The sequence below is a fragment of the Neorhizobium galegae genome (assembly GCF_021391675.1).
Classification (GTDB): domain Bacteria; phylum Pseudomonadota; class Alphaproteobacteria; order Rhizobiales; family Rhizobiaceae; genus Neorhizobium; species Neorhizobium galegae_B.
The window spans coordinates 124,315-181,092 of record NZ_CP090095.1 but is presented as its reverse complement, the minus strand read 5'-3'; the positions used below and the strand labels follow the sequence as shown (position 1 = coordinate 181,092).

General features: G+C 62.9%; 52 protein-coding genes (1 of these 52 only partly in view). 16 read left to right on the top strand and 36 right to left on the bottom strand.

The features are described from left to right. Positions 1-97: 97 nt before the first annotated feature. The 4 genes from LZK81_RS00830 to LZK81_RS00815 all read right to left on the bottom strand — a co-directional run bounded on the left by LZK81_RS00830 (position 98) and on the right by LZK81_RS00815 (position 5,329). On the bottom strand, positions 98-1,006 hold the full coding sequence (locus LZK81_RS00830) for a LysR family transcriptional regulator (protein WP_233954902.1): 909 nt from the start codon (positions 1,004-1,006) through the stop codon (positions 98-100). A gap of 94 nt (positions 1,007-1,100) precedes the next feature. After that, the gene (locus LZK81_RS00825) at positions 1,101-2,708 is read right to left on the bottom strand and encodes an acyl-CoA dehydrogenase family protein (protein WP_233954901.1); all 1,608 of its coding nucleotides are present in this window, start codon (positions 2,706-2,708) and stop codon (positions 1,101-1,103) included. Between the two features lie 6 nt (positions 2,709-2,714). After that, positions 2,715-3,476, bottom strand: a complete 762-nt coding sequence (locus tag LZK81_RS00820) for an SDR family NAD(P)-dependent oxidoreductase (protein ID WP_233954900.1) — start codon at positions 3,474-3,476, stop codon at positions 2,715-2,717. Beyond that, positions 3,473-5,329, bottom strand: coding sequence for a feruloyl-CoA synthase (locus LZK81_RS00815; protein WP_233954899.1), 1,857 nt, complete (start codon positions 5,327-5,329; stop codon positions 3,473-3,475). The genes LZK81_RS00820 and LZK81_RS00815 overlap by 4 nt, the downstream gene beginning before the upstream one ends. Positions 5,330-5,462: 133 nt before the next feature. Between LZK81_RS00815 and LZK81_RS00810 the strand changes: the two genes are divergently transcribed. Genes LZK81_RS00810 through LZK81_RS00800 form a run of 3 tightly spaced genes read left to right on the top strand, consistent with a single transcriptional unit; the run spans position 5,463 to position 7,626 of the window. After that, entirely contained in the window at positions 5,463-6,257 is a 795-nt protein-coding gene (locus LZK81_RS00810) for a crotonase/enoyl-CoA hydratase family protein (RefSeq protein WP_233954898.1), read from the top strand. Positions 6,258-6,269: 12 nt separating this feature from the next. Continuing rightward, positions 6,270-6,725: a MarR family winged helix-turn-helix transcriptional regulator gene (locus LZK81_RS00805; protein WP_046602798.1), complete on the top strand. Its 456-nt coding sequence runs from the start codon at positions 6,270-6,272 to the stop codon at positions 6,723-6,725. A 25-nt stretch (positions 6,726-6,750) separates the two neighbouring features. Further along, complete coding sequence (locus tag LZK81_RS00800; RefSeq protein ID WP_046602797.1) at positions 6,751-7,626, top strand: amidohydrolase family protein; 876 nt, start codon at positions 6,751-6,753, stop codon at positions 7,624-7,626. Here LZK81_RS00800 and LZK81_RS00795 read toward each other — a convergent pair. From LZK81_RS00795 to LZK81_RS00745, 11 genes are all read right to left on the bottom strand, one after another. Next, on the bottom strand, positions 7,623-8,636 hold the full coding sequence (locus LZK81_RS00795; protein WP_233954897.1) for a LacI family DNA-binding transcriptional regulator: 1,014 nt from the start codon (positions 8,634-8,636) through the stop codon (positions 7,623-7,625). The two genes, LZK81_RS00800 and LZK81_RS00795, sit on opposite strands and share 4 nt — an antisense overlap. Positions 8,637-8,643: 7 nt before the next feature. Then, positions 8,644-9,483, bottom strand: a complete 840-nt coding sequence (locus LZK81_RS00790) for an ABC transporter permease (RefSeq protein WP_233954896.1) — start codon at positions 9,481-9,483, stop codon at positions 8,644-8,646. Further along, positions 9,480-10,301: an ABC transporter permease gene (locus LZK81_RS00785; protein WP_233954895.1), complete on the bottom strand. Its 822-nt coding sequence runs from the start codon at positions 10,299-10,301 to the stop codon at positions 9,480-9,482. The genes LZK81_RS00790 and LZK81_RS00785 overlap by 4 nt, the downstream gene beginning before the upstream one ends. Before the next feature lie 190 nt (positions 10,302-10,491). Further along, the gene (locus LZK81_RS00780; RefSeq protein ID WP_233954894.1) at positions 10,492-11,625 is read right to left on the bottom strand and encodes an extracellular solute-binding protein; all 1,134 of its coding nucleotides are present in this window, start codon (positions 11,623-11,625) and stop codon (positions 10,492-10,494) included. A gap of 42 nt (positions 11,626-11,667) precedes the next feature. Beyond that, positions 11,668-12,801 (bottom strand): ABC transporter ATP-binding protein, encoded by a 1,134-nt coding sequence (locus LZK81_RS00775; RefSeq protein WP_233954892.1) that lies wholly within the window; start codon positions 12,799-12,801, stop codon positions 11,668-11,670. A 113-nt stretch (positions 12,802-12,914) separates the two neighbouring features. After that, positions 12,915-13,598, bottom strand: a complete 684-nt coding sequence (locus tag LZK81_RS00770; protein ID WP_046602793.1) for an HAD family hydrolase — start codon at positions 13,596-13,598, stop codon at positions 12,915-12,917. 23 nt (positions 13,599-13,621) lie between these two features. Next, a complete protein-coding gene (locus tag LZK81_RS00765; protein WP_233954891.1) occupies positions 13,622-15,148 on the bottom strand; it encodes an alkaline phosphatase D family protein in 1,527 nt (508 codons plus the stop codon). After that, the gene (locus LZK81_RS00760) at positions 15,135-15,887 is read right to left on the bottom strand and encodes a glycerophosphodiester phosphodiesterase family protein (protein WP_046602791.1); all 753 of its coding nucleotides are present in this window, start codon (positions 15,885-15,887) and stop codon (positions 15,135-15,137) included. Before LZK81_RS00760 ends, LZK81_RS00765 begins: the two co-directional genes overlap by 14 nt. A gap of 16 nt (positions 15,888-15,903) precedes the next feature. Next, complete coding sequence (locus LZK81_RS00755; protein ID WP_233954890.1) at positions 15,904-16,824, bottom strand: ABC transporter permease subunit; 921 nt, start codon at positions 16,822-16,824, stop codon at positions 15,904-15,906. 2 nt (positions 16,825-16,826) lie between these two features. Next, positions 16,827-17,819, bottom strand: a complete 993-nt coding sequence (locus tag LZK81_RS00750) for an ABC transporter permease subunit (RefSeq protein ID WP_233954889.1) — start codon at positions 17,817-17,819, stop codon at positions 16,827-16,829. Continuing rightward, the gene (locus LZK81_RS00745) at positions 17,806-19,131 is read right to left on the bottom strand and encodes an extracellular solute-binding protein (RefSeq protein ID WP_418936461.1); all 1,326 of its coding nucleotides are present in this window, start codon (positions 19,129-19,131) and stop codon (positions 17,806-17,808) included. Before LZK81_RS00745 ends, LZK81_RS00750 begins: the two co-directional genes overlap by 14 nt. A 149-nt stretch (positions 19,132-19,280) precedes the next feature. On the opposite strand from LZK81_RS00745, the gene LZK81_RS00740 reads away from it, so the two are divergent. After that, the gene (locus LZK81_RS00740) at positions 19,281-20,219 is read left to right on the top strand and encodes a sugar-binding transcriptional regulator (RefSeq protein ID WP_233954888.1); all 939 of its coding nucleotides are present in this window, start codon (positions 19,281-19,283) and stop codon (positions 20,217-20,219) included. Between the two features lie 3 nt (positions 20,220-20,222). Here LZK81_RS00740 and scpA read toward each other — a convergent pair whose 3' ends face one another. The 7 genes from scpA to LZK81_RS00705 form a co-directional block, all read right to left on the bottom strand. Next, positions 20,223-22,361 carry a methylmalonyl-CoA mutase gene (scpA, locus tag LZK81_RS00735; RefSeq protein WP_233954887.1) on the bottom strand — a complete coding sequence of 713 codons (2,139 nt, stop codon included), beginning with the start codon at positions 22,359-22,361 and terminating at the stop codon, positions 20,223-20,225. A 123-nt stretch (positions 22,362-22,484) separates the two neighbouring features. Then, positions 22,485-22,856: a hypothetical protein gene (locus tag LZK81_RS00730; RefSeq protein ID WP_233954886.1), complete on the bottom strand. Its 372-nt coding sequence runs from the start codon at positions 22,854-22,856 to the stop codon at positions 22,485-22,487. A gap of 12 nt (positions 22,857-22,868) precedes the next feature. Next, a complete protein-coding gene (locus tag LZK81_RS00725) occupies positions 22,869-24,878 on the bottom strand; it encodes an acetyl-CoA carboxylase biotin carboxylase subunit (RefSeq protein WP_233954885.1) in 2,010 nt (669 codons plus the stop codon). Further along, complete coding sequence (locus LZK81_RS00720) at positions 24,878-25,255, bottom strand: hypothetical protein (protein WP_046608178.1); 378 nt, start codon at positions 25,253-25,255, stop codon at positions 24,878-24,880. Before LZK81_RS00720 ends, LZK81_RS00725 begins: the two co-directional genes overlap by 1 nt. Before the next feature lie 23 nt (positions 25,256-25,278). Continuing rightward, positions 25,279-26,178 carry a glutathione-dependent disulfide-bond oxidoreductase gene (gene yghU / locus LZK81_RS00715; protein WP_233954883.1) on the bottom strand — a complete coding sequence of 300 codons (900 nt, stop codon included), beginning with the start codon at positions 26,176-26,178 and terminating at the stop codon, positions 25,279-25,281. A gap of 87 nt (positions 26,179-26,265) precedes the next feature. Next, entirely contained in the window at positions 26,266-27,798 is a 1,533-nt protein-coding gene (locus LZK81_RS00710; RefSeq protein ID WP_233954882.1) for an acyl-CoA carboxylase subunit beta, read from the bottom strand. Between the two features lie 135 nt (positions 27,799-27,933). Continuing rightward, positions 27,934-28,830 (bottom strand): LysR family transcriptional regulator, encoded by an 897-nt coding sequence (locus tag LZK81_RS00705; RefSeq protein ID WP_233954880.1) that lies wholly within the window; start codon positions 28,828-28,830, stop codon positions 27,934-27,936. Between the two features lie 210 nt (positions 28,831-29,040). Here LZK81_RS00705 and LZK81_RS00700 point away from each other — a divergent pair, with 210 nt between their 5' ends. The 7 genes from LZK81_RS00700 to LZK81_RS00670 all read left to right on the top strand — a co-directional run bounded on the left by LZK81_RS00700 (position 29,041) and on the right by LZK81_RS00670 (position 37,709). Continuing rightward, on the top strand, positions 29,041-30,015 hold the full coding sequence (locus LZK81_RS00700) for an ABC transporter permease (RefSeq protein ID WP_046607806.1): 975 nt from the start codon (positions 29,041-29,043) through the stop codon (positions 30,013-30,015). Further along, entirely contained in the window at positions 30,012-30,911 is a 900-nt protein-coding gene (locus LZK81_RS00695) for an ABC transporter permease (RefSeq protein ID WP_037086447.1), read from the top strand. The genes LZK81_RS00700 and LZK81_RS00695 overlap by 4 nt, the downstream gene beginning before the upstream one ends. 5 nt (positions 30,912-30,916) lie before the next feature. Further along, the gene (locus LZK81_RS00690) at positions 30,917-31,888 is read left to right on the top strand and encodes an ABC transporter ATP-binding protein (protein ID WP_233954879.1); all 972 of its coding nucleotides are present in this window, start codon (positions 30,917-30,919) and stop codon (positions 31,886-31,888) included. Next, on the top strand, positions 31,885-32,940 hold the full coding sequence (locus tag LZK81_RS00685) for an ABC transporter ATP-binding protein (protein WP_046629138.1): 1,056 nt from the start codon (positions 31,885-31,887) through the stop codon (positions 32,938-32,940). The genes LZK81_RS00690 and LZK81_RS00685 overlap by 4 nt, the downstream gene beginning before the upstream one ends. Before the next feature lie 20 nt (positions 32,941-32,960). Next, on the top strand, positions 32,961-34,535 hold the full coding sequence (locus tag LZK81_RS00680) for an ABC transporter substrate-binding protein (protein ID WP_233954878.1): 1,575 nt from the start codon (positions 32,961-32,963) through the stop codon (positions 34,533-34,535). A gap of 109 nt (positions 34,536-34,644) precedes the next feature. Further along, positions 34,645-36,549: a CocE/NonD family hydrolase gene (locus LZK81_RS00675; protein ID WP_233954877.1), complete on the top strand. Its 1,905-nt coding sequence runs from the start codon at positions 34,645-34,647 to the stop codon at positions 36,547-36,549. A gap of 8 nt (positions 36,550-36,557) precedes the next feature. Then, positions 36,558-37,709, top strand: coding sequence for a CapA family protein (locus LZK81_RS00670; RefSeq protein WP_046607801.1), 1,152 nt, complete (start codon positions 36,558-36,560; stop codon positions 37,707-37,709). Here LZK81_RS00670 and LZK81_RS00665 read toward each other — a convergent pair whose 3' ends face one another. Continuing rightward, the gene (locus LZK81_RS00665) at positions 37,710-38,435 is read right to left on the bottom strand and encodes a response regulator (RefSeq protein WP_233954876.1); all 726 of its coding nucleotides are present in this window, start codon (positions 38,433-38,435) and stop codon (positions 37,710-37,712) included. 119 nt (positions 38,436-38,554) lie between these two features. Here LZK81_RS00665 and LZK81_RS00660 point away from each other — a divergent pair, with 119 nt between their 5' ends. Continuing rightward, positions 38,555-39,310: a helix-turn-helix domain-containing protein gene (locus LZK81_RS00660; RefSeq protein WP_046629132.1), complete on the top strand. Its 756-nt coding sequence runs from the start codon at positions 38,555-38,557 to the stop codon at positions 39,308-39,310. 11 nt (positions 39,311-39,321) lie between these two features. Further along, positions 39,322-41,244, top strand: a complete 1,923-nt coding sequence (locus LZK81_RS00655; protein WP_233954875.1) for a hybrid sensor histidine kinase/response regulator — start codon at positions 39,322-39,324, stop codon at positions 41,242-41,244. A gap of 56 nt (positions 41,245-41,300) precedes the next feature. On the opposite strand, the gene LZK81_RS00650 is transcribed toward LZK81_RS00655, so the two are convergent. From LZK81_RS00650 to ccoG, 5 genes are all read right to left on the bottom strand, one after another. Continuing rightward, positions 41,301-41,702 (bottom strand): VOC family protein, encoded by a 402-nt coding sequence (locus LZK81_RS00650; RefSeq protein ID WP_046607797.1) that lies wholly within the window; start codon positions 41,700-41,702, stop codon positions 41,301-41,303. Between the two features lie 166 nt (positions 41,703-41,868). Next, positions 41,869-42,015 carry a cbb3-type cytochrome oxidase assembly protein CcoS gene (gene ccoS / locus LZK81_RS00645; protein ID WP_007757373.1) on the bottom strand — a complete coding sequence of 49 codons (147 nt, stop codon included), beginning with the start codon at positions 42,013-42,015 and terminating at the stop codon, positions 41,869-41,871. Next, entirely contained in the window at positions 42,012-44,303 is a 2,292-nt protein-coding gene (locus LZK81_RS00640) for a cation-translocating P-type ATPase (RefSeq protein WP_233954874.1), read from the bottom strand. Before LZK81_RS00640 ends, ccoS begins: the two co-directional genes overlap by 4 nt. Next, positions 44,300-44,794, bottom strand: coding sequence for a FixH family protein (locus LZK81_RS00635; RefSeq protein WP_233956412.1), 495 nt, complete (start codon positions 44,792-44,794; stop codon positions 44,300-44,302). The genes LZK81_RS00640 and LZK81_RS00635 overlap by 4 nt, the downstream gene beginning before the upstream one ends. Before the next feature lie 11 nt (positions 44,795-44,805). Continuing rightward, the gene (ccoG, locus tag LZK81_RS00630) at positions 44,806-46,395 is read right to left on the bottom strand and encodes a cytochrome c oxidase accessory protein CcoG (protein WP_046607794.1); all 1,590 of its coding nucleotides are present in this window, start codon (positions 46,393-46,395) and stop codon (positions 44,806-44,808) included. A 339-nt stretch (positions 46,396-46,734) separates the two neighbouring features. Here ccoG and LZK81_RS00625 point away from each other — a divergent pair, with 339 nt between their 5' ends. Then, positions 46,735-46,878 (top strand): hypothetical protein, encoded by a 144-nt coding sequence (locus tag LZK81_RS00625; protein ID WP_233954873.1) that lies wholly within the window; start codon positions 46,735-46,737, stop codon positions 46,876-46,878. A gap of 81 nt (positions 46,879-46,959) precedes the next feature. Here LZK81_RS00625 and ccoP read toward each other — a convergent pair whose 3' ends face one another. From ccoP to LZK81_RS00585, 8 genes are all read right to left on the bottom strand, one after another. Further along, a complete protein-coding gene (gene ccoP, locus LZK81_RS00620; protein ID WP_233954871.1) occupies positions 46,960-47,823 on the bottom strand; it encodes a cytochrome-c oxidase, cbb3-type subunit III in 864 nt (287 codons plus the stop codon). A gap of 2 nt (positions 47,824-47,825) precedes the next feature. After that, complete coding sequence (locus tag LZK81_RS00615) at positions 47,826-47,978, bottom strand: CcoQ/FixQ family Cbb3-type cytochrome c oxidase assembly chaperone (protein WP_007762698.1); 153 nt, start codon at positions 47,976-47,978, stop codon at positions 47,826-47,828. 12 nt (positions 47,979-47,990) lie between these two features. Next, positions 47,991-48,722: a cytochrome-c oxidase, cbb3-type subunit II gene (gene ccoO, locus LZK81_RS00610; protein WP_046607791.1), complete on the bottom strand. Its 732-nt coding sequence runs from the start codon at positions 48,720-48,722 to the stop codon at positions 47,991-47,993. Between the two features lie 12 nt (positions 48,723-48,734). After that, a complete protein-coding gene (gene ccoN / locus LZK81_RS00605) occupies positions 48,735-50,360 on the bottom strand; it encodes a cytochrome-c oxidase, cbb3-type subunit I (RefSeq protein ID WP_046611846.1) in 1,626 nt (541 codons plus the stop codon). A 137-nt stretch (positions 50,361-50,497) separates the two neighbouring features. After that, on the bottom strand, positions 50,498-51,556 hold the full coding sequence (locus LZK81_RS00600) for an ABC transporter ATP-binding protein (protein WP_233954870.1): 1,059 nt from the start codon (positions 51,554-51,556) through the stop codon (positions 50,498-50,500). 6 nt (positions 51,557-51,562) lie between these two features. Beyond that, positions 51,563-52,354 (bottom strand): ABC transporter permease, encoded by a 792-nt coding sequence (locus LZK81_RS00595; RefSeq protein ID WP_233956411.1) that lies wholly within the window; start codon positions 52,352-52,354, stop codon positions 51,563-51,565. Then, a complete protein-coding gene (locus LZK81_RS00590; protein WP_233954868.1) occupies positions 52,351-53,175 on the bottom strand; it encodes an ABC transporter permease in 825 nt (274 codons plus the stop codon). Before LZK81_RS00590 ends, LZK81_RS00595 begins: the two co-directional genes overlap by 4 nt. 92 nt (positions 53,176-53,267) lie before the next feature. Next, complete coding sequence (locus LZK81_RS00585) at positions 53,268-54,308, bottom strand: ABC transporter substrate-binding protein (protein WP_233954866.1); 1,041 nt, start codon at positions 54,306-54,308, stop codon at positions 53,268-53,270. Between the two features lie 271 nt (positions 54,309-54,579). Here LZK81_RS00585 and LZK81_RS00580 point away from each other — a divergent pair, with 271 nt between their 5' ends. After that, on the top strand, positions 54,580-56,454 hold the full coding sequence (locus tag LZK81_RS00580; protein WP_233954865.1) for an adenine deaminase: 1,875 nt from the start codon (positions 54,580-54,582) through the stop codon (positions 56,452-56,454). Between the two features lie 121 nt (positions 56,455-56,575). Next, positions 56,576-56,778, top strand: partial view of an NADH:flavin oxidoreductase/NADH oxidase gene (locus LZK81_RS00575; RefSeq protein ID WP_233954864.1) — the start only. 901 nt of this gene lie beyond the right edge of the window; the window shows 203 of its 1,104 coding nt (coding positions 1-203); it begins with the start codon at positions 56,576-56,578; the stop codon falls past the right edge of the window.

Sequence of the window (56,778 nt, the reverse complement as noted above, 5' to 3'; positions counted from 1 at the left end):
TTTCTTGTTTCGAGAAAGGTTCAGCCGGATTTCAGCGGTTTGGCGTCAGCGAAACGGCGGGAGTGGAGGCGGAACAGCTGCGGGTCCGGATTTCTTCTCAGAACATCGGAATGACCTGATCCGGCACGCCTTCCGAAAACCGCTTCTGCACGTAGGATATGAACTCGGACACCACGACCTTGTTCATCTTGATCCTGGGCACGGACGCCTTGACCCAGAGCGGCTCGACCGGAAATTCCGGCATCACCTCTTCGAGCGCGCCGCTATCGAGATCCGACCGAGCGAGGAACCTCGGCAGGATCGCCAGTCCCAGTCCCTGACGGGCAGCCGCGAGCAGGACCCGGCTGTCGTTGGCCGTGAAATTCGAGGTGATCTCCACGTTGATCGTGCTCGTCTCCATCTGGAAGGTCCAGGTGGTGCCGATCGTGTGGAAGGTGATGCATTCGTGGCCGACGAGTTCGGTGGGCGTCCTCGGCCGCTTGCGGCCCGCCAGATAACCCCGCGATGCGCACAGCACCCGCGGATATGGACACAGCGGGTGGTCGATCACATAGGCGTAGGATTGCGGCAGCGCGCCGATCGCCACGTCGAACCCCTCCTCCAGCGGATTGACCGAGCGGTCGATCAGCACGATCTCCATCTTCACCCGCGGATTGGCCGCCTGGAACGCGGCGCAGATATCCCCGAAGAACATCGAGGTCAGCGTCGTCGGCGCCTTGATGCGCAGCGAACCGGTCAGGCCCAGTTCATGCGTATTGGGCGTCGCCAGCGTCTCCTCGATCTCGCCGACCAGAAGCTGCAGGCGCGGCCTCAGCCGCTCGCCATCGAGGGTCAGCGCCAGCCGCCTGGTGGTGCGCACGAAAAGCTGAGTGTTCAGATGCTCTTCGAGCCGCTTGACCCGCTTGGTGATGACCGAGGTCGCGACGCCCAGGTCACGGCCGGCGGCGGAAAAGCTGCCGGCGCGGGCGGTTGCCAGGAAGGCGCCGATGTCGAGAAGTATGTTCACTGTCTTTCTCGTTTCGAGAAAAAATCCTAACCGGCATCACGCACATATTTTCCGCGGTTTCGCAACTCCACCACATGGCGCGCAGGCGGTCGGCTCAAGCGCAGCGTGCGCTATGGAATGCGAACTGCGCGGAAAGGCTTTCCACCGCCCTGACCTCGGAGATGCGCAGCGCCATCCAGGCCGAGACCGCCGCCCAGGCGGCCCGCATATAACTGTCGGCACGATAGAGGGCCGCGTCGGGATCGGATTGCAGCGCCGTCATCCGGCCGCTCAGCAATTCGAAGCCGTCGAGAACCGCCAGAACAGTGTCCGAAGCCTGCGGATGTTCGGCGATATAGGCATCGATCTCGTCGCGCGCCCTCTCCAGGAAGAGTGCCAGCCCCCGGCCCTCGTCGCGCCAGAGGCGGCGGGTCAGGAAATCGAGCGCCTGCATGCCCGTCGTGCCTTCGTAGATGGTCATGATGCGGGAGTCGCGCAGATATTGTTCGAGCGGCCAGTCGCGGGTGTAGCCGACGCCGCCGAGCACCTGGATCGCCGCATTCGCGGTCTCAAACCCCGCCGCCGCGCCGAAATTCTTGATCAGCGGCAGCATCCAGCCGGTGAAATCCTCCAGCCCGGATTCGGGCTCCAGCCGGGCGATATCCATGGTCGTTGCAAGTTCGAGAACCGCGGCGCGCAGGATTTCCGTGGAGCTGCGGATGTCATGAAGCTGGCGCTGCACATCCGGATGGCTCGATATCGGCACCGGCGGCTGGTCCGGCCGTCCGCCCTGACGGCGCTCCTTGGCATAGTCCTCGGCGATATCGGCAGCGGCAGACGCGATGCCCAGCCCCTGGCAGCCGGCGAGCAGCCGCATCAGCTCGATCATGGTGAAAAGCTGCGGCAGGCCGCGGCCTTCGCGGCCGAGCATGATGCCCCTGGCGCCTTCGAACCGCATGGCGCAGGTGGGCGAGCCGTGCAGGCCCATCTTTTCCTCGATCCGGTCGACCGAAACGCCGTTCGGTCGGCCGTCGATCAAGTTCGGCACCAGAAACAGGCTGATGCCGCGCGTGCCCGGCTGGTCGTTGGTGCGGGCGAGCAGGCAATGACCTATGCGGTCCGCCATGTCGTGATCGCCGAAGGAGATCCAGATCTTCTGGCCGGTGATCAGCCATTCGCCGTCGCGCAATTCGGCCTTGGTGCGCAGGCGTCCGACATCCGAGCCCGCTTCCGGCTCGGAAATACAGATCGTCGCCGCCCATTCGCCGGCGGTGAGTTTCGGCACCCATTCGTTCGCGGTCGTCTCGTCGGCGGCTTCGGCCAGAAGATGCGCGGCGGCGCGTGTCGAGCCGGCCGCCATCATCAGTGCCACGCAGCCCCGCTCGAACAGCGGCGCGCAGGCGGCATGCAATGTCAGCGGCACGGCCTGACCGCCGAATTTTTCCGCCACGTCCATGCCGAGCCAACCGGCCTCGGCATATTGCCGGAAGGCATCGGCAAAGCCGTCCGGCGTCCTCACCCGGCCATCGACCACCCTCGCGCCGATCCGGTCGCCGACGGCATTCAGCGGAGCCAGCACGCCCTCGGCAAAACTCGCCGCCTCCTCGACGATCGCCGCGACCGTCTCGTCGTCGCAATCCTCACGGAGTTCCTTGAGCCGGTGCCAGCCCGGCGTCAGGGCGAGAAGTTCCAGCGTTCGGCTTGCCTGATCCGAGAACGACATGATCGGCTACCGCGGCTGCATGCGCAGCGCCCCGTCAAGCCGGATCACCTCGCCGTTGATATACTGGTTCTCGATCACGAACCGCACCGCATCGGCGAATTCGCCGGGATCGCCGAGGCGGGACGGATAGGGAATCGCGCTGGCAAGACTGTCCTGGGCTTCCTGTGGCAGTTCGTAGAGCAGCGGCGTCAGGAAGATGCCGGGAGCAACCGTGTTGACGCGGATGCCGAAGCGGGAGAATTCGCGCGCCGCCGGCAAGGCCAGCGAAACGATGCCGCCCTTAGAGGCCGCATAAGCCGCCTGGCCGATCTGCCCTTCGAAGGCGGCGACCGAGGCGGTGTTGACGATCACGCCGCGCGCCTTGTCCTCGCGCTCGGGCAGGCCCGACATGCGCTCGGCCGCAAGCCGCAACATGTTGAACGTGCCGATCAGGTTGACACGGATCACCCGCTCGAAATCGGCAAGCGGCATCGGTCCGTTCTTTCCGACGATGCGCCCCGCTGTGCCGATGCCGGCGCAGTTGACAAGGATGCGCAAGCCGTCGCCGGCTTTCGCCGCAACGTCGAGCGCCTTGGCCGCATCATCCTCGCTGGTCACGTCTCCGGAGAGCGCCACGCCGCCGATCGCGGTCGCGACCTTTTCGGCTGCGGCCTGGTTGCGGTCGAAGACATGCACCACAGCCCCGAGTGTTGCGAGCAGCCGTGCCGTCGCCTCGCCGAGCCCCGATCCGCCGCCGGTGACGACGGCGCTTGTTCCTTCGATCCTCATGCCGCCAGCTCCTTGCCGACCCGGATGACGCCCGGCGCATCCGCATACAGTTCCTCGACGAGGTCGCCGCGATGGGCGAGCACGGCGCGCTGGTTGATTGAGCCCTTGTCGGTCACTTCGCCCTTTTCGAAGCGCAGCGGCTGGGTCATCAGCATCATGCGCATCACCCGCGTCGCCGAACCGCTCGACTGTTTCTGGTGTTCCCTCAGCCGCTCGGCGATCGCCGCCCTTACCTTCGGATGGGTAACCACCGCCTCGTCGGGAAGGACGGCGTCGCCGCCGATCAGCTCGCGCAGTGCCGGCATGAAGGGCACCGCCAGCGCCCCGAGCTCGGCCCGGTTCTCGCCGGTGATGACCGCATCGCGGATCAACCCGCCGAACTGGTTGACGATCTGTGCCCGCAACACGCCGACCGCCACCCAGGTGCCGGTCTGCAGCTTGAAGTTCTCCGCCGTGCGTCCGTCGAAATAGAAGCCCTGGCGCGGATCGCCGGGGACGGCGAATTTCACCGCGTCACCGATCCGATAGAAGCCTTCCTCATCGAAGGCCTCTCTGGTCAGCTTCTCGTTGCGCCAGTAACCGGGGGTGACGTTCGGGCCCTTGAGGCGAAGCTCGTATTTGTCGTCGATCGGTACCAGCTTCATCGTGACGCCCTGGCCTGGCACGCCGATATTGCCGGGCTTTTCCTGCGGGTCGGTGCAGAAGATCGCGAACGGCGCGGTCTCGGTGGAGCCTATGCCGGTGCCGAGCGGCACCCGTTCGCCGATCGTCATCTCGGAAAGCTCGATCAGCGCATCCCAGGTATGTTGCGCCATGCCGGCACCGGCATACATCAGCAGCTTCAGGTCCTTGAAGAAGGTCTTGCGAAGACCCTCGTCCTCGCGCATCGCCTGGATCAGCATTTCGTAGCCGGCCGGCACGTTGAAATACCAGGTCGGCGAGATTTCCTTCAGGTTGGCAATCGTCTGGGCCATCAGCGCCGGGCTCGGCTTGCCGCGGTCGATGTAATAGGTTCCGCCGCTATAGATGGCGATGTTGAACACCTTGTTGCCGCTGGCGGTGTGGTTCCAGGGCGCCCAGTCGACCAGGACCGGCGGTTCGTCGCGGAAATAGGAATAGCAGTCGGTCACCATCTCCTGGTTGGAACATAGCATGCGCTGCGTCTGGATGACCGCCTTGGGCGAGCCCGTGGTGCCCGAGGTGAACAGGAATTTCGCGACCGTATCCGGCCCGACCGCATCAAAAGCCTTGTCCACAGCCTCGGTCGGCTCGGTCTTGAGGATGTCGTCGAGGAGATAGATGCCGGACCTATCCTCAGGCAGGTTGCGCATCCCGGCAAAGGGTATGTCAGCCCCGAAAGCCGTATCGACCGCCTTGCGGAAGGCACCCGCGTCGTCGGCGAAGATCAGGCCGGGGGTGATCTGCTTGGCGATGTCGTGCAGCTTCGAAAAATCGGAGGAGATGGTCGCGTAGGCCGGCGCGATCGCTGCGGACGGGATACCCACATGCTGGGCGCCGAGCGCCATCAGCGCATGTTCGATGGAGTTTTCCGAGAGGATGACCAGCGGATGTTCTGCCGAGAGCTTCATGTCCAGCAGGAACTGGCCGACGCGCCGCACCTGATCGAGCGCCTGCGCAAAACTCACCCTGCGCCACTCGGCCGTGCCTTCGCGATCCGCCATCCAGGTGCGATCGGGTGCGGTTTTCGCCCAGTGGACCAGCCGCTCGTTGAGCTTGTCGGGATAAGGACCTAGCGGATCCTCGCGCCAGACCACGAATTCGCCGTTCGGCCGCTCTTCCCAGCCGACCACGGGCGACCACAGCTTCACGTCACGCACAGGTTTTCCGCTCATGACTTCTCCTCCCAGACGTCAATGCTCCCTCTCGGGCTCCCAAAATTTGTTTACAAAGAAACAATCTCCCTGTAAACGATCAAAAACTGATGACGGGCTGGGGAGCGTCCGTTGCTGGAGGAGAATGCATAAAATGGCCGATCAGACGGCAACCAGCTTCGTGACCTATGAGCTCAAGGGCAATGTTGCCCATATAGGTCTTAACCGCCCTGAAAAGCGCAATGCGATCAGCGACCGTTTCGTCGAGACGATCGCCGAGACTGTGGCGCGGGCCGAAAGCGAGGCGAAAGCCGTCGTTCTCTTCGGCCATGGCGATCACTTCTGCGCCGGGCTCGACCTTGCCGAACATGTGAAGAAAACGCCGATCGAAGGCGTGCGCGGCTCGCGCCGCTGGCATGCGGTGTTTGCCGGCATCGAACACGGCACGATCCCGTGGATTTCGGCCCTGCATGGCGCGGTCGTCGGCGGCGGCCTTGAACTGGCAGCATCCACCCATATCCGCGTTGCCGACAAATCCGCCTTCTTCGCGTTGCCGGAAGGCCAGCGCGGCATTTTCGTCGGCGGCGGCGGTTCGGTGCGTGCTGCCCGGCTGATGGGCGTCGCCCGCATGACCGACATGATGCTGACCGGCCGCGTCGCTTCGGCGGAAGAGGCGGAGCGCTGGAACCTGGCGCAATACGTCGTCGAAAAGGGCATGGCTCGGCAGAAGGCACATGAGCTTGCGGAAGCGGCCGCCAGCAATGCGGAAATCTCCAATTACGCTGTCATAAACGCGCTCCCGCGCATCCAGGACATGGCGAAGGAGGATGGCCTTTTTGTCGAATCCTTTATCGCCTCCTTCACGGCCACTAGCCCGGAGGCCGAAGAGCGGCTGCGCGCCTTCCTGGAAAAACGCGCCGCAAGGCTGAAGGCGCCGGGTTCGGCATAAGGGGAAACGCCCATGGACATGCCGATCCGCACGGCGGACGAGGTCGATCTCGACCGGCTCAATTCGGCGCTCGGCTTCCTGATGCGGCTGGCGCAGCTCAAGATCTACGAGCGGTTTTTCGAAGAGGTCGGCGAACATAATCTGAAGCCTGGGGAATTCTCCGTACTTTGGGTCATTCTCCACAATCCCGGCATCCGACAGAGCGTGCTCGGCCAACGGTTGATGATCAAACGAGCCCATATGACCAAGCTGATCCGGGCGCTGGAGGACCAGAACCTCGTTTCGCGGAAGGTGCCTGATGGCGATCGCCGGGCCGTGGAGATCACGCTGACGCCGGAAGCGGTGACAAGGGTGAAGCAGGCGAGCCAATGGTTCTTCACCTACGAAGGGTCGGTCGGCGCCAATCTTACCGCTGACGAGCGCCAACAACTGACGGCCCTGCTGCGGAAATTCGTGGGCCTGGGCTGAATTTAAGGACCGGGAGGAGCGAACCTTGAACATCGACGAACTGATCGCCATCGACGTCCACACCCATGCGGAAGAACCCTGCTGCGGCCCCCGCGACGACGGCTACGACCAATTCCAGGCCGGCATGGCCAAATATTTCAAGAACCCGGCCGGCCACAAGGGCATGCTGCCGACGGTCAACGAGACCGCCGTCTATTACCGCGAACGCAAGATCGGCTGCGTGATCTTCCCGGTCGATGCCGAGCGCGAGACCGGCTTTCGCCGCTACAACAACGAAGAAGTAGCGATGATCGCTGCCGAAAACAGCGATATCATGATCCCGTTCGCCTCGATCGACCCCGCCAAGGGCAAGATGGGCGCCCGCGAGGCGCGCCGGCTGGTGCGGGAATTCGGCGTCAAGGGCTTCAAGTTCCACCCGACCATGCAGGCCTTCTATCCGAACGACCGGATGGCCTATCCGCTCTACGAGGCGATTGCCGAAGAAGGCGCGATCACGCTGTTCCATACCGGCCAGACCGGCGTCGGCGCCGGCATGCGCGGCGGCATGAACATGCGGCTGAAATATTCCAACCCGATTTATCTCGATGACGTGGCAGCCGATTTTCCCGACATGCCGATCATCCTCGCACATCCCTCCTTCCCCTGGCAGGAGGAGGCGCTTTCCGTCGCGACCCACAAGCCAAACGTCTATATCGACATGTCCGGCTGGTCTCCAAAGTACTTTCCGCAGATCCTGGTGCAGTACGCCAACTCGATCCTGAAGCACAAAATGCTGTTCGGCTCGGACTGGCCGGCGATCACACCTGACCGCTGGATGGCGGACTTTGCGGCGATTTCGATCAAGGACGAGGTGCGGCCGCTGATCCTCAAGGAAAATGCCCGCAAGCTGCTGAAGCTTTAAGCCGGGACGAAACTCTTTCGCACGACCAGTTCGGGGATCACCCGCTCGTATCCCGGCGACGCGTCCGGGTTTTCCAGCCGTCGTTCCAGAAGCTCCACGGCCCGAAGCGCCATGATGATCGGATCCTGGCGGAAGGTGGTGAGGCTGTAGCTCAGCCAGGCGGCTTCCGGCACGTCGTCGAAGCCGATCACGGCCACGTCTTCGGGAATGCGAAGTTTCGCCTCGATGCGGATGAAATCCATCACCCCGAAGGCGATCTGGTCGTTGGTGCAAAACACGGCATCCGGGCGCTCGCCGCCGGCAAACAGTTCGCGGGCGGCGGCAATGCCGCTGTCGTAGTCGGAGTCAGGCCCCCCGGCGGACTGGACCTCGGCGCCGAGCGACCGCGCCGCCGACATGAAAGCATTTTCGCGCTCGACGATGCTCGGCGTTCCCGATTGCGAACCGACGACGGCAAGGCGACGACGTCCAGCGTCGAAGAAGGCGTTGGCGGCCTTGCGCGAGGCCTCGGAATTGCCGGCGCGGACATGATCGGCATCCGGCTCCGAGCGGCCGATCACCACCAGCGGCTGGCCGTTGCGCTGGGCGAGTTCGAAAAAGCTTGCGGGCGGCGAACCGGACAGGATGATGGTCGCTTCGGCACGGTGGCCGATCAGCATCTTCTGGGCGGCCAGCAACTCGTCTTCGGTCTGGCCGGTATTGATGAGGATCGGGATATTGCCGCGATGGATCAGCGCTTTGGCGAGTGCCGCCGTCAGATGGGCGCGAAAACCGAGTTCCGGCTTGGTCGCGACGATGCCGACGAGGCGGCTCTGGTTGGCGAGCACGCCGCGGGCGAGGTCGTTGACGTGGTAACCGAGCTCTTCCGCCGCCCGCAGCACCTTTTCCCGCGTCGCCGGCGCAACACTGGCACCCGGCGTGAAGGTGCGGGACACGGCCGAACGGGAGACGCCGGCAAGACGGGCGACCTGTTCGGCGCTGACGAAGCGCATGCGTTTTTCGTCCTTCATGCTTTCCTCAATGCCCCACGCGCGAAAGGACGTCCGCCTTCAGGAATCGCTCCACGATCAACATGAACACCAGGGAGGGAACGAGCAGCAAGAGGGCAGTGATCGATGCGATCTGATAATTGCCACCGGCAGCGGTGGTATAGAGCAGCAGCGGCAGCATGTTCACATCAGGCGCGCCGACGAAATAGCTGCCGGTGAATTCGTCGAGCGATTCGAGGAAAACGAAGATGGCACTCGCCATCAGGCCGGGTGCTGCGAGCGGCAGCGTCACGTCGAGAAAGGCGCGGAACGCACCGGCACCGATATTGCGGGCCGCCTGTTCGAGTTCCGCATCGATCGCCGAAAAGGCGGCCGTGGCGATCCAGACCGCATAGACCAGGCCATGCGAGACATGCACCAGCACGACGCCGGGGATCGTGCCGTTGAGCCTGATCTCATAGAATATGCGGGCGATGTTCACATAGACCGTCAGGTTCGGAAAGGCCTGCGGAATGAGGAACGCGAGCAGGATGAGGCCTCGGAACGGCAGTTTCAGCCGCGCCAACGCGTAACCGGCCGGGATCGCCAGCAACAGCGAAACGACGACGGTGAGCAACGCCACGATCAGCGAATTGGTGAGCGATTCCATCGCTCCGCCACGCGGCGCGAACACTTTTGCCCAGGAGCTGAAGCCGTATTCGAGCGGCAGGCTGTAGGGGAAATACCACTTCTCCGCCACCGTCCAGAGCAGCAGGTTGAAGAGCGGCCCGAAGATGAAGAAGGCCATCAGCCCGAAGATGATGCCGCGCGGCACCCACCAGAGGGCAGCGAGAGGATTGCGGGCGGCGGGAATATGGGCGGCTGTCATGCGCGTTCCTTGAGGCTGGCGCGCAGGTAGATCCATGCGACGGATGCGGCGAGCACGAGCGAGATGAGGCCGAGCGCGTTGGCGACGCCGTAATCTCCGTAGGAATTGACCCGGAAGGCGATATCGGCGGTCAGCATGGTCGGCGACTGGGCGTTGATCATCAGCGGCACGGACAGAACCGACATCATGGTGACGAAGGAGAGGATGAGGCCGACCGTCAGCGTCATCGCCACCTGCGGCACGACGATTTCCAAGAGCAGCCGCAGCCGCGAGGCGCCGAGATTGCGGGCCGCCTCGATCGTGTCGCGATTGATGGAAGCCATCGCGCCGGCGACGAGCAATGCCACGAACGGCGTCTGCTTCCAGACGAAGGCGATGACGATGCCGCGCCAGTCGAGGAAGCTCACCGCATCGAGCGGCGTCAGCAGGCCGAGATTGATGAAAGTGTTGTTCATCATGCCGTTCTTGGACAGGAAGGTGCGAAGGATCTGGCCGACGACGATGAAGGGAATGAACATCGGCCAGCGATAGAGCCAGCGCAGGATCGCCACCGCAACCGGATGTTCGCCGAGCGTCAGGTAACCGCCTATCGCAACCGAGGCGATGCCGATCAGCACCGTCGACAGGCTGACGATCACGACGGTGAAGACGATGTCCTTGGTATAGAGGTCGAAGGTCTTGGTGAAATTGCCCCAGCCGAAAGCCCCCTCCACCTGGAAGGCGCCGACCGCCGACATGATCAGCGGCAGGATGAAGAGAAAGGCGATCACCGCGAGTGCCGGCAGCACGAGAAGGAGACCGAGGAGGCGTTTTGGCATGGTTCGACCATTCGGAGAGATGTTGGGACAGTCTCTTCTCCCCAGCGGGGAGAAGGTGGCCCGAAGGGCCGGATGAGGGGGTTTTGCGGCAGATGCGACCTCGCTTGCGCTCGATCGCGCGCTCCTGCGTCGCTTGCCCCCTCATCTGTCCTGTCGGACATCTTCTCCCCGCTGGGGAGAAGACAGAACGTTACTTCACAGACTTCTCATAGGCTTCGAGGATCGCGGTGTTGTAGGGCGCGATCGGGAAGGGCTTGCCCTTGGCGGCAAGGTCGGCCGGCGAGATGTCGACGAACAGCTTGTTCCAGGTGGCGTCGTCCAGTTCCTTCTTGACGTTGTCGGCGTCGATGCCCGGATACCAGTTGAAGCGCTTGACGATGCCTTCCGCCTGGACCTTCGGGCTGGTGGCGAGAGCGATGAACTTCTCGGCCAGCGCCTTGTGGGCTGCCTTTTCCGGCAGGACGTAGTGCATCGGCTGGCCCGGCATGCCCGGAGCCGGCAGAACCAGCTTCATGGTCGGCGGCAGCTGGCCGCTGGCCTGCCACGAGTAGAACATGTCGACCCAGACCGGGCCCATGGCGATTTCACCGCGCGACAGCAGGTCGAGCGTGCCGGCATTGCCGGGCGTCAGCGTGGCGTTGGTGGTGAAGTCGGCGAGGCTCTTGAAGGCCGTATCCCACTTCTTGGTTTCGTCCTCCTTGAACGGGCCGTTCATCAGGGTGTTGGCATCGCCGCCGCCGAAGGCGTAGATCCAGCCCATGACGAACGAGACGCCGGAAGCGCCGCCCTTGATGCCGTTATAACCGAACTGCTTCGGATGGGCCTTGGCCCAGTCTGCGAGCTCGGCATAGGACTTCGGCGGGTTCGGAACGAGCGCCGGATTGTAGGCGATCGCGGTCTGGCTATTGAACATCGGCATGACATAGCCGTCGACATTGGTGCCGAGCGCCATCTTGGCGTTGGCGCGGGTGACGAGCTTGCCGGTTTCGATGTCGCTGCGGTACTTGTCGAGATAGTTCTTGGTCACCATCGGGCCAACGAATTTTTCGTGGACGACAGCGACGTCGACGTCCCACTTGTCAGCCTTCGCCGCGGCCTGGGCGTCGAAACGCTCCAGGATCTTCTGCGAGCCGGCGTCGCCGGGGCCGGTGCCGACGGCGCGAACCGTGTTGCCCGGATAGGTCTTTTCGAACAGCGGGCCGAGATACTGGTTGATGTAGTCGACCATGTTCTGGTCGCCGGCGGTCGCAACCGTCAGCTCTTCGGCATGAACCGGAAGGGCCGCGAAAACGACGGCGAAGGCTGCGTAGGACATCTTGTTCATGAGTGCTTCTCCGTGAGCTGAAAAGGCAGAGGTATCGAAAGGTCAGGCGTAGACTTTCCCGGACGGCGTCCGGGAAATGGGTGAGACCGAAGCAGCCTCCGGCGAATTGAACAGGAACAGCGCATCGGCCGGCACGAACACGGAGACGCGGGTGCCCGGCTCGAAGGCGCGTTCGGCATCGGCCATGATTTCGTGATCGCCGAGCTTGACGACATGACGCCAATGGCCGCCGGGATAACTGACGGCGGCAACCTCGCCCCGGAAGGTGATGCCGGGGCCGATCACGGCGATATCATCGGCCGGGAACAGACGGGCGGCCTCCGGGCGGAAGCGGGCTTCGACCGAACCCGCTGCCAGCGCGTGGCCAAGGAGCGGCACATTGCCGGCCGCATTCGCCGGGCCGGCGGCGATCGCGAACAGGTCGCCCTGCGGCTCGCCGTTCAGGAAAAGCACATTCTCCGCGCCCATGAAGGCGGCAACAAAGGCCGAGGCCGGGCGATTATAGACATCCTCCGGCGTGCCCTGTTGCGCGATCCTGCCGGCATTGAGGATGACGATCCGGTCGGCCATCACCATGGCCTCCTCGCGGTCGTGGGTGACATGGATGGCGGTGATGCCGAGGCGCTTCTGCAGCGCCCGCAGCTCATGGCGGACGGTCAGGCGGATACGGGCGTCGAGGTTAGACAGCGGCTCGTCGAGCAGCAGGATTTCCGGATCGATGGCAAGCGCCCGGCCGAGCGCGACACGCTGGCGCTGGCCGCCGGACAGTGCCGAAGGCTTGCGCGCCTCCAGCCCGTCGAGCCCCAGCAGTGACTGCATGGCGGCGACGCGATTGGCGATCTCGGCACGCGGAACGCCCTTCAGCTTGAGCCCATAACCGATGTTCTGCGCGACCGTCATATGCGGCCAGAGCGCGTAGGACTGGAAGACCAGCGCCATGCCGCGCTTGTCGGGCGGCAGGTGGGTCACGTCGCGATGGCGCACCTTCACTTCGCCGGCCGAAGGATCGATGAAACCGGCGAGCAGGCGCAGAAGGGTGGTCTTGCCGCAGCCGGACGAACCGAGCAGCGCCACGAACTCGCCCTTGGCGATCGACAGGTCGATATCGGTCAGAACCTGCGTGGCGCCATAACGGCTGGCGATGCCGCGCAATTCCAAAAACCCGTCCCGCTCCATCGAACCCCCTCTTGCACAGCCGTGCAACCTTGCTGGGGGTTTCTTAGGGCCGGAGTTTTACAGGCGGATGACACCGGCGATTTTTTATTTCGGGATGTTGGCGAAGTGGTCGCTCAGGCTTCCACGGTGAGCGGCGCTTCCAGACGGGCAAGTGCTTCCTGAAGCTCGGCGGCACCGGTCGCCACGAATATGGCTCCGGCTTCCGCCAGGGTTTTCACGCGGCCGGACCGTGGGTCTGCCGGATCAACGAAGCCGATCGCCGTCATGCCCGCCGCCCTCGCCCCGGTGATCCCGTGGGCGCTGTCGTCGATCACCACGCAGCGGGCCGGATTGGCCGACAGGGTTTCCGCGCAGAGATGAAAGAGATCCGGCGCCGGTTTCGGCCGCGCCACCATGTCGGCGCTGAAGATCGAGGGCGCGAAGGCGTTCCAGAGGGGCAAAAGGCCGAGGCTTTTCGACAGCCGGTCCGTCGAGCTGTTGGAGGCGACGCATTTGCGGTGCGGCAGCGACCGGACCAGGCTTTCGATACCGGGCATCGGCTCCAGCGAGCGGGCGAATTCCGGATAGATGTCGAGATGCCAGGCCTCGAAGACCGCATCCAGATCGGTGATGCCGAGTTCTTCGGTGCAGATGCGGCGGATGGCGCTGGCCGAATTGCCGGTGAAGCGAACCAGAACCTCTTCGGCGGTAATGGCGGCGCCGGCATCCTGCAGAGCCTTGGCAAGCGTGCGGCTGGCGATCGGCTCGCTGTTGATCAGGACGCCGTCACAATCGAAAATCAGGAGATCTATCTGCATGAAAGTCCAACTTGAGTGAGGCGTCAAAGCCGATTGACGCCAGCCGAACCGTCGGCGACGGCAAAGCTCTGGAAAACGGCAGCGGGGGAATTCTGCTGCTTGCGGTCGGTGATCCCGATGAAATCCACCTCGGCCGACCGATCGCTCAGGCGCATGATCGCATAACCATGCTTGTCCGAGGCAAACTTGAGATGCGGATTTTCGGCAAGCGCCGTCGCCAGGCTCGCTGCGGAAGGCGCATCTGAGGTGATCGAGCCGCAGACGAATTCGCTGGCGATGGCCTGGGCCTTCTCATCCGCGAAATCGCGCTTCACATCCGCCGCGTAGAAGGCATGCAGGTCGCCGCCGATGATCAGCGGATTTTGGACCGCCGAGGTCTGCACCGCCTCCAGCAGCCGGCCGCGAGCGGCGCGATAACCATCCCAGCCGTCGAGATTATACGCGGTGGCCGGACCGGATTTGGTGTCGCGTTCGGCAAGCAGCGTCTGCTGGGCGATGATATTCCATTTCGCCTGGCTGGCACCGAGCGTATTGCCGAGCCATTGTTCCTGTGCCGGGCCGAGCATGGTTCGTTCCAGCCGATCGTCGCCGGCAAAGCCTTCGAGTTCCGGCGAGCGGTATTGTCGCGTATCGATGAGCGTCACGCCAGCCAAGTTGCCGAAGCGGTAATGATCGTAGATGCGCAGCGCATCGAAACCGGCTGCAAGACTCGGATGCACCGGCATATGCTCGAACCAGGCCTGGTAGGCGGCGCGGCGGCGGGCGAGGAATTCGGCCGGGTTCGGCGCGTCCGGCGCCCGGTCGTTGGCATAATTGTTGGTGACCTCGTGATCGTCCCAGACGGCGAGCCAGGGAAAAGCGGCATGCGCCGCCTGCAATTGCGGGTCGGACTTGTAAAGCGCGTAACGATCGCGGAATTCGTAGAGCATCGACGGCACGCCGGTCTGGTGTTTGCGCACCAGTTGCGCGCCGTAACTCCGCTCGTAGATGTAGTCGCCGAGATGGACGACGAGGTCGAGATCGCGGCCGGCCATGTCGGCATAGGCGCTGTAGAAACCCTGCTCGTATTGCTGGCAGGAGGCGAAGGCGAGACGGAGCGTATCGACGCTATCCGTCGGTGCGGTGCGGGTGCGGCCGACCGGGCTTTCCGCATTGCCGGAGCGGAAGCGGTAGAAATACCAGCGGCCGGGCAAAAGGCCCGTCACCTCGACATGCACCGAATGGGCGAATTCCGCGACGGCACGGAAGAGGCCCGACCGGACCGGCTTTGAAAAAGCCTCGTCCTCGGCGACCATCCATTCCACATCGATCGGCTCCAGGACCGGCTTAGGTGCCGGGGCAAAGGGATCGGCGGAGGTGGCGGCCGATGCGTTCTCCAGGATTAGCCGCGTCCAGAGCACGATGCTGTCGGCCCTCGGCGCGCCGGAGGCGACGCCGAGAGCGAAAGGATCGGTGTTGAAGCTTGCCGCACGTGCGGAGCCGAGCGGCCGCCAGATGGCAGCCGCCGCCAGTCCGCCCAGCAGCAGGCTTCGACGATCAATGAGCGGCATCGAACAGTCCTTCGCGTGCCTTGACGGCGAGATCCGGGCGGTCGGTGGTGATCTGGCGCAGCGGGCGCTTCAGCCAGAACGACAGGTCTTCCAGTTCGTTCGGAACCCAGACGCCGAGCTTTTTGGCCGGAACGAGTGCGGAGAGCAGTTCCCATTCTTCCAGCAGCAGCGCCTTTTCGATCGCCAGCACGTCGGAGACCAACAGCATGGCTTCGACGGACTGGCGCAGCCCGAGAGCCTGGACGGATTTGTGATTGAGCGAGGACAGCCGGCGGATATGCGGCGCGACTTGCCCGATCGTCTTCAGGACCTCGCCGCTGAAGCTGGTCAGGAGGGAATTGTCCGCGATACCAAAGCGGTCGATCATGGCCGCAGCCTTGGCTTCGAGACCTTCATAAGGCTTGCCGTCGGCATTGGCCTTCAGTTCCACATGCAGTTCGAGACCGGTCGGTGCGTAGATTTCAAGCACTTCCTCGAGCGTGGGGATGCGCTCATTGGTACCCTTGAGGATCACCGAACGGTATTCGCCGGCGGCGAGATCCGCCACCCGGCCGGAGCGCTCTGTGGTGCGGTCAAGCGTCGCGTCGTGGATGACGAGGAGTTCGCCGGTGGCGCTCAGATGCACGTCGAACTCGACCGATTCGACGGAGAGGTCGAGCAGGTTGCGGAAGCCGGTCAGGCTGTTCTCGGCCCAGAGATTGCGGGCGCCGCGATGGCCGACGATGATGGGATTGGTCATTGGAAATACCTCTTTTCTATTTGCTGGAATCCACCAGGCCCTTGGTGAACCAGCGTTGCATCAGAAGGATGACGAGAGCGGGCGGCGCCATCACAAAAAAGGAAGCGGCCATGGCGATGTTCCAGGCCGGCTGGGCATCGGCGACCGGGATCAGGTCCTTGAGCCCGATCATTGCGGTGCTCATCGCCTTCTCGGTGGTGAAGAGAAGCGGCCAGAGATACTGGTTCCAGCCATAGAGGAAGAGGATGATCGACAGCGCCGCGATATTGGCGCGCGACAGCGGCAGAAGCACGTCCCAGAAGAATTTCAGCGGCCCGGCGCCATCGAGCTTGGCCGCCTCGCAGAGTTCGTCCGGCACGGTCAGGAAGAACTGGCGGAACAGGAAGGTCGCCGACGCCGAGGCGATCAGCGGCAGGATGAGGCCGCCATAGCTGTTGATCATGTTCCATTGCAGCGCGGCGTCGAGCTGGTAGCCGGTCGTATCGGCGACAAAACCGGTCAGGCCGATCGCGTCGAACAGCGACCGAAGCGGGCCGCCGGCATCCGCCACCGCCTCGTAGGTCGGGATGATGCGGACTTCCACGGGAAGCATCAGCGAGACGAAGATCAGCCAGAAGGCGGTCATGCGGAAGGGAAAGCGGAAATAGGTGACCGCGAAACCGGCGATGAGCGAGACCGCCAGCTTGCCGACGACAATGCCGACGGTGACGATGAGGGAATTGACGTAGAGACGGCTGAACTGGCCTTCGTTCCAGGCGAGGACAGTGTTCTCTACGAAATGGCCACCCGGGACCAGCGGAAACGGCACCTGCTGCACCTCACCGACCGTCAGCGAGCCGGCGACGAAAGCGAAATAAAGCGGCATGCAGACGACTGCCGCACCGATCAGCAGAACGACGTGGCAGAAGATCGAGAGGCCCGTGTGACGTTCGACCATGATCACACCTGATAATTGACTTTGCGCTCGACGGCGCGGAACTGCAGGAAGGTGAAGAGCACGGCGATCGCCATCAGGATCACCGACTGGGCGGCCGACGAGCCGAGGTCGAGCTGGCGGAAACCGTCCTGATAGACCTTGTAGACCAGCGTGTTGGTGCTGCCGGCGGGGCCGCCGCGCGTCACCGTGTCGATGATGCCGAAGGTCTCGAACAGGCCGTAGACGAAATTCATGACAATCAGGAAGAAGATCGTCGGCGCGGCCATGGGCAGCGTCACCGTGAGGAAACGGCGGACCGGCCGGGCGCCGTCGATCGCCGCGGCCTCCATCACCGAGGCCGGCACGGCGAGGAACGCAGCGACGAGGAAGATGTAGTCGTAGCAGACATGTTTCCAGATCGCCGCAACCGAGACCAGCAGCAGCGCGTCGAACGGCCGGCGGTTCGGGTCCCAGGCGAGGCCCAGTTCATGCAGCATCTGGGCGAGCGGGCCGACGGTTGGGTTGAACAGGAAAGCCCAGAGCACGCCCGATATTGCCGGGGCGATCGCATAGGGCAGAAGGATGACGCCCTTGTAGATCGCCCGGCCGCGCATGACGTTGTCGGTGGCGAAGGCCAGCAGCCCGGCGATGACAAGCGTCGCGATACATTGCACGACCGTGAACCAGAGTGTCAGGATGGCGCTGTCGCGATATTCCGGGCTCGAAAACAGGGTGGTGAAATTTTCCAACCCGACGAAGATCATCGTGCCGCCGAACGGATCCACCTGCACGAAGGCGAGCGACAGCGCCTTCCAGGTGGGGATGAAAAAGAAGAACAGCAGGATCAGCAATTGCGGCGCAAGCAGGCCTGCGGCCAGCCAGGGCCGCCGGAAATGCGAGGCCTTGAGCCCCGCTTCCGACGTCCCGACCAGGGAGCTCAGGCTCCGCCGCAAGGGCAAACCGGGGCGCTTCACCGCGCCCTCGTTCTTGGTCATGATGGCATTATTTGCCGGCATGGAGCTTCTCGTACTGGCGCAGGATCTCGTTGCCGCGCTTGACGGAACTGTCGAGCGCTTCCTGCGGGGTCTTCTTGCCGGTCCAGACGGCCTGGATTTCCTCGATCAGGATGGCGGTCGACTGGTTGTGGTTTCCGAAGCGGAAGCCGCGCGAATTGTCGGTCGGCTCGCCGCGCGACAGCTGCTCGATGGCGATCTCGCGGGTCGGATGATCCTTGAAATAACCCTCGGCCTTCATCTTCTGGTAGGCGGCATTGGTGACCGGAACGTAGCCGGTCGCCTTGCTCCACCATTCCTGGGTGTCGGGCTGGGCAACGAAGTTGAAGAAGGCGGCAACGCCGGCCTGAACCTCTTCCGACTTGCCCTTGACCGCCCAGAGCGACGCGCCGCCGATCGTGCCGTTCCTGACGTCGGCACCCGCTTCATGCGGCATGACCGCGGCGCTCCACTTGAACTTGGCATCAGCTTCGACGCCGGAATGGCTGGCGGTGGAATTGATGATCGTGGCGCAGGTGCCCGAGGTAAACAGGCTGATCGGGGCGACACCCTGGCCGGCGATCTTCAGCACGCCGTCATCCACCCACTTCTTGAGACGGGCGACCTGACCGACGACACCGGTCTTGTTGTAGACGAATTCGGTATCGAGGCCGGCATAACCGTTGGCCTTGGTGGCGAAGGGGTAGTTGTTGATCGCGGAATAGTTCTCGATCAGGCTCCACTGGAAGTCGCCCGGCAGCGCCATCGAGCAGTCGGTGACCTTCTTTTCCTTCAGCGCATAAAGCTGCTTTTCGAGGCCCTGCCAGGTGTCGGACGGCGCGTCGAAGCCGGCGGCCTTGAACGCATCGGCATTATACCAGAGGATCGGCGTCGAGGAGTTGAAGGGCAGCGCTGCCGGCTTGCCGTTGACGATGTAGAAGCCGGCGACCGGCTTGATGAAGTCGTTCCAGTCGGTCTTGTAGCCCTGCTTGGCCATCAGCTGGTCAACCGGGATGATCGCGCCGGAATTCAGCATGGTCATGAAACCACGCTCGGCCGACTGAAGGATAGCCGGCTGCTGGCTGACGCGGTAGGCGGCGACCATGGCGGCCAAGGTCTCTTCGTAATTGCCCTTGAAGGTGCCGACGACCTCGTACTTGTCCTGCGACTTGTTGAAATCGGAGATCAGCTGCTGGACGGTATCGCCGAGCTTTCCGGAGATCGCGTACCACCATTCGATCTTGACGCGGTCGGCAGCAGTTGCTCCCGTCGCGCCCATCAAAAGTGCGCTTGCGGCAAGAAGGCCGGTTATCGATTTCACGTATGTCGAAGCCATGTTTCGGTCCCTGATAATCGGGTCTTTCGCACGACCCGCCCTGTTTCGGTTCTGGCCATCTCCATCAGTCTGGGTTAGCCATGACATGGATGGGTTACGTTACATATGTTACGTCGATGTGACATTTGATATTTTTAATGGTGGGGGATATGGAGCAGCGTGAATTGATGGTGCGGGCCGCGTGGCTCTATCACGTGGAGGGGCTTACCCAGCAGCAGATCTCGGAGCGGATGAACATCACCCGGCGGCGGGTGAACGAGATCCTTTCGGAAGCGCTGGAAGCGGGCGTGGTGCGGATCAGTTTCGATTCCGTGCTGGCGGAAAGCGTGGAGTTGGAAACCAAGCTGCGCAAGCGTTATGGGCTTATGGACGCGGTTGTCATTCCGACACCGGGCGATGCGGCTCTGCTGCATTCGGTGCTCGGGCGCGGCGCGGCCGGCTTTCTCGGGCGGCTGATCCAGACGCAGAAACCCGCCTCGATCGGCGTCGGCTGGGGCTCGACGCTGCGCGAGACGATCCAGCACATTCCGTCGCTCAACGAACCGCAGATCAAGGTGCGCTCGATGATGGGTGGCCTCACCCAGGGTTCAGAGATCAACACGTTCGAGATCGTGCGCGGCTTCGCGCAGGTGCTGAACGCCCAGTGCCGCTATTTCGTAGCGCCGATCTATGCCGAGAGCCCGGAATCGCGCGATGCGATCATCTCGCAGGCGGTGTTCCAGCGGACGTTCAGGCAGATCTGCGAGGTGGATGTCGCGTACCTCAGCGTCGGCGACGTGTCGCAGCAATCGCTGCAGGTGCGTTACGGCCTGCCCGAAGGCATGACCGAACAGATCCTCAGGAAAGCCGGCGCGGTCGGCGACCTGATGGGCCGTTATCTCGACGCCACGGGCAAGGAGATCGACCACCCGCTGAACCGCCAGGTGCTGGCACCCGAGATGCAAGACTTCCGCAGGATCGGCTGCCGCATCGTCGCGTCAGGCGGGCCGCACAAGCACAAGATCCTGCAAGCGGTGGCGCAGAGCGGTCTTGTCAACGTGCTGATCACCGATGCCGACAGCGCGAAAGCCATGCTGGCGGCGAAGTAGCGGTCAGATATTCCGCCGCTTGCCCTCCAGGAGGTCGATGATGGAGTTGGCGGCATCCAGAACATTGGTGCCAGGGCCGAAGACGGCGGCGACGCCTTGGCTCATCAGGTAATCGTAGTCCTGCCGGGGCACGACGCCGCCGACCACGACGATGACGTTTTCGGCACCTTTTGCCTTCAACGCTTCAACGAGCTGGGGCGCGAGTGTCCTGTGGCCGGCGGCGAGCGACGACATGCCGACCACCTGGACCTTCTCCTTGACCGCAAGGTCGGCCGCCTCCTCGGGTGTCTGGAACAGCGGGCCGGCCAGAACCTCGAAGCCGATATCGCCGAAGGCCGAGGCGATCACCTTGGCGCCGCGATCGTGACCGTCCTGGCCGAGCTTGGCGACCATGATCTTCGGCCTGCTGCCAAGCGTCTGGGCATAGCTGCCAAGCCGCGAGACGATCGTCTTGTATTCCGGATCGTCCTCATAAGCGGGTCCGTAGATATCGCTGACCACCTCCGGCACCGCCGAGTGGTCGCCGAAGGCCTGGCGCATCGCATCGGAGATTTCACCGACGGTCGCGCGGGCGCGGGCGGCTTCGATCGCCACTTCCAGCAGGTTTCCCTCGCCCGTTTCAGCGGCTTCCTCCAGCACTGCAAGCGCCGCCGCCACGCGCTTCGGATCGCGCTGCCGCCGCACGTCCTCCAGCCGCTTGATCTGGCCGTTGCGCACGGCGGTATTGTCGATGGCGAGAATGTCGATCTCGTCCTCGTTTTCCAGCCGGTATTTGTTAACGCCGACGATGATTTCCTCGCCGCGGTCGACGGCGGCCTGGCGGCGGGTGGCGGCTTCCTCGATCAGCCGTTTCGGCAGGCCGTCGGCGACCGCCTTGGTCATGCCGCCCATGGCCTCGACCTCCTCGATCAGTGCCCAGGCCTTGTTCGCAAGCTCGTTGGTGAGGCTCTCGACGTAATAGGAGCCGGCGAGCGGATCGACGACCTTGGTGATGCCGGTCTCGTGGTTCAGGATGAGCTGGGTGTTGCGGGCGATGCGGGCTGAGAAATCGGTCGGCAGCGCCATCGCCTCGTCGAGCGCGTTGGTGTGCAGCGACTGGGTACCGCCGAGCACCGCCGACAGCGCCTCATAGGCGGTGCGGATGACGTTGTTATAGGGGTCCTGTTCCTGCAGCGACACGCCCGACGTCTGGCAGTGGGTGCGCAGCATCAGCGACGAAGACTTCTGCGGCTTGAACTCCTCCATGATCCGCGACCAGAGCAGGCGGGCGGCACGCAGCTTGGCCGCCTCCATGAAGAAGTTCATGCCGATCGCAAAGAAGAAGGACAGCCGGCCGGCGAACTCGTCGACGCTGAGGCCCTTGGCAAGTGCTGCCCGGACATATTCGCGGCCGTCTGCCAGCGTGAAGGCGAGTTCCTGAACGAGCGTCGCGCCCGCCTCCTGCATATGATAGCCGGATATCGAGATCGAATTGAACTTCGGCATTTCCTTGGCCGTATATTCGATAATGTCGGCAACGATCCGCATCGAGGGTTCGGGCGGGTAGATATAGGTGTTGCGGACCATGAACTCCTTCAAAATGTCGTTCTGGATGGTCCCGGACAGTTCGGCCCGCGAACAGCCCTGTTCCTCGCCGGCGACGATGAAGGAGGCGAGGATGGGGATGACCGCGCCGTTCATGGTCATCGACACGGACATGTCCTTCAGCGGAATGCCGTCGAACAGGATCTTCATGTCCTCGACGCTGTCGATCGCCACGCCCGCCTTGCCAACATCGCCCTCGACCCGCGGATGGTCGCTATCGTAACCGCGATGGGTGGCGAGGTCGAAGGCCACCGACAGGCCCTTCTGGCCGCCGGCGAGATTGCGGCGATAGAAGGCGTTCGACGCTTCGGCAGTCGAGAAACCGGCATATTGGCGGATCGTCCAGGGTCGGCCGGCATACATGGTGGCGCGCGGGCCGCGCACGAAGGGTTTCATGCCGGGCAGCGAATTGAGATGGTCGATGCCATGGAGGTCTTCCTCCGTATAAAGCGGCTTGATGTCGATGCCTTCGGGCGTGTTCCAGACGAGGCTGTCTGCCGGACGCTTCAGTTCCTTCTCGGCAAGCGCCTGCCAGTCGGCGATGGTTTTCCTGGTCATCGATGCGATCCTTTTCTGAAGGCGCCGCGTGTCGGCCGCTTGCCGAACATGGTGAAATTGACCCGACCCGTGGTCGGAGGTATTCTGGCGGCCTCAACCGGAGCGCCCTGCCATGTGCTGCACTTACTTGGTTTCCACAGGTGAAAGGGGATAATCCTCGAATCCAGCGACATCGCCCGCGCCAAATCCGTCGACGACGTAGAAGTAGTTTCTCTTGAAAACGAGGTTGACGCCGTCGAATACCGAGCACAACACTTCCGCCACTTCGTCATTGCCACCGCGAGAGACCTCACAGCTGACGCTGTTTGGATCAGTGGTGATTCTGGTTATGTAGTCTCTCTTGTAGTCCTCAATCGCCTCCCTCTTACCAAAATTGACGAGTTGAGGATCCGTCATTTCATGGGTCACGAACAAGAGGAAGGCGATCCATAACGCGGAAAATGTTATGATATTTGAAACCAAATAGATGCCTAGCCATTTGGCCGCCCATTTCACCCATCCTCTCACCTACTCGAACTCCATGATCAACTCATCGACCGCCAGACTCTGGCCCTGGCTCGCGGCGACGTGTTTGACGATGCCCCTGCGCTCGGCCTTCAGCACGTTTTCCATCTTCATCGCCTCGACGGTGGCGAGCGTCTGGCCGGCTTCGACGGCGTCGCCGGCTTTCACCGAGACGGAGGTGATGACGCCGGGCATGGGGCAGAGCAGCATCTTCGAGGTGTCGGGCGGCAGTTTTTTCGGCATCAGGCGGGCAAGTTCGGCCACGCGGGGCGAACGGACGCGGGCGGTGACGTCCATGCCGCGCCAGCGCAACCGCACTGCGGAGCCGATGAGGTTGACCTTGACCCCCATCATCTCGCCGCCGACATGGAAACGGGCATGGCTCTGGCCCGGCAGCCAGCCGCTGGCCACGGAAAGCCGCGTTCCATCGGCAAAGCGGACGCTGGCGCCGTCAGACCCGGTTTCGAGCGTGACGGCCTCTTCGAAGCCGGCGAGGGTCACCACCCAATCCCTGGCGAGGATCCGGCGGTGATTGCCGATCGTGCCGGAGATCTGCACGGCGCGCTGCTGCAGGGCCTGATTGATCAGGACGGCGATGGCGGCTAGCTTTTTCGCTGCCGCCGCATCCGGATGCACGCCGGAAAAACCTTCCGGGAATTCCTCGGCGATGAAGGCGGTGGTGATGTTTCCGGAGCGGAAGCGATCGTGGTCCATGACCGCCGAGAGGAAAGGCAGGTTGTGGCCGATGCCGTCCACCTCGAAATCGTCGAGCGCCTTGCCCATCGCGTCAATCGCCGTCAGGCGATCAGGCGCCCAGGTGCAGAGTTTTGCGATCATCGGGTCGTAATACATGGAGATCTCGCCGCCTTCGAAGACGCCGGTATCGTTGCGGACCACGGTGCCGTCGTGCTGCCGGCCTTCCGCCGGCGGGCGGTAGCGGGTCAGCCGGCCGATCGAGGGCAGGAAGTTGCGGTAGGGATCCTCGGCATATAGCCGGCTTTCGATCGCCCAGCCGTCGAGCTTGACGTCGTCCTGACCGAACGACAGTTTTTCGCCCGACGCAACGCGGATCATCTGCTCGACGAGATCGATCCCGGTGACGAGTTCGGTGACCGGGTGCTCCACCTGCAGGCGGGTGTTCATCTCGAGGAAGTAGAAATTTCTGGCGCCGTCGACGATGAACTCCACCGTGCCGGCCGAGAAATAACCGACCGCTTTCGCGAGTGCGACGGCCTGCTCTCCCATGGCCCGCCGGGTTTCAGCGTCGAGGAAGGGCGACGGAGCCTCCTCGATGACCTTCTGGTTGCGGCGCTGGATCGAGCATTCACGCTCGCCGAGATAGAGCGTGGTGCCGTGCTGGTCACCAAGCACCTGGATTTCGATATGGCGGGGCTGGTCGACGAACTTTTCGATGAAGATGCGGTCGTCGCCGAACGAGTTCTTCGCCTCGTTGCGGGAGGACTGGAAGCCTTCGCGCGCCTCGGCATCGTTCCAGGCGATGCGCATGCCCTTGCCGCCGCCGCCGGCGGACGCCTTGATCATCACCGGATAACCGATCGAGGCGGAGATCCTCACCGCCTCCTCTGCATCCTCGATCAGACCCATGTGGCCGGGAACTGTGGAGACGCCGGCTTCGGCGGCGATCTTCTTGGAGGTGATCTTATCGCCCATCGCCTGGATGGCTTTCACCGGCGGGCCGATGAAGGCGACGCCCGCCTTTTCCAGCGCCTGCGCGAAAGCGGCATTTTCCGAAAGGAAGCCATAACCCGGATGCACCGCATCCGCGCCGGTCGTCCGGATCGCCTCCAGGATCTTGTCGATGACGATATAGGATTGGGAAGACGGCGCCGGGCCGATATGCACCGCCTCGTCGGCCATCCGCACATGCAGCGCCTCGGCATCCGCGTCCGAATAGACCGCCACCGTCTTTATGCCCATCTTGCGGGCCGTCCTGATGACCCGGCAGGCGATCTCGCCGCGGTTGGCGATAAGAATTTTCTTGAGCGCCGGCATCAGACCTCCATGACGTCTTCGAAGGATTCGGGGAACGTTCTACGGGCGACCTTTTCGTCGATCCTGAGAAGCGCGTCATAGGAGGTCGGGTCGAAATCGTTTTCGGCCGGAACCACCTCGCGGCCGAACAGAAGGTTGAGCCGGCCGGCATCGAGATTGCCCCGTTCGAACGGCTCCGAGCCGAAATGGTGCCACAGCGCATGCAGGAAGGCGGCGTCCACCTTCTGTTCGATCGTGCCCGGGCGGGCGAGGCGCTGCAGCTGCTTCAGCGGCGTCGCCCCTTTTTCGTTTGCCCGCCGGATCGTGAAATGATGCCCGTGGCCCGGCATGCCGGAAGGGAAACCCCTATGTTTCGTCATGTCGGGCGGTCTGGGCATGCTGGTCTCCTTGCGGTCGTTCTTCAAGCCTTGGCGAGCTTGTCCTGCGTCTTCGTCTCGAAGTCGGAAGCGTCGTGGCGTTCGTGAAGCTGTTCGGACGGATCGCCGTTCACCCGGTTGACCATCCGGCCACGCTTGACGGCCGGCCGTTCGGCGATCTCGGCCGTCCAGCGCTGGACGTTCCTGTAGCTCTGGACGTCGAGGAAGGTGCCGGCCTCGCCATAGGCCTTGCCTTGCGCCAGGTTGCCGTACCAGGGCCAGATGGCGATATCGGCGATCGAATATTCGGAGCCTGCCATGTACCGGTTTTCGGCAAGATGCCGGTCCAGGACATCGAGCTGGCGCTTCACCTCCATCGAGAACCGATCGATGGCATATTTGATATAGACCGGCGCATAGGCATAGAAATGGCCGAAGCCGCCGCCGAGATAGGGCGCAGAGGCCATCTGCCAGAACAGCCAGTTCATCGTTTCGGTGCGCGCCTTGTGGTCCTTGGGCAGGAACGCGTCGTCGAACTTGTTTGCGAGATAGAGAAGGATCGCGCCGCTTTCGAAAACGCGGGTCGGCTCGGGCGTGGAACGGTCCAGCAGAGCCGGGATCTTCGAGTTCGGATTGACATCGACAAAACCGGAACCGAACTGGTCGCCGTCGCCGATCTTGATGAGCCAGGCGTCGTATTCGGCGCCCTTGTGGCCGGCGGCCAGCAATTCCTCAAGCATGATGCCGATCTTCACGCCGTTCGGCGTCGCCAACGAATAGAGCTGCAGGGGATGCTTGCCGACCGGCAGCTCCCTCTCATGAGTCGGACCGGCGATCGGCCGGTTGATATTGGCGAACTGTCCACCATTTCCCTGTTCCCAGGTCCAGATCTTCGGGAGCTCGTAGCCCGCTGGAAAATTCTCGGCGGGGGATTTGTCGGTCATGAAATCTTCCTTCCATTCAGGTGGCGCGCCCGAGGGTTTTTGCGGGGCGACACCTATATAGAGAGCGGCCAGCCGAATTTCCGCTCGTCACAGCGGGATCGTGTCGTGTTTCTTCCAATGCGTCGTCACCTGCTTGTTGCGCAGCGAGGCGAAGGCGCGGGCAATGCGGCGGCGCGACGAATGGGGCATGATCACCTCGTCGATGAAACCGCGTTCGGCCGCCACGAACGGATTGGCGAAACGCTCCTCGTATTCCTTCGTCCGCGCCGCGATCTTCTCCGGGTCGCCGAGTTCCGAACGGTAGAGGATCTCGGTCGCTCCCTTCGCACCCATGACGGCGATTTCGGCGGTCGGCCAGGCATAGTTGAAATCGGCGCCGATATGTTTCGAGGCCATGACGTCATAGGCGCCGCCATAGGCTTTTCGCGTGATCAGCGTGACCATGGGCACGGTCGCTTCGGAATAGGCGAACAGCAGTTTTGCACCGTGCTTGATGACGCCGCCATATTCCTGCGCCACGCCCGGAAGGAAACCCGGCACGTCCACCAGGGTCAGGATTGGGATCGAGAAAGCGTCGCAGAAACGCACGAAGCGGGCCGCCTTGCGGGAACTGTCGATATCGAGGCAGCCGGCCAGCACCATCGGCTGGTTGGCGACGACGCCGACCGTCTGGCCTTCGAGGCGGAGGAAGCCGGTGATGATGTTTCTCGCATAGGCTTCCTGGATCTCGAAGAAATCGCCCTCGTCGGCGATTGCATAGATCAGTTCCTTCATGTCGTAGGGTTTTGCGGCGCTGTCGGGGATCAGGCTGTCGAGGCGGTTCTCGATGCGGGCCGGATCGTCGTGGAAGGGGCGGACGGGCGGCTTTTCGCGGTTGTTCAGGGGCAGGAAATCGAAGAGCTGGCGGACGGCCTCCAACGCTTCCACGTCGTTTTCGAAGGCGGCATCGGCGACCGAGGATTTTTTCGTGTGGGTGCCGGCACCGCCAAGCTCCTCGGCCGTGACGATCTCGTTGGTCACGGTCTTCACCACGTCGGGACCGGTGACGAACATGTAGGAACTGTCGCGCACCATGAAGATGAAGTCGGTCATGGCCGGCGAATAGACCGCACCGCCGGCGCAGGGCCCCATGATGACGGAGATCTGCGGTACGACGCCGGAGGCCTCCGCATTGCGGCGAAAAACCTCCGCGTAGCCGGCGAGCGAGGCGACACCTTCCTGGATGCGGGCGCCGCCGGAATCGTTCAGGCCGATCACCGGGGCACCGACGCGCACGGCCATATCCATGATCTTGCAGATTTTTTGCGCATGCGTTTCCGACAGCGAGCCGCCGAGAACCGTAAAGTCCTGGGAGAAGACATAGACCTGCCGGCCGTTGATCGTGCCCCAGCCGGTGACGACGCCGTCGCCCGCGACCTTCTGCTCGGCCATGCCGAAATCCACCGCGCGGTGGGTGACGTACATGTCGAACTCCTCGAAGGAGCCCTCGTCCAGCAGCACCTCGATGCGCTCGCGGGCCGTCAGCTTGCCCTTGGCATGCTGCGCCTCGATACGCTTCTCCCCACCGCCGAGCCTTGCCTCCGCCCGGCGTTTTTCGACCTCACCCAGAACTGCTCGCATGTCTGCTCCCGGTATTCCCTTAGGCATTACTTAGCGTCTCGCGGGCCTGCGGGAAACCGCGGAACGCGCATCTATACGAATTGATAAGAGCGCGGGCCGGAAAATGCAAAACGCCGGAAACCATATGAGCGGCGCTTAGAGCGTGGTTTCGCCCGAATCCGCCTTGATGATGTTGATGAACGCCTCGGCCGTCCAGGACAGCGGCGCGCCGGGCATGGAGATGATCCCGTATTCGGAGACCTTGTCGGGGAGGAAAGGCCGCATGGCGATCGCGTCGCTGCGGAAGAACTCGGCAATCAGCGAGGGCACGATGGCGATGCCGAGCCCTTGGGCGGCACAGGCGCAAGCGGTTTCGACCGAATGGACCTCGAGGCTGCAGCGATAGCTCGGCACCATGCGGCGCAGTTCGTGCTCCAGTTCGTTGCGGTTGATGCGCTGCCGGCCGAGCAGGATCAGGTCGTTGCGGGCAAGATCGTTGACGTCGATGGCCTGCTTGGCGGCCAGCGGGTGGCCGACCGGCATGACACAGGTGGTGCCGCTGGTGAAAAGCGGGCGGGTGTCGAAGGAATGCTCCTCCGGCGGCAGGCGGACGAAACCGAGATCGGCGACGCGGCCGCGCACCATACGTTCGATCGCATCATAGGGACCGCTCAGGATCTCCACCGTCACCCGCGGATGATCGGCCTTGAAGCGGGCAAGGATCGGCGGCAGCATCGTGGTCGCGAGGCTGTGCGGGAAGGCAACACGGATCAGCGCCTCGCCGAAGGCACCCGAACGGACGTCGCCGACCTTGACGCGCAGCCGGGCGACGCTCTGGGCGACGTCATCCACCTCGTCGACCAGGAGATGCGCTTCCGGCCGCGGGATGAGGCGCCCCTTGTCGCGCAGGAAAAGCTCGCGACCGATCTCTTCTTCCAGCGATGCGAGCTGGCGGCTGATCGCCGACTGCGACAGGCCGAGCTGGGCCGCCGCCGCTATGGTGGAGCCGGTATCCATGATCGTCTTGAAGATTTCGAGCTGCTTGAAATTCATGCCGCGATCCTACGGAAGGCGGCAGCGAACACAAGCGAAGACATCGAACAGGGTTTCGCACACAAAACGCATAGGATCATGCGTTTCGCGCATAATATTGCGCATCCTCCCCGGCTCGCTATCGTCGGCGTCAACAAAGAGAAAAAAGGGAACGTCTTTCATGAGAATTCTCTGTCCCTGCGGGACAAAGGGTAAGCAGGAGCGCACGCTATGACGGTTTTCGTCATCCGCCGCTTCCTGCAGAGCATCGCCGTCCTGTGCGTGACCGCGGTTATCGTCTTCATCGGTATCTATGCGATCGGTGATCCGGCTGAAATGCTGATCTCGCCGGATGCAAGTCCGGCTGAACGTGCTCAGGTCGTCGCCTCGCTCGGACTCGACAAGCCACTCTGGGAACAGTTCTTCACTTTCGCCTGGAACGCCCTCCACGGCGACCTCGGCCGCTCCTTCGTCTTCAACCGTCCGTCCATCAGCCTGATCTTCGAACGCCTGCCGGCGACGCTGGAGCTGACGCTGACCGGCCTCGTCTTCGCGCTCCTGCTCGGCATCCCGCTCGGCCTCCTGTCCGGCTTGAAACCGAACACCGCCACTGACGAAGTGATCATGACCGGCTCGATCTTCGGCTTCTCGCTACCGAGCTTCTGGCAGGGCATGATGCTGATCATGATCTTTTCCGTCTGGCTCGGCTGGTTGCCGTCCACCGGACGCGGCCAGATGGGCGAGTTTCTGGGTATCCGTTCCAGCCTGTTCACACTGGACGGCCTAACGCATCTCATCCTGCCGGCGATCAATCTGTCGCTCTTCAAGCTGTCCCTGGTGATCCGCCTGACCCGCACCGGCGTACGCGAGACGATGCCGCTCGATTTCGTCAAATTCGCGCGCGCCAAGGGCATTTCCGAGCGTCGCATCGTCTTCGTGCATGTGTTCAAAAACATCCTGATCCCGCTGATCACCGTGATCGGCCTGGAACTCGGCAGCATGCTCGCCTTCGCGGTCGTCACCGAGACGATCTTCGCCTGGCCGGGGATCGGCAAGTTGTTGATCGACAGCATCATGCGGCTCGACCGGCCTGTCGTGGTCGCCTACCTGCTGGTCATCGTCAGCCTGTTCATCTTCATCAATTTCGTCGTCGACGTGCTCTATTCGCTGGTCGATCCTCGCGTCCGGCTGGGAGGCGCCCAATGACCGCACGCGCTCTTTTCGCCGAAGACATGCTGCTCGGCCGCCTGGTAACCGGCATCGGCCGCAGCCCCAAGGCGGTCGTTGCCGCCGTCGTCTGTATCATCCTGCTGTTTGCCGCGGTCATCGGACCCTATCTGACGCCCCAGAACCCGTTCGATCTGGCGGTGCTGGACATCCTCGATTCCAAGCTGCCGCCCGGCTCGCAAAGCATGGACGGCATGAACTACTGGCTCGGCACCGACGGCCAGGGCCGCGACATGTTTTCGGCGATGATCTACGGCTTGCGCACCAGCCTCGGCGTCGGCGTATTCTCCGGCATCGTCGCGCTTCTGGTCGGCACGGTGCTCGGCCTGATCGCCGCCTATTTCGGCGGGCGCATCGACACGCTGATCATGCGGGTCGTCGACCTGATGCTCGGCTTTCCGACCATTCTCGTGGCGCTGATGCTGCTGGCGCTGCTCGGCCAGGGGCTCTGGAAGGTGATCTTCGCGCTGATCCTAGTGCAATGGGCGACATTTGCCCGCGCGGTCAGGAGTGCTGCCCTTGTCGAGAAGAACAAGGACTATGTCGAGGCTGCGGTGACGCTCGGCATCGGCACGCCACGTATCCTGATCGGCCATATCCTGCCCAACTGCCTGCCGCCGCTGATCGTCATCGGCATGCTGCAGGTGGCGAACGCCATTTCGGCGGAAGCGACCCTCTCCTTCCTCGGCATCGGCCTGCCGATCACCGAACCGTCGCTCGGGCTGCTGATCGCCAACGGCTACCAGCTTCTGATGTCCGGCGAATACTGGATCAGCGTCTATCCGGGCGTGCTGCTGCTCGTTCTGGTGTTTTCGATCAACATCGTCGGAGACCGGCTGCGCGAAGTCCTCAACCCCCGACTGGGTGAAAGGTGAGCGCGATGACACCCGTCCTCGAAGTCAAGAACCTTTCCACCCATTTCATGACCCGCCGCGGCGTGCTGAAGGCCGTCGACGACGTGAGCTTCACGGTCGGTCAGCGGGAGATCGTGGGCCTGGTCGGCGAATCCGGCTCCGGCAAGTCGATCACCGGCTTCTCGATCCTCGGCCTCGTCGATCCGCCCGGCCGGGTGGTCGGCGGCCAGATCCTGTTCAACGGCGAAGACCTGCTGACGAAATCGCCGACGGCCATGCGGGCCATCCGTGGCAAGCGCATCGCGATGATCTTCCAGGATCCGATGATGACGCTGAACCCGGTTCTCTCGGTTGCCACCCAGATGATCGAGACCGTGCAGGCCCATGACCGGGTTTCGCGCGCAGAAGCCCGCGCCCGGTCGCGCGATGCGCTCGGCCTTGTCGGCATCCCTTCGCCGGAAGAGCGGCTGGATTCCTACCCGCACCAGTTCTCCGGCGGCATGCGCCAGCGTGTGGCGATCGCCATCGCGCTTCTGCATCGGCCGGACCTGATCATCGCCGACGAACCGACGACGGCGCTCGATGTGACGATCCAGTCGCAGATCCTGTTCGAGATCAAGCGGCTGGCTACCGAATTCGGCATGGCGCTGATCTGGATCAGCCACGACCTCGGCGTCGTCGCCGCACTCGCGGACCGGATCATGGTCATGTATGCGGGCCGGATCGTCGAGGCGGGGCAGGTCGATGGGGTGCTCACCGCGCCGCGCCATCCCTACACGTCCGGCCTGCTCAGCGCCGTGCCTGCGGCGGTGCCGCGCGGCGAGCCGCTCCGGCCGATCCCTGGTTTCGCGCCCTCGCCGCTGTCGCGTCCCTCCGGCTGCGCCTTCCGCGACCGTTGCGCCCGCGCCACCGATATCTGCGCCACCGAACCGATACGGTCGATCGCCGCCGGCCGCGAGTTCCGCTGTTTCCACCCTCACCTCTGGAGCGCCGCATGACGACCCCGCTCGTGGAAGCCGTGCCCCTCGTAGAAGCCGTGGATGTCAGCCGGCGGTTTTCCCGCAAGCTCGACTATGCGGAAAAGATCGCCAATCTCTTCGGGGCGGGCCTCGAGGAGAAGACCGTACATGCGGTCGACGAAGTCAATCTCGCGGTCTATCCGGGCGAGGTGGTCGGCCTCGTCGGTGAATCGGGCTGCGGGAAATCGACGCTCGGCCGGGTGATGGCCGGCATCATGCCCGCGAGCGGCGGCGAGGTACGCTGGAAGGGCCGGCCGCTGACCTCGCTGCAGGGTGACGACAAACGCGCCATGCGGCTTTCCGCCCAGATGATCTTCCAGGACCCGATGTCGACGCTCAATCCGCGCAAGCGGGTTCTCGACCTGATCGGCGAGGCGCCCAAGGTGCACGGCATCGTCAAGGGCCGGGAGATGCGGGATTACGTGGCTGCGCTGGTGACGCGTGTCGGCCTCGATCCGTCCTATCTGGACCGCTACCCGCACCAGTTTTCCGGCGGGCAGCGGCAGCGTATCGGCATTGCCCGGGCGCTCGCGGTAAAGCCGAAGCTGCTCGTCTGCGACGAATCCGTCGCTGCCCTCGACGTGTCGATCCAGGCGCAGATCCTCAACCTGTTCATGGAACTGAGACAAGAGTTCGGGCTGACCTATCTGTTCATCAGCCACGACCTCGGCGTCGTGAAACACATCTGCGATCGGGTGGTGGTCATGTATCTCGGCCGCGTGGTGGAAAGCGCCACGCCGGACGAGCTCTTCGACAATCCGAAACATCCCTATACCCAGGCGCTGATCCGCGAACTGCCGTCCGTCACCGATCGCCGCCGGGTGTTCACGCCGATCAAGGGCGAGATCCCCTCGCCGCTCCATCCGCCGGCGGGATGCCATTTCCATCCCCGCTGTCCCAAGGCTTTCGACCGCTGCCGCGTGGAACGGCCGGTCCTGAAGGAAAACGCGGCAGGCCATGTCAGCGCCTGCCACCTGAACGATCTTGCCGCCCATCAGGCAACAAACGCGACGGCCGAACCGGCCATCTAAAAAGGAAGGGAACAGACATAATGAAACCGATGAAATTTCTCCTGGCCGGGGTTGCGGCCTCGGTCATCGCGCTGAGCTCGGCTCAGGCCGCTGACCTGATACTCGGCAGCGCCACCGAGCCGTCGGCGATCGATCCGCAGTTTTCGCGCACCGGCAACAACCAGAACATTGCCATGCAGGTTTTCGACCGCCTGGTGCAGACCGACCCCGCGATCAATATCGAGCCGGCGCTTGCCGTCTCCTGGACAAATGTCGATCCGCTGACCTGGCAGATCAAACTGCGCGACGGCGTCAAATTCCACGACGGCAACCCGCTGACATCAGAGGACGTGATCTTCTCGCTCACCCGCGCCAAGGATATCCCGAACAGCCCGGCGCCGTTCTCCGGCAATGTCGGGGCGATCGACAGCATGAAGGCGATCGACAAACTGACCGTCGAGATCAAGACCAAGAAGCCGACGCCCGATTTCATCGAACAGGTCGGCTTCGTCTACATCGTCGAAAAGAAGGTCGCGGAAGGCGCTTCGATCGAGGACTTCAACAGCGGCAAGGCGGCGATCGGCACCGGCGCCTACAAGTTCAAGTCCTGGACGCCGGGCGACAACCTGCAACTCACCCGCAACGATACCTTCTGGGGCAAGAAACAGGATTTCGACAACGTTACGATCAAGTTCATCTCCAATGATGCGTCGCGCGTCGCTGCCCTTCGCTCCGGCGCCGTCGACCTGATCGACGCCGTGCCGCCAGGCGATGTGAAAACCCTCCAGGGTATCTCCGGCCTCAAGGTCTTCTCGATCGCCTCCGCCCGCATGATCTACCTCGCGCTCGACAGCGCCCGCGACAAGACGCCCTTCATCACCGACAAGGAAGGCAAGCCGCTCGACAAGAACCCGCTGAAGGACGTCAAGGTCCGCCAGGCGCTCTCCGAGTTGGTCAACCGCCAGCTGATCATCGACCGTATTCTTGACGGTTCGGCGGATGCTGCAGGCCAACTGGTTCCGAACGGCGTCGCCGGCAACGATCCGTCGATCGCGGCGCCCGCCATGAACGCCGAGAACGCCAAGAAGCTGCTTGCGGAAGCCGGCTACAAGGACGGTTTCGGCATCACCATCCACACCTCCAACGATCGCTTCCCGGGTGATTCGGAAGTGGCGCAGGCACTCGGCCAGATGTTTGCGCGCGGCGGCCTGAAGGTGAACGGCGTCGTCGCCCAGCCCTATAACGTCTACACCAAGGGCGCCGGGGCCGGCGAATTCTCCGCCTTCATCTTCTCTCTCGGCAACTCTACGCCGACCTCGGCAACCGGCCTTCGCAACCTGCTGATGACGGCCAACAAGGACGCCGGCACCGGCTCGTTCAACCGGACGAAATATTCGAACCCGGCCTTCGACGACGCGATGCGCGCCGCAACCGCCGAATTCGACGTCAAGAAGCGCGTGGAGCTGCTGCAGAAAGCAACCAAGATGGTGTTCGCCGACGTGCCGGTCATCCCGCTTTACTGGCAGAAGGTTCACTGGGCCGGCAAGGCGAACGTCTCCTATGTCGCCAACATGACGGAAGACACCAGCGCGACGCTCGCCGGTATCGCCAAGTAGGCCTGCTCTTTGCTGCGGCTCCTCTTTCCGGAGCCGCAGCATCCCGGGCCGGCCTGACGTGTGGTGGGGCCGGCCCGGGTATTGTTTTGCCAATTTTGAGGATATGGACATGGATACCCTGACGCCATCGCGCTTCGAGGTGATTGCCGACGACGTGGTCGTCGAACGGGATGTGATGGTGACGATGCGCGACGGCATGAGGCTGGCGACCGACGTCTACCGGCCTGCCAAGGACGGCAAGGCGATCGAAGGCCGGCTTCCGGCGATCATGGAACGCACGCCCTACGGCAAGGCGGAGCGTTCGCGTTCCGAGATCGAGGTGGGCATGGCGGAGCCGATGAAGCGCCATGAGGTTGCGAGCTATTTCGTCCGGGCGGGATATGCCGTGATCTACCAGGATTGCCGCGGCCGCTACAATTCCGAGGGCGAGTTCAGCAAATACATTTCAGAAGCCGCCGACGGTTACGATACCGCCTGCTGGCTGGTGGAACAGCCCTGGTCGGACGGCCAGTTCGGGACGATGGGCCTTTCCTATGCGGCCCATACTCAAGCGGCGCTCGCCTGCCTCAACCCGCCGGGGCTGGCCTGCATGGTGATGGATTCGGGCGGATTCTCGAACGCCTATCAGTGCGGCATCCGCCAGGGCGGCGCCTTCGAACTGAAGCAGGCGACCTGGGCCTACAATCAGGCGATCGGCGAGGGCAATGAGGTTGCCCGTGCAGCGATCGAAGCGGAGGATCTTCGCGCATGGTTCAACGTCATGCCCTGGAGCGAAGGCAATTCTCCGGTGCGCTGGATGCCGGAATATGAAAGCTACCTGCTCGACCAGTGGCGCAGCGGCACGTTCGACGAAAGCTGGCGCCGGGTCGGGCTTTACATGGAAGGTTTCTACGAGACTTTTCCGGAAGTGCCTGTGGTGCTGATGTCGAGCTGGTACGACGCCTATGTGAAGTCGACGCTCGACAACTATCGCGGACTTTCCGGCAAGGACAGCCGACCGCTGCAGCTGATCATGGGGCCTTGGCTGCACGGCAACCGCAATGCGACGCTTGCCGGCGACACGTCCTTCGGGCCGGCCGCGCCGCTTGGCGGCAATGCCATGGAAAGCTGGCTATCCTTCCGCCGCAACTGGTTCGACCACTGGCTGAAGGGCAAGGACAACACGGTTGCGCAGGAACCGGTGGTGCGGGCCTTCGTGATGGGCGGCGGCTCTGGCACGCGCGACGCGGACGGCCGGCTGGATCACGGCGGGCACTGGATCGAGGCGGCCGACTGGCCGCTGCCGGGAACGGAATTCCTAAATTACTATATCCATGAAAACGGTTCGCTTTCCACCGACAAGCCGAAGGCGGAGGCTTCCCCCTTCACCTACGACTTCGACCCGAAGAACCCGGTTCCCACAATCGGCGGATCGCTGACGAGCGGGCAGCCGATTTTCGAAGGCGGCGGCTTCGACCAGCGCGAGGGCGACAAATTCTACGGTTCGAAACATCCGGGCCTGCCGCTTTCGGCGCGTGCCGACGTGCTCTCCTTCGAGACCGAGCCGCTCGCCGAAGATGTCGCGGTGGTCGGGCCGATCACGGTCGAACTTTACGTCTCGTCGGATGCGCTGGACACGGATTTCACCGCGAAACTCGTCGACGTCTATCCGCCGAGCAAGGACTATCCGACCGGTTACGCTCTCAACATCACCGACGGGATCATCCGCTGCCGCTATCGCAACTCCTTCGAAAAGCCGGAACCGATCGTCAAGGGCGAGGTGTTCACGGTAACGATCGAGCCGTTTGCGACCGCCAACCTGTTCTCCAAGGGCCATCGCATCCGGGTGGATATCTCGTCGTCCAATTTCCCGAAGTACGACATCAATCCAAATAGCTATGCGCCGGAAGGCCGGGGACGCACAAGCCAAGTGGCCCGCAACACGGTTTTCTGCGATGGTATGCGTGCATCTGCCATCCGCCTGCCGATCGTCGGTAGAGTGGCAATGGCGGCGCTGAAGCCCATCGCGAAATGAACTAGGCCATGCTGACCGTCGCCGTTACCGGCCAAATCCTGATCCACGGCCCCCTCGACCTCCATGGCGAGGGGCAGGCCGAGGTCCGGGATTTCCTCGAGGCGGATGTGGTCTTCGGCAATCTCGAGGCGACGGTGGAGACGGCAGGGGCATGGCCCACCAAGACGAAGACGCTGCATCTGGCTTCCCCGGATGCGCTGGTTTCCATTCGGGAACTCGGTTTTCACGCGGTGACGCATGCCAACAACCATGCCTTCGATCTCGGCCCGCCGGGCATCGCCTCGACGCGCGCCGCGGTGGAAATGGCCGGGCTGAAGCTCGCAGGCAGCGGGCAGGATATCGAGCAGGCTGCCGCGCCGACGATCGTGCCGGGACCTGAGCAATCGCTTGCCATCTTCTCCGTCGATCTCGGGCCGCAGCCGGACATCAACTATGCCTCGACCGAGCGCGGTGGCATTGCCCCGTTGCGGATGAAGCGGACGGTGAGCGTGCCGGCCGAAGAATTCGAGACGCTGAAGAGGATCGTCGGGACCCTCGGCGACGACAAACGCGGCGCGGCACGTGCCGCCGTGGGTTATGATGTGGGCGAACGCCCGGAACTGGAGGTCTTCGGCACGCCCGTCGCTGCCGGCGCCGCCATCGGTGCACACTGGACGGCGAACGAGACGGACATGCAGCGGCTCGTCGACGGCATCGATGCCGCAAAGGCGATAGGGGATCTGGTGGCGGTGGCGCTCCACGGCCATCACTGGGATTCGAACTGGAAAACGACGCCCGACTGGCTGCTCGATCTCTGTCGCGGCCTGATCGACTACGGCGCGGATCTGGTGCTTGGTACCGGCGCGCCGGTCATGCAGCCGCTCATCTTTTATCGCGGGCGGGTGATCATCGCCGGCCTCGGCAACTTCGTCTTCCACACCGGGCGGCCGGCGACCTATGACGAAAAGCATGTCGATGTCTGGCGCAGCGCCGCGATCCGGTTGACGCTTGCGGATGACGGTACGTGCAAAAGACTTGAATTGCTGCCGATTTCGGTCGGCAGACCGGTGGACCACGACCTGCCTTTGGGGCCGGTTCCGCTGCAGGGCTCCGATGCGGACGATATGCGGGAAAGAGCTTTTGCCGGGCTTTCTGCGGCGGACAGACAGGTTATTTTTTGATCAGCCGAGCTTGCCGGTGAAAATGTAACCGACGCCGCGAACGGCCTTGATGAGCTGGGGATGTTTGGCATCCGCCTCGATCTTGCGGCGCAGCCGGACGATCTGGGCATCGATCGTGCGGTCGAAGGCATCGAGCTGCCGCCCCCTCGTCGCGTCCATCAGGAAATCGCGTGTCAGCACCCGGCCCGCATGCTGCACGAAGGCCGCCAGCATCTCGAATTCGCCCGTCGTCAGTTCGACTTCGCCATCTTCGGCAGACAGCAGCTGGCGCCTGGAAAGGCTGAGCGTCCATCCTTCGAAACGGACGATCTTCTCCTCGTTTACCTCCGGCTTCGGCTGAGCCGGCTGGCGCCGCCTGAGGATCGATTTCAGCCGCGCATGCACTTCGCGCAGGTGAAACGGTTTTGCGATGTAATCGTCAGCACCGATCTCGATGCCGAGGATCCGGTCGACCACGTCGTCGCGGCCCGTCAGCATCATGATCGGAACATCCGATTGCATCCGGATTTCCCGTGCAAGGTCAAAACCGTCCTGGCCGCCGGGCAACGACAGGTCGAGGAGGATGATGTCAACCTCCTGCCGCTTCAGCTGAGCGCGCATTTCCTGCCCGTCGGATACCGCGCTGACGGCATATCCTTCGCCCTCGAAATACCGCGTCAGCATCTGGCGGATTCGGGGATCGTCGTCGACGACGAGGATGTTTGCTGAGCTTGCGGGGGATGACATCAACAGGGAACCGGCGTGTTACAGATTGTTACCAACTAGAACCGTCTTTCACACGACTAGCATTCGCGCGTTACCGGGATTCGGTCAACTGCCTCAACCAAACGGATAGGGGCAGTTTCATGTTTCTCACGGATTATGCAAAGACCTTCACCGCGGCAGCAGCAAGACCGCTCGACGAACCGGATTGCCTGCATTCGCTGTTCGCGAAGCAGCCTGTGGAATATCTGTCGGGCGGCCAGGCCCTGTTCTTCGAGGGCGACGAGGCCAGGCATATTTTTGAAGTCATGGAGGGGACGTTACGCGTTTTCCGGATCATTTCGGACGGACGGCGGGTCATCACCGGGTTTCTGCATGCCGGTGATATGATCGGCGTGTCGTTCCGGGACAATTATATCTACACAGCGGAAGCAATCACCACGGCGAAGGTCCGCCGGCTGGCGCGTCGGCAATTCGAGGCAGCCGTCATCAATTCCGAGAGCCTGCGGCCAAAGGTCTTTGCCCGCGTCTGCGACGAAATGGCCGCCGCCCAGGACCAGATGGTGCTCCTGTCGAGCAAAAGCGCGGAAGAGCGGCTCTGCACCTTCCTTCTGAGATACCTGAAACGCGCGATGGCCGAACCCAATGCGCAGCCGGTCGTCGAACTCTCCATGAGCCGGCAGGACATGGCCGACTATCTCGGACTGACGATCGAGACCGTTTCGCGTACGATCACCAGGCTTATCGGCAAGGGCGTGTTGAATGTTCTGGACCCGGCCGCCCGTCATTCCATAAGAATCGAACGACCGGGGATGCTTGCGCAACTCGCCGGAGACGACGATGACTGTGGAGACATGCGGCGCGACCTGATCGCTCTCGGTGAGCGACGGCGCCATTAAACGGAATAGACATGAACGGCAATACAGGATCCGAAGCCACGGCGGAAAGCCAACTCGATGCCGTCACCTCTCTTCTCGACGATGCCAACCTTATCGCCCATGGCGTGGACGGCATCATCAGCCGCTGGACCAGCGGCTGCGAGCAGCTTTACGGATGGCGTCGGGAGGAGGCTCTCGGCAAGGTCGTTCACGATCTTCTGGCGACAGAGTTTCCCGAGCCGCTCGACGATATTCGTCGACATGTCCAGACTTATCATGCCTGGCAGGGCGAGGTCGTCCATCATCACAAGCATGGACACCCGGTCTTCGTGGCGACCCGCTGGGTGGCCGTCAATCCATCGAGCGACGGTCCTTCGGTCATCATTCAAACGAACAACGATATCACCGAGATGAAAAGGGTGCAGAACGATCTTGCCGAACGCGAAGCGCATCTGCGCTCCATTCTGGACACCGTTCCGGAATCGATGGTCGTCATCGACGAGGTCGGCTGCATCTCGTCCTTCAGTGCTGCTGCGGAACGGCTGTTCGGCTACTCGTCCGACGAGGTCTGCGGCCACAATGTGAAGATGCTGATGCCTTCGCCCGACCGGGACGCCCATGACGGATATATCTCACGCTACCTCCATACCGGCGAACGCCGGATCATCGGTTACGGCCGCGTCGTGACCGGACAGCGCAAGGACGGAAGCACGTTTCCGATGGAGCTTTCGGTCGGCGAAGCCGTCACCAACGGAAAACGCATCTTTACCGGCTTCGTCCGCGACCTCACCAGCCGTCACAAGATCGAAGAAGAGCTGCGCCAGGCCCAGAAGATGGAAGCGATAGGCCAGCTCACCGGCGGCCTGGCGCACGATTTCAACAATCTTCTGACGGTCATCAGCGGCAATCTCGAGATGATCGAGAACAAGCTCGCGGATGCGGGCCTGCTGGAGCTGCTGCATGAGGCGCAGGGCGCTGCGGAAGACGGCGCCAAACTGACCGGCCAGCTTCTGGCGTTCGGACGGCGCCAGCCGCTCAACCCGAAGCTCGCGGATATCGGCAATCTCGTGTCCGGCTTTTCGGAACTTCTGCGGCGCACGCTCGGCGAAACGATCGAACTTCGCACCACGGTCACCGGCGTCTCCAACGAAGCGCTGGTCGACGGATCGCAGCTCCAGAATGCGCTTCTCAACCTGACGCTCAATGCCCGCGACGCGATGCCGCGCGGCGGCAAGCTGTCGATCGAGATTTCCCGCGTCAGACTGGATGTCGACTACGCGCAGATGTATCCCGACGTCCGCACCGGAGACTTCGTGCTGATTTCCGTCACCGACACGGGCATCGGCATGTCTCCCGATATCAGGGACAAGGCCTTCGAGCCCTTCTTCACCACCAAAGGCCTGGGCGCCGGAACGGGCCTTGGCCTCAGCATGGTCTACGGTTTCGCCAAACAGTCCGGCGGGCATATCCAGCTCTACAGCGAGCCGGGACAGGGCACGAGCGTCAGAATTTTCCTGCCGGTGGTGCGCAAGGCGGAAGCGGCGGACCCGCTTGCTGTCGAGGCTGCCACGAAGCAGGTCTCCATTCCCGGCGGCAACGAAAAGATCCTCGTCGTCGAGGATGACCCGCGGGTCCGGCGCATCGCCGTGTCGCGGCTGACGCAGCTCGGTTATCGCGTCATCGAGGCCTCGAGCGGCCGGGAAGCGCTGGACCAGCTCGGCCAGCACGACGGCATCCACCTTCTTTTCACCGATATCGTGATGCCGGGCGGGATGACAGGCGACGAACTGGCGGCCGAAGTCCGCGCAAGACGGCCAGGCATGAAGGTGTTGTTCACCTCCGGCTACGCCGAACCGGCGATCGCCGGACGCGAGCTCGCCCAATCCGGTAGCTGGCTCAAGAAGCCGTATACTGCCAGGGAACTCGCGGTGCGGCTTCGCGAACTGCTGGACTGAGTGGGGTTTCAAAAGGGCTGTATCTGCGGCCAGCGCCTCAGATACAGCCGTAGAGCTCAGAGTTTCTGTGAAGTCCCAGAAGGGTTTAGCCTTTGTGGTTCACCGATCTCTATCGCGTGTCCGTCGGGGTCATAAAAGCGGAAGACCCGCTGCCCCCAGGCTTGCGGCTCTACCGGATGGATCAGTTCCACATGCGGCGCGATGTTTTCAAAGGCCGCATCGACATTCTCATGTTCGAAATATAGCAGCAAATTTCTCCGTCCGTAGGGTTCGTTCGCAACAGGGGCTTGCCGCCAAATCGTTTGCTCAAGCGAACTGCCTTCGTGGATTGCGAAACCTGTTTCGAAGAGTACGAAGTCCCCGAAATCCTCCACTATCCTCAGCCCGAGCCTATCTCGGTAAAACGCTTTCGAGTGATTTATGTCACGGACGAAAGGAATGGGATTGATAAAACGCATCGAATTCCTTTCGTGAAGGTCGCAGTCCTTGCGGCGCAGGTACCATTTGTTGGCGGTTTCAACGAAAAGAATGCCTCACGACTGTGCCCTCGGCAAGAAAGCCGCCGGCAACGCCCACGCCTGAGAACCTTGAGAACGTGCCCGGAGCTTGTCGGAGGTCACCGGTTCATTCCGGCGGGTCGTCCTGCAACACGCGCCAGGACGCGCCTTCGAGATCGTCGTACTGGCCGCTCTTCAGCGACCAGAGAAAGGCGAAGAGGCCGAGACCGCCGAGGAAAAGCGCGATTGGGATGAGGTAGATCAGCATGTTCATGCGACGCGAGCCTCACCGGGAGGAGCGGCGGTCGTGCCGTTGCTCCTTGTCGCCTCCGCCTCGACGGCGCTCCCCGATCCGCTGAGCCGCAGCGCATTGGCGACGACGATGATCGACGACGTGGACATGGCAACCGCGGCAATCAGCGGCGTCGCATACCCGGCAAGCGCGATCGGCACGGCGATGACATTGTAGCCGATGGCAAGCGCGAAATTCTGGCGGATCAACCGGCCTGCGCGTCGCGATATGTCGATCGCCAGCGGCACCGCCTCAAGGCTGTCGCGCATGAACACGAAGTCGGCGGCCTGACGGCCGACGTCCGCCGCTGTCGCCGGTGCGATCGAGACATGCGCGGCGGCGAGCGCCGGTGCGTCATTGATGCCGTCGCCGACCATCAGCACCTTGCGGCCGCTCGCCGCGAGCGACGTGCAGAACTCCGCCTTCTGTTTCGGCGAAAGCTCGGCCTGCCAGTGTTCGAGGCCGAGGCGAATGGCGAGATCGGCAACCACCCGGCGCCGGTCACCCGACAGAATGCCCGTCTCGAAACCCCTGGCCGCGAGGGATGCCGTGACAGCCAGGGCACCGGGACGAAGCGAATCGTCGAAGCGGAAGGTGGCGATCTCCTCGGCGTCGAGCGAGAGAACCGTCTCAGTCACAATATTGCCCGGGCTTCCGTCATCCGGCACCGACAGGGCAAAGCGCCGGTTGCCGAGGCGATAGACGCCTGCCGGCGTCGCCGCTTCGAGTCCCCGGCCCGGGATTTCGGTGACCGTCTCGAAGACCGCAACCGGGCCGGATACCGCCATCGCGAGCGTCTGGGAGAGAGGGTGGCGCGAATGAACGGCGAGCCCGGCGGCCAAAGCGAGCTGCTTCCTGTCGAACCGCTCGACATCCAGCAGCCGGGGCCGGCCCAAGGTCAGCGTGCCGGTCTTGTCGAAAAGCACGGTGTCGATTTCGGCAAGCCGCTCCATGGCCGAACCGTCCTTGACCATGATCCCGTTCCTGAACAGCCGGCCGGCCGCGACGACCTGCACCACCGGCACCGCAAGGCCAAGCGCGCAGGGGCAGGTGATGATCAGGACGGCGATGGCGACCAGCATGGCGTGTTTCCAATCGCCGCCGATCAAGCCCCACGAGACGAAGGCCGTGAGCGCCAGGAAGTGGACGGCCGGAGAATAATATTGCGCCGCGCGATCGGCGATGCGGCGATACCGTGCCCGGCCGCCCTCGGCCGCTTCCATCAGCGAAATGACTTCGGACAGGAAGGAATCCTTGGCAGCGGCCGTCGCCTTCAGAACCAGCGAACCGGTGAGGCTGAGCGTCCCGGCCTGTATCATATCGCCGACCCGGACCGGCCTTGGTGCGCTTTCGCCGTTGACGATCGAGACATCGATGTCGCTTGCGCCGCTTTCGACCACCCCATCGACCGGCACCCGCTCACCGGCGGCAATCGCCACCCGGTCGCCCGGCCGGATTTCGTCCACCGGGCGATATTCGCGCGAGCCGTCCGGGACGACCACCGTGGCGCCGCGGGGCGAGAGGCGCGCAAGGCCGCTGATTGCGGCCCGTGCCCGGTCGCGCATGATGTGGTCCAGCGTGCGGCCGATCAGCAGGAAGAACAGCAGCGAGACGGTCGCATCGAACCAGGCCTGTTCGCCGTGATGCATGGTCTCCCAGAGCGACACTGCATAGGAGAGCGTAATCGCGAGTGCGATCGGCACGTCCATGTTGGTACGGCGGCGGCTGAGCGCATTCCAGGCCGACTGATAGAAGAAACGGCCGCCATAGATCAGCGCCGGCGCGGCGATCAACGCCGATATCCAATGGAACATATCACGCGTCGAGGCATCGGCGCCCGACCAGACCGAAACCGAAAGCAGCATGATGTTTGCTGCCGCAAAACCGCAGAGCGCGACGGCGCGGATGAGGTCGCGCTGCAGCTTTTCGCCGACCTCCTCGGCATTCGAGAAAAGATGCGCATCGTAGCCGGTGGCATCGACGATCGCCCTGACCAGTTCGACCGGATCCGTGGCGACGTCTCCGGCCTTCTCCCGCCAGACGATCGAAACGCGTTTGGTAGAAAGATTGACTCGAGCCCGCTCTACCGACGGCAATGCATTCAGCGCCTTTTCGATCGTCGAGATGCAGGTGCCGCAATGGACCTGCGGAACGCTGAGATCGGTCTGGCGCAGGCCTGGCGTAACCACCCGGCTGGACAGCGTCAATTCCTCCGAGGACGGAAGCGGGTGATCCAGATACCCTTCCGTTCCGGGCGCGCAGCAGCTCATTCTGCCCTCCTCAAGACCGCGATCCGTTCGGCCTGATGCAGGATGCGCTTGCCATCCCGGATGGCGCTCGCATCGACGATCCAGTGGCCGGGCAGGATTTCGTGGGTGGCGGTGAAGACCCCCTTGGCAACGGGAACGAGGTCGAGTTGGAAATCCTGATGTTCGCCGACCGGCCGCTTGAACTTGAGCGTCAGCGTATCGGCCGCGACCGGCCCGTTCTTCGGGTGGAAGACCTCGTAACGTAGCTCGGAGCTGTTGACTGTAACGCGGCCGGTGACACCCGTGGCCATCAGCGTCCGCGCCTCGGCCGCCTTGCCGTTGAACTGCTGGCTGGCGACATAGGTATTCTCCGCCACCAGCCCGCTCCAGCTGGTGACCGCGTTGTAGGCCATGTAGAAATTGACCGAGATGATGGTGCCGAAGAAGAGCACCAGCACGCCGACCATATGCCAACCGGTGAAGACGAAGGATTTTGCTGGGATCGTGTTCATTTTCGTCGTGCTCACTTTCTGGCCCCCGGCGTGTTGAAGACCGCTGAATAGCTGTCCTTTTCGTGGCTCGGCCGGTCCTCGGCGATGAAATGGAAGTCGACGGCCTCGGAGGAAACGGCATCCTTGGGAAGGGTGACGAAGACCTTCAAGGCAAGCGTCTTGTCGGGCTCCACCTGCACCGCGAAGAGGCGGCCCGGTACATCCGTGACGCCGGAGATCTTCATCGTCGCTTCGGGCAGGCCTTCCATCGAGACCATGATGGTGCGCGGCTCCGGGATCATGTTGAGCAGCCGGATCGTGTAGCCGTTGCGGATGGAACCGTCCGATTCCAGCACGAATTGCGGGTTGCGATCATGGAGCACATTGACCTCCAGCCGGTCGCGCGACAGGAGCGCGAAGATGAGGCCGAGACCGACGGCCGACCAGACACCAAGATAGATCAGCGTGCGGAGCCTGAAGATCACCCTCCAGTCGAAGTGGCGGACCTTGTCGATGAAGGAACCGTCCGGATTGCGCACACGCGCCGGGTCGATCGCAGTCGTGCCGCCGCTCGTGGCGAGCGCCATGTTGGCGTCGTATTCGTCGAGCGTCGCATAGGCGATCAGCCCGCGCGGCTTTCCGATCTTGTCCATCACGCCGTCGCAGGCATCGATGCAGAGCGCACAGGTGATGCAGGCCATCTGCTGTCCCTCGCGGATGTCGATGCCCATGGGACAGACCGCCACGCAGGCATTACAATCGACGCAATCGCCGACCGGCTGCCCGGCTGCTACCGCCTTCTTGGCATGGCGACTGCGCGGCTCGCCGCGCCAGTCGTTATAGGTGACGACCAGCGAGCTCTCGTCCACCATGGCGGCCTGGATGCGCGGCCAGGGACACATGTAGATGCAGACCTGTTCGCGCAGCAGCCCGCCGAACACGTAGGTCGTGGCCGTCAGGGTAGCAACGGTCGAATAAGCAACCAGCGCCGCCTGGCCGGTCACGAAATCGAAGGCGAGCGAGGGCGCGTCGGCAAAATAGAAGATCCAGGCGCCACCGGTCGCCACCGCGATGACCAGCCATGTGGCGTGCTTGGCGACCCGCTTCCAGAGCTTGTCGAAGCTCCATGGCGCGGCGTCGAGCTTGATGCGGGCATTGCGGTCGCCCTCGATGAAGCGCTCGACGACCAGAAAAAGATCGACCCAGACCGTCTGCGGACAGGCATAACCGCACCAGGCGCGACCGACGGCCGAGGTCACGAGGAAAAGGCCGAAACCCGCCATGACCAGAAGCCCGGCGACGTAGAAGAATTCCTGCGGCCAGATCTCGATGAAGAAAAAATAGAAACGGCGGCTCGCCAGATCGACGAGCACTGCCTGGTCGGGTGCGAAGGGGCCGCGGTCCCAGCGGATCCAAGGTGTCAGGTAATAGATGCCGAGGGTTATCAGCATCACCAGCCATTTGAAGCGGCGGAAACGCCCTTCGGCCCGTTTCGGAAAGATCTTCTTGCGCTTCTCGTAAAGCGGCCTGCTTGGCGTTCCCGGCGAATGCACGGGCTGGACGTCGATCCGCTCGACGGACGAACCGTTCTGCTGCAGGTGGGAGGCTGTGTAGAGATTCATTGGCCAATCCTTTGTGGCCATATTCTCGCACCGTCGCGGGCAATCTCCCTTGACCAAAGTCAACCGGGCGAGGGCGGCAGACCGCGACATTCTGGCGGGACGTGCAAAATGCACTATTCTTCCCCGCAACCGGGAGAAGACCATGGGCCTGCACAGGCTGGAAATCGAAGTGGATGACGAGATACTGTCGCGGATTGATGCCGCCGCCGCTCGTCAATCGTTCACGTGCAGAGGTCGTCGTCGATAAGCTGAAGGATCTTCCCCCAGCCGTCGTCGACGCCTGAGATGGAGAGACGGCTGGCTTCCTCCGTGAAATGTCTCCTCGGATCGATGCTCCGGATGTCCGCTGTTTTCCTCGCCATTTTGAGCAACGCCGGCTTTATATCGCTCAAGCCCGTCAGTCTTGCTCTCATCAAGCGCGCCGCCGAACTCAACATCAAGCTCATTGACGCCATCCACGTCGCGACCGCCGAAGCCTTGTAATGCGAGGTCTTCCTGACCAACGACCGGGGCATTCGCGCCCCGGCCGGTATCGAACTGCTGTATCTGTCGGCGGAAGCCTGATCACTCCCCGCCGCCGAGCGAGTGAATGTAGACGGCGAGCTGTTTGACGGCGACGTCTCCGAGGCGAGCTTCCCAGGCCGGCATGACGCCGTGTTTCGGGGCCTGGATCTGCCTGGCAATCTCCGCCTCGCCGCGGGCCTTCAGCCAGATCGCATCGGCAAGGCTCGGCCCACCGAGATCGCGGTTGCCCTCGGCCTTCTCGCCATGACAAGAGACACAGTTGTCGGCGAAGAGCTGTTTTCCCGGCTCGACCATCGCTGGATCGCGCGGGGTTCTGGTGAGGCTCACCACGTAGGCGGCTACCTGGCGCACCTCGTCCGGCTTCAGCATATCCGTAAAGGCCGGCATTTCGGAGATGCGGGTCTCCCCGTCGGCGGGATCGCGAATGCCATGGGCGATCGTCTGGTAAAGAGCGTTGACATCGCCGCCCCACAGCCAGTCGTTGTCGTTGAGGTTGGGATAGCCCTGCCCGCCGGCGGCACCCGTGCCGTGGCACGGGGTGCAGTTGACGCGGAAGGCGGCCGCGCCGCCTGCGGTTGCGAACTGGCTAAGCTGGGGGTCGGCGAGGATCTCTTCCAGCGACGAACTGGAGATTTTCTCCAGGATGCCGCCTTGGGCGGTCTTCGCACCGTCGAGGTCGGCCGCAAGCTCGGCGCGGCTCGAATAACCAAGCAGACCCTTCGTCGCGTCGGTCAGGAGGGGAATGGAAGGGTAGGCGATCGCATACCCGACCGACCACAGGATGCAGGCATAGAAGGTCCAGAGCCACCAGCGCGGCAGCGGATTGTTGAGTTCGCGGATGCCGTCCCACTCGTGGCCGGTGGTCTCAACGCCGCTCAATTCGTCGATATGTTTTTCCGCCATGTTCAATCCTCCTTCAGAGGGATCCGGGCGGCCTCGTCTGCAGAGGCTTTCGCGCCGGGGCGCAAGGTGAAGACGAGAACGCCGAGGAAGAACAGGGTCATGGCAAGCAGACCCCAGCTATCGGCGAAGTGGCGCATGGCCGTGTAGAATTCCATGGACTTGTCCCTTCAGCGGTAACCGGCGGCATCGTCGTAGGTCGAGAAATCGACCAGCGTGCCGAGCATCTGCAGATAGGCGACCAGCGCATCCATCTCCGTCAGGTTCTGGGCATTGCCGTCGAAATCGCCGACCTTGGCCTTGGGATAGCGGGCCAGCAGGCCGGAGGTGTCGGCATTCGGGTCGGCCTGGGCGGAAAGATCCGCCTTGGCGCTCGCCACCATCTCGTCCGAATAGGGGACGCCGACGGCGCGGTTCGCCTTCAGCCCCATGGAAACGTCGGTGATCTTGAGCGGCGTCTCCTTGAGAAAGGCGTAGCTCGGCATCACCGACTCCGGCACGACGTCGCGTGGTTCGATCAGGTGCTGGACGTGCCATTCGTTCGAGTAGCGGTCGCCGACGCGGGCGAGATCGGGGCCGGTGCGTTTCGATCCCCACTGGAACGGATGGTCGTACATGGATTCGGCCGCCAGACTGTAGTGACCGTAACGCTCCACCTCGTCGCGGAAGGGGCGGATCATCTGGCTATGGCAGACATAACAGCCTTCGCGGATGTAGATATCGCGCCCGGCCAGCTCGAGCGGCGAATAGGGCCGCATGCCTTCCACCTTCTCGATGGTGTTTTCGAGATAGAAGAGCGGTGCGATTTCCACGATGCCGCCGATCGAAACGACGAGCAGCGAGCCGACCAGGAGCAGGGTTGCGTTGCGTTCGATGTAGTGATGTTTGTCGAGAATGGACATGGATATCCCTCCTTATTCGGCCGGCTGGAGAGCGGCTGGGGAAGCACCGCCCCGAACCCGCTCCTGCCGTTGGTAACCGAGGATGGTCATGGTGACGTTGAAGGCCATGATGAGCCCGCCGGCGAGGTACATGGCGCCGCCTACCGCACGCAGCAGGTAGTAAGGGAACATGGCCGCGACGGTTTCCGCGAAGGAATAGACGAGGAAGCCCTGGTTGTCGTATTCGCGCCACATCAGGCCCTGCTGCACGCCGGCGACCCACATGACGGCGGCGTAGACGACGATGCCGAGGGTGGCGAGCCAGAAGTGCCAGTTGACCAGGTCGAGACTGTAGAGGCGTTCGCGGTTCCAGAGCTTGGGCGTCATATAGTAGATGGCGCCGAAGGTGATCATGCCGACCCAGCCGAGTGCACCGGAATGCACGTGGCCGATCGTCCAGTCCGTATAGTGACTGAGCGAGTTGACCGCCTTGATCGACATCATCGGGCCTTCGAAGGTCGACATGCCATAGAAGGCGATGGCGATGATCATCATGCGGACGATCGGGTCGGTGCGGATCTTGTCCCAGGCGCCCGAGAGCGTCATCAGACCGTTGATCATGCCGCCCCAGGAAGGCATCCAGAGCATGATGGAGAAGACCATGCCGAGCGTCTGGGCCCAATCGGGCAGCGCGGTATAGTGCAGGTGGTGCGGGCCGGCCCAGATATAGAGGAAGATCAGCGCCCAGAAGTGGATGATCGACAGCCGGTAGGAATAGACCGGGCGATTGACCTGCTTCGGCACGAAATAATACATCATGCCGAGGAAGCCGGCGGTCAGGAAGAAACCAACCGCGTTATGCCCGTACCACCACTGGGTCAGCGCATCCTGGACACCCGAGAAGGCCGAATAGCTTTTTACGCCGAGAAAGGAGACCGGGATCGCCAGGTTGTTCACCACGTGCAGCATGGCGATGGTCACGATGAAGGCGAGATAGAACCAGTTCGCCACATAGATATGCGGCTCCTTGCGCTTCAGGATGGTGCCGAGGAAGACGACGAGATAGGCGACCCAGACGACCGTCAGGAAGAGGTCCACATACCATTCCGGCTCTGCATATTCACGCCCCTGCGTGATGCCGAGCAGATAGCCGGTCGCCGCCATGACGATGAAGAGCTGATAACCCCAGAACACGTACCAGGCGAGATTGCCGCCGAAAAGGCGGGCGCGACAGGTGCGCTGAACCACATAAAACGACGTGGTGATCAATGCATTGCCGCCGAAGGCGAAGACGACAGCCGAGGTATGCAGCGGCCGCAGGCGGCCGAAATTGAACCAGGGCTCGATGTTCAGGTCCGGAAAGGCAAGCTGCAGGGCGATGACGACCCCGACCAGGAAACCGACGACGCCCCAGAAGACGGTGGCGACGGTGCCATATTTGACCACCTCGTCGAAATATTCGGATTTTGCCGGCGGGCTTATCGCGGACGACTGCGGCGCAAAGGAAATCCTGCGCATCAAAACGACCGTGCTGATCAGCAGCACGAAGAACAGAACCCACATATGGGCTGCAAACAGGCTGTCATGGGTATAAGCGGCAGCGAGCAACACCAGGAAGGTGCCGATTGCCAGCCAGAGTGTTTCTGAGACGTAATTCATGGTCTTTGGCCTCACAGCGCAAATGCGCTGCCGGTTGAAGGATTGTGACCATGATGTGCTGACATACGGACCGCATCGGGGGTTTGACCTGCGTCAACGCCCCCGGCAAACGGCCCGGTTCGTATTCTATTTCGGGCTCAGTTTTCCGGATCGAGGATGCAGCACTGCTCCGGCAGCGGCGCGAGGACCGCCTTTGCGCCGGCATCCAGCGGGTCGGAAAGCGGGCCATTGGCGGTGATTTCGCCGGCAGCCGTTTCGCATTTGTATTGATAGGCACGACCGAGATAGGTGCGCGTCCCGAGCACCGCCGGGATGCCTTCGCCCTCGCGGCGGACCGCAAGCCCGTCGGCGCGGCAGGCCAGGATGAAATCGTCCTTGATCGGGCCGAACAGGTCCTGGGAAATGTGAAGCCGCGTGCCGCCTGCAGCTTCGGCGGTGACCATCGCCGACTGGCGGTCGACGACCTTCATGCGGATCAGGTTCTCGAACCCGACGAAGCGGGCAACGAAGGCGCTGGCCGGCTTCTGATAGAGCACTTCAGGCGTGTCGAGCTGCAGGATGCGGCCGGCATTCATGATCGCGACGCGATCGGAGATCGAAAAGGCTTCCTCCTGATCGTGGGTGACGTAGAGCGACGTGGTGCCATTGGCGCGCTGGAGCTGGCGGATCTCGACGCGCATGTCGATCCTGAGCTTGGCATCGAGGTTGGAGAGCGGCTCGTCGAACATCAATAGCGGCGGCTCGATAACGAGAGCGCGGGCGAGCGCGACGCGCTGTTTCTGGCCGCCGGAGAGCGCTGCCGGCAGACGGTCGGCGAGCGGCGCAAGGCCGACGCGTTCCAGCATCGCCGTCGCCCGTTTGGTACGATCCGTCTTAGCCAAGCCGCGCTGCTTCAGGCCGAACGCGACATTATCCAGAACAGTCAGGTGCGGGAAAAGCGCGTAGTTCTGGAACACGAGACCGATATCGCGGGCATGGGCCGGCAACGTCGTCAGATCGCGGTCGCCGAGCCTGATCCGGCCGCTGGTCGGCTGAAGGAACCCTGCCACCAGGCGCAGCGTCGTCGTCTTGCCGCAGCCGCTGGAGCCGAGCAGCGACACGAGTTCGCCGGCCGCAACGGAAATCGACAGGTCTTTCAGAACCTGAGTGGTTCCGTAATGGGCGACAAGGTTTTCGATGGTCAGGGATACGGTCACGGGAACCTACTTGGTCAGGAATGTGAGGCCGAGTGTCGCTTCGACGATCGCCATGACGCCGACGGTCACCAGCATCAGAAGCACGGAAACGGAAGCGATGGTCGGGTCGAAGAACTGCTCCATATGCGCGAGGATCTGGATCGGCAGCGTCGAAATGCCGGGTCCGGTCAGGAAGACCGAGACCGAGACGTCGTTGATGGAGGTGATGAATGCCAGGATGAAGGCGGCGATGACGCCGGCGCGGATATTCGGCAGCACCACGGTCATGAAGGTTTTGAGCGGCGGACAACCGAGGCTCCGCGCTGCTTCCTCGATCGAGAAATCGAAGGAGGCGAGGCTGGCGCCGACGACGCGCACCGAATAGGGCAGGATCAGCAGCGCATGGCCGACGACGAGGCTGATGAAGACCGGCAGGCCGAGACCTATCGTGATCGACTTCAGGAGTGCGAAGCCGAAGACGATTTCCGGCACCAGGATCGGCAGCACGAACAGTGTCGAGAGCCAGCGCGGCAGTTCCACTCTATAGCGATTGAGCGCATAGGCCGCCGGAATGCCGACCAGCAGCGACAACCCGGTGCCAAGGATGGCGACCTGCAGGCTGGTGATCGCCGTGCGGCGGAAGGCCTCCATCTGGAAGATGTTGGCGAACCAGCGCAGCGTCAGCCCCTGCGGCGGGAAGGTGAGGAATGTCGTGTCGCTGAGGGCGGAGCCGACGATGATTACCAGCGGCGCGAGCAGGAAGAAGAAGACGAGAATGGCGAAAGCGCCAAGCAGGGGGTGAATGCGCGTCGCCATCAGACTGCCATCGGGTTGAGACGGCGTGCCATGCGGCTCATGATGAGCACGACGCCGATGGTTATGACCACCATGATGGCGGCGATCGTCGAAGCGCCGACCCAATCGAAGGTCACCATGGCGCGCTGATAGAGGAACGTGCCCATCATCATCTGCTTTTCGCCACCGAGGAGCTGGGGGGTCGCATAGGAGGTGAAGCTGCCGGTGAAGACCAGCACCGCGCCGACGATGAGGCCGGGGGCTGCAAGCGGCAGGATGACCTGAAGGAAAGTCGGGATCGGCCGGGCGCCGAGCGAGGCGGCCGCCTCGATGAGGTCGCGCGGAATTCCCTCGAGCACGCCGACCAGTGTCAGGATCATCAGCGGTACGAACAGATAGACCATCGCGACGATGACCGAGCCTTGCGTGTAGAGCATCGACAGGGGCTCGCCGATCAGCCCGACCGACATCAGGACATTGTTGATGATGCCGTTCTTGCCGAGGATGATCAGCCAGGCGAAGGAGCGGACGACGACGCCTGTCAGCAACGGAAAGACCGCCGCGACGATCATGATGCTCTTCAGGCGTCCCGGCATCTGGGCGATGACATATGCCGTGATGAAGCCGACCACGAGCGCGATGCCCGTGGTGATGAGGGCCACCTGCAGGGTTCGGTAGAGGACGGCCATGCGAAAGCCGCTCTTGAAGAAGGCCGTGTAGGTGGAAAACGGACCGGCCGCCTCGCCGAACGTGGTGGCGATCGTTAGCAGGACGGGGATCACCAGAAGCAGGACGACGGCGATCGTCGCCGGCATCGTCAAACCCCATCTGGCAAGCTTGTTCATCGATAGGCTCTTTCAAAGGCAGGAGCGCCGCGTTGATAGCGGCGCTCCGTTTTCAATTCAACCATGCCGCCGGTTCAGACGGCACCAAAAAATTACTTGCCGAAAACCTCGTTCCAGCGGTCGATCCAGTCGGTCTTGGCGGCGTTCATCTTGGCGTAGTCGATACGGGTCAGGCTGGAAACCTGATCGGCGCCGTAGGTCCAGATCTTCGCCTGGTCGGGGGTGAGCTGGACCTTGGTGGAGATCGGCGCATCAACGCCCTGCTCGGCTTCCTTCTGCTGCACGTCCTTCGACAGGATGAAGTTGATGAACTGGTGAGCCAGTTCGACGTTTGTCGAACCCTTCGGGATGTTGACGGTATTGAGCGTAGCGATGTCGCCGTCCTTGAGTTTCGCCCAGGTCATGGTCTTGACCGCAGCCTGCATGGAGGCGAGCGTGAAGTCCTGGCCGATCGCGACGCGCACTTCGCCGGTCGAGATCAGGTTCACCAGTTCGGAACCGGTATTGTAGTTCTTGACCACGTTCGGCTTCAGGGCTTCGACGGCTTCGAACGCCTTGTCGGTGCCGGTATAGGGATCGACGCCGGCATGTTTGCCGGCCTGCACCACGACCATCGGGCCGGCCGTGGTGGTGATGCCCGGAAGCGAAACCGAGCCCTTCAGGTCCGGACGCCACAGATCGTTCCAGGAGGTGATCGGCGGGTTGACCTTGGCCGAGTCGTAGACGAGGCCGATGCGGCCGATCGTATAGGCCGGGCCGTATTTGCCCTGCGGCGCACGGCCGAGCTCGTAGATTTCGGAGAGGTTCGGGATCTTCGCCGGATCGACCGGCTGGAACAGGCCCTGCTCGATGCCGAGCTGCGAAAAGCTGTCGGTCAGGTAGATGACATCGACGCCCTTGCCGTCACGCAGCTTCAGCTTGTTGAGGCGGTCGGCATTGTTGCCGGTTTCGAAAACGATGTCGCAGCCGCAGATCTTCTTGAACGGGTCGATGATGTTGGCGGTCATCTTCTCGCCGTTGTAGCCCCACCAGGAAATGGTGAGCGTCTTCGACTGGGCGCTTGCCGTTGCTGTGCCGCCGAGCGTCGCCAGGAGAGCAAGGGTTGCCAATTGGGTGAAACGAATGGCCTTCATGAGGCGTGTCCTTTTGCGAAAAGCGGCGTTGATGCTCCCCTGAGGCACCCCCCGGGAATTAAGGGCGATACTATTTTTTGAACGGTCCGGCTGCAAGCACAATTATTAGGCATAGACCCCTAAAGAGCCAAATTTCTTTAGGCTTGAACCATCTCATACCGGAGGTTGATTTCGGACCTCAGGCGAATAACCGATGCACGGTTTGCGATGGTTTACACGTTCGGGCATCGTCTTTAGGGTCCGGCGATCAGAACCGACAGGCATTCCTCCGATGACAGTTTCCGCGCCCCTCCCCGACGACCTGCTGATCAACGCGGCCGACGAAGTCCGCATCCGCCAGGACCTGGTGTTGACGGCGCTCGGCAAACGGCCTGCGGACCGGCTGCTGAGGGTTGGCAGGCTGCTGGACGTCCACAGCAGGACATGGCTTGAGGACCAGGAGATCGTCATCAAGGGCCGGCGGATCGCCTATGTCGGGCCGGCCGGCAGTTTTGCGGGCGAGGTTTCCGAACGTAGCCACGAGCCCGATCTCTCGGCTGTTCCGGGTTTCGGCGAGGCGCACAAGCATATCGAGAGCTCGCATCTGACACCGGAATGGGAAGCGGCTCTCGTCATGCCGCATGGCGTCACCTGGACCTGCGAGGCGAGCCACGAATTTTCGAATGTCAACGGTGCCCGCAACCTGGAATTCTGGCTGGAAGCCCGCCGCCGCGGTTCACCGATGAAGATCTTTCCGCTGCCGGGCTCGGCCGTGCCGCCGACGGCCTATGAATGGGGCGGCGGCTATTTCGGTTATGACGAGCAGAAGCAGTTCATGAGCGAAAGCCTGATGGTCGCTGGCCTCGACGAGGTAATGGACTGGCCGTCGATCTCCGACCCGGAGAACCCGTCTTATGACCGCCTCTGGGGCATGATCGGAGCGACCTTCGAGCAGCGCGGCGTCGTCGAGGGCCATGGCGCAGGTCTGCGCGATCTGGCTTCGATCAATGCGTTCGCCGCCGCCGGCCTTGCCTCCGATCACGAAGGCTGGTTCCTGGAGGAAATCTGGCAGAAGCTGCAGCACGGGCTGTTCATCGAACTTCGGCCGCATTCGCTGCCGGAGGTCATCCGGGGGCTCATCGAGAAGAACCTCGCCGACTGGTCGCAGGTGGCCTTCGTCACCGACGACCGCAGCGCCTCCGACACGCTGAAGATCGGTGCGACCGACTACAACGTGCGCCTTGCGATCGAGAACGGGCTTGCGCCGGAAATCGCCATCCAGTGCGTGACGCTCAACCCGGCACGGCATATGCGGCTGACGCCCTGGGTGGGCTCGATTGCGCCGGGCCGTTTCGCGGATATCGTGCTGCTCGACGACGTCGAAAAGCTGTCGATCGCCGAGGTCTGGGCGGATGGTACGCCAGTGTCGGAAGGCAAGACATTCACCGGTGCACGCCCGATTATCGACTGGCCGGAATGGGCGACGAAGACGGTGAAGATCGACCGGCGGGTGACCGCGGCCGATTTCCGCATCGAAGCGCCGGCCGATCGCGCCACGGCAAATGCCGCGCTGCTGCGGCCCTTCCACTGGTCGGACGAATTCATCACCATGGAACTGCCGGTCAGGGATGGCGCCGTCCAGCGCGACCATGACCGCAACGTCACGAAATTCTCGATCGTCGACCGATTTTCTGGCGAGGCGAAAGTGTCAAAAATGTTCTGGCTCGGCACCGGGCCGCGGACGCCGGATACGGCGCTCGGCTCGACGCTCGGGCATGACAAGCACAATATCTGGGTGGTCGGCTCCTCGGACGAGACGATGGCGATGGTCGCCAATGCGCTCGCCGAACAGCAGGGCGGCTGGGTTCTGGTCTCCGGCGGCAAGGTGATCGCCCGCGTGCATTACGAAGTCGGCGGGTTGATGACGGCGCGCTCGGCGGAAGAACTGGATGCGGAAATGCAGGCGCTCTACAAGGCCGGCGAAACGATCGACTGGATGTATGAGCCGACCTTCTCGCCACGCTGGTGGCCAGGCTTCCCGGAGCGTCTGTCCTTCGCGACGCTGACCTGCTCGCCCTGGCGCTGGGTGCTGGTGGCCCCGTCGGAACGGGCGCCGGAGGGATTCGTCAACGTGCTCACCGGCGAAACGCATCCGGTCGTCTGGTAGGGCCGCTCTCGTCAGCGTGACTTGATGAGGCCCGGTTGATTTGCCAAAAACGCTGGGATCGATTTCAGGCGCTACCGATCCTCCCGCCTCGGCGCCATCGATCGCGCAAAGGAACTTAATCATGGCCCAGCCTGCTCTCTTTTCTCCGATCCACGTCCGCAATCTCGAACTCTCGAACCGCATCGTCATCGCGCCCATGTGCCAATATTCGGCCGAGGACGGCTGCATGACCGATTGGCATCTCATCCATCTCGGCCAACTCGCGCTTTCGGGCGCAGCGCTTCTGACGATCGAGGCGACCGGGGTGACCCCGGAAGGCCGCAT

What these genes read in the sequence shown, in the direction of transcription:
- LZK81_RS00590 (WP_233954868.1), bottom strand. Translation starts at nt 53,175, where the DNA reads ATGAACAAGCTTGCCAGATGGGGTTTGACGATGCCGGCGACGATCGCC.
- LZK81_RS00760 (WP_046602791.1), bottom strand. Translation starts at nt 15,887, where the DNA reads ATGACCAATCCCATCATCGTCGGCCATCGCGGCGCCCGCAATCTCTGG.
- LZK81_RS00710 (WP_233954882.1), bottom strand. Translation starts at nt 27,798, where the DNA reads ATGCGAGCAGTTCTGGGTGAGGTCGAAAAACGCCGGGCGGAGGCAAGG.
- LZK81_RS00745 (WP_418936461.1), bottom strand. Translation starts at nt 19,131, where the DNA reads ATGGCTTCGACATACGTGAAATCGATAACCGGCCTTCTTGCCGCAAGC.
- LZK81_RS00635 (WP_233956412.1), bottom strand. Translation starts at nt 44,794, where the DNA reads ATGAACACGATCCCAGCAAAATCCTTCGTCTTCACCGGTTGGCATATG.
- ccoN (WP_046611846.1), bottom strand. Translation starts at nt 50,360, where the DNA reads ATGAATTACGTCTCAGAAACACTCTGGCTGGCAATCGGCACCTTCCTG.
- LZK81_RS00810 (WP_233954898.1), top strand. Translation starts at nt 5,463, where the DNA reads ATGGCCGATCAGACGGCAACCAGCTTCGTGACCTATGAGCTCAAGGGC.
- LZK81_RS00775 (WP_233954892.1), bottom strand. Translation starts at nt 12,801, where the DNA reads ATGGAGCGGGACGGGTTTTTGGAATTGCGCGGCATCGCCAGCCGTTAT.
- ccoP (WP_233954871.1), bottom strand. Translation starts at nt 47,823, where the DNA reads ATGGCGGAAAAACATATCGACGAATTGAGCGGCGTTGAGACCACCGGC.
- LZK81_RS00795 (WP_233954897.1), bottom strand. Translation starts at nt 8,636, where the DNA reads ATGAAGGACGAAAAACGCATGCGCTTCGTCAGCGCCGAACAGGTCGCC.
- LZK81_RS00720 (WP_046608178.1), bottom strand. Translation starts at nt 25,255, where the DNA reads ATGCCCAGACCGCCCGACATGACGAAACATAGGGGTTTCCCTTCCGGC.
- ccoG (WP_046607794.1), bottom strand. Translation starts at nt 46,395, where the DNA reads ATGAATCTCTACACAGCCTCCCACCTGCAGCAGAACGGTTCGTCCGTC.
- LZK81_RS00755 (WP_233954890.1), bottom strand. Translation starts at nt 16,824, where the DNA reads ATGGTCGAACGTCACACGGGCCTCTCGATCTTCTGCCACGTCGTTCTG.
- LZK81_RS00700 (WP_046607806.1), top strand. Translation starts at nt 29,041, where the DNA reads ATGACGGTTTTCGTCATCCGCCGCTTCCTGCAGAGCATCGCCGTCCTG.
- LZK81_RS00665 (WP_233954876.1), bottom strand. Translation starts at nt 38,435, where the DNA reads ATGTCATCCCCCGCAAGCTCAGCAAACATCCTCGTCGTCGACGACGAT.
- LZK81_RS00765 (WP_233954891.1), bottom strand. Translation starts at nt 15,148, where the DNA reads ATGCCGCTCATTGATCGTCGAAGCCTGCTGCTGGGCGGACTGGCGGCG.
- LZK81_RS00585 (WP_233954866.1), bottom strand. Translation starts at nt 54,308, where the DNA reads ATGAAGGCCATTCGTTTCACCCAATTGGCAACCCTTGCTCTCCTGGCG.
- LZK81_RS00660 (WP_046629132.1), top strand. Translation starts at nt 38,555, where the DNA reads ATGTTTCTCACGGATTATGCAAAGACCTTCACCGCGGCAGCAGCAAGA.
- ccoO (WP_046607791.1), bottom strand. Translation starts at nt 48,722, where the DNA reads ATGTCCATTCTCGACAAACATCACTACATCGAACGCAACGCAACCCTG.
- LZK81_RS00680 (WP_233954878.1), top strand. Translation starts at nt 32,961, where the DNA reads ATGAAACCGATGAAATTTCTCCTGGCCGGGGTTGCGGCCTCGGTCATC.
- LZK81_RS00740 (WP_233954888.1), top strand. Translation starts at nt 19,281, where the DNA reads ATGGAGCAGCGTGAATTGATGGTGCGGGCCGCGTGGCTCTATCACGTG.
- LZK81_RS00725 (WP_233954885.1), bottom strand. Translation starts at nt 24,878, where the DNA reads ATGCCGGCGCTCAAGAAAATTCTTATCGCCAACCGCGGCGAGATCGCC.
- LZK81_RS00705 (WP_233954880.1), bottom strand. Translation starts at nt 28,830, where the DNA reads ATGAATTTCAAGCAGCTCGAAATCTTCAAGACGATCATGGATACCGGC.
- LZK81_RS00785 (WP_233954895.1), bottom strand. Translation starts at nt 10,301, where the DNA reads ATGCCAAAACGCCTCCTCGGTCTCCTTCTCGTGCTGCCGGCACTCGCG.
- LZK81_RS00580 (WP_233954865.1), top strand. Translation starts at nt 54,580, where the DNA reads ATGACAGTTTCCGCGCCCCTCCCCGACGACCTGCTGATCAACGCGGCC.
- LZK81_RS00655 (WP_233954875.1), top strand. Translation starts at nt 39,322, where the DNA reads ATGAACGGCAATACAGGATCCGAAGCCACGGCGGAAAGCCAACTCGAT.
- LZK81_RS00805 (WP_046602798.1), top strand. Translation starts at nt 6,270, where the DNA reads ATGGACATGCCGATCCGCACGGCGGACGAGGTCGATCTCGACCGGCTC.
- LZK81_RS00625 (WP_233954873.1), top strand. Translation starts at nt 46,735, where the DNA reads ATGTCCGCTGTTTTCCTCGCCATTTTGAGCAACGCCGGCTTTATATCG.
- LZK81_RS00675 (WP_233954877.1), top strand. Translation starts at nt 34,645, where the DNA reads ATGGATACCCTGACGCCATCGCGCTTCGAGGTGATTGCCGACGACGTG.
- scpA (WP_233954887.1), bottom strand. Translation starts at nt 22,361, where the DNA reads ATGACCAGGAAAACCATCGCCGACTGGCAGGCGCTTGCCGAGAAGGAA.
- LZK81_RS00640 (WP_233954874.1), bottom strand. Translation starts at nt 44,303, where the DNA reads ATGAGCTGCTGCGCGCCCGGAACGGAAGGGTATCTGGATCACCCGCTT.
- LZK81_RS00685 (WP_046629138.1), top strand. Translation starts at nt 31,885, where the DNA reads ATGACGACCCCGCTCGTGGAAGCCGTGCCCCTCGTAGAAGCCGTGGAT.
- LZK81_RS00690 (WP_233954879.1), top strand. Translation starts at nt 30,917, where the DNA reads ATGACACCCGTCCTCGAAGTCAAGAACCTTTCCACCCATTTCATGACC.
- LZK81_RS00695 (WP_037086447.1), top strand. Translation starts at nt 30,012, where the DNA reads ATGACCGCACGCGCTCTTTTCGCCGAAGACATGCTGCTCGGCCGCCTG.
- LZK81_RS00815 (WP_233954899.1), bottom strand. Translation starts at nt 5,329, where the DNA reads ATGAGCGGAAAACCTGTGCGTGACGTGAAGCTGTGGTCGCCCGTGGTC.
- LZK81_RS00780 (WP_233954894.1), bottom strand. Translation starts at nt 11,625, where the DNA reads ATGAACAAGATGTCCTACGCAGCCTTCGCCGTCGTTTTCGCGGCCCTT.
- LZK81_RS00750 (WP_233954889.1), bottom strand. Translation starts at nt 17,819, where the DNA reads ATGCCGGCAAATAATGCCATCATGACCAAGAACGAGGGCGCGGTGAAG.
- LZK81_RS00825 (WP_233954901.1), bottom strand. Translation starts at nt 2,708, where the DNA reads ATGTCGTTCTCGGATCAGGCAAGCCGAACGCTGGAACTTCTCGCCCTG.
- LZK81_RS00615 (WP_007762698.1), bottom strand. Translation starts at nt 47,978, where the DNA reads ATGGAATTCTACACGGCCATGCGCCACTTCGCCGATAGCTGGGGTCTG.
- LZK81_RS00650 (WP_046607797.1), bottom strand. Translation starts at nt 41,702, where the DNA reads ATGCGTTTTATCAATCCCATTCCTTTCGTCCGTGACATAAATCACTCG.
- LZK81_RS00790 (WP_233954896.1), bottom strand. Translation starts at nt 9,483, where the DNA reads ATGACAGCCGCCCATATTCCCGCCGCCCGCAATCCTCTCGCTGCCCTC.
- LZK81_RS00670 (WP_046607801.1), top strand. Translation starts at nt 36,558, where the DNA reads ATGCTGACCGTCGCCGTTACCGGCCAAATCCTGATCCACGGCCCCCTC.
- LZK81_RS00820 (WP_233954900.1), bottom strand. Translation starts at nt 3,476, where the DNA reads ATGAGGATCGAAGGAACAAGCGCCGTCGTCACCGGCGGCGGATCGGGG.
- ccoS (WP_007757373.1), bottom strand. Translation starts at nt 42,015, where the DNA reads ATGAACATGCTGATCTACCTCATCCCAATCGCGCTTTTCCTCGGCGGT.
- LZK81_RS00770 (WP_046602793.1), bottom strand. Translation starts at nt 13,598, where the DNA reads ATGCAGATAGATCTCCTGATTTTCGATTGTGACGGCGTCCTGATCAAC.
- yghU (WP_233954883.1), bottom strand. Translation starts at nt 26,178, where the DNA reads ATGACCGACAAATCCCCCGCCGAGAATTTTCCAGCGGGCTACGAGCTC.